Annotated in this window: 55 protein-coding genes and 2 pseudogenes (1 of these 57 only partly in view); 21 read left to right on the top strand and 36 right to left on the bottom strand. The window is 64.4% G+C overall.

The genetic code is table 11. The features are described from left to right. Both P8014_RS02440 and P8014_RS02435 read left to right on the top strand, forming a co-directional pair. On the top strand, positions 1-533 hold the 3' portion of the coding sequence (locus P8014_RS02440) for a YfaZ family outer membrane protein (RefSeq protein WP_337815710.1). 34 nt of this gene lie to the left of the window's left edge; the window shows 533 of its 567 coding nt (coding positions 35-567); the start codon falls outside the window, past its left edge; its stop codon occupies positions 531-533. Positions 534-585: 52 nt separating this feature from the next. Beyond that, entirely contained in the window at positions 586-1,266 is a 681-nt protein-coding gene (locus P8014_RS02435; protein WP_337815709.1) for an FAD-dependent oxidoreductase, read from the top strand. 8 nt (positions 1,267-1,274) lie between these two features. Here P8014_RS02435 and nadC read toward each other — a convergent pair whose 3' ends face one another. Both nadC and P8014_RS02425 read right to left on the bottom strand, forming a co-directional pair. Then, positions 1,275-2,132 carry a carboxylating nicotinate-nucleotide diphosphorylase gene (gene nadC, locus P8014_RS02430; RefSeq protein ID WP_337815708.1) on the bottom strand — a complete coding sequence of 286 codons (858 nt, stop codon included), beginning with the start codon at positions 2,130-2,132 and terminating at the stop codon, positions 1,275-1,277. A 1,509-nt stretch (positions 2,133-3,641) separates the two neighbouring features. Next, a complete protein-coding gene (locus P8014_RS02425; protein ID WP_337815707.1) occupies positions 3,642-6,353 on the bottom strand; it encodes an HAD-IC family P-type ATPase in 2,712 nt (903 codons plus the stop codon). A gap of 217 nt (positions 6,354-6,570) precedes the next feature. Here P8014_RS02425 and P8014_RS02420 point away from each other — a divergent pair, with 217 nt between their 5' ends. The 6 genes from P8014_RS02420 (at position 6,571) to P8014_RS02395 (ending at position 15,073) form a co-directional block, all read left to right on the top strand. Continuing rightward, entirely contained in the window at positions 6,571-8,370 is a 1,800-nt protein-coding gene (locus P8014_RS02420) for a SulP family inorganic anion transporter (protein ID WP_337815706.1), read from the top strand. Between the two features lie 470 nt (positions 8,371-8,840). Continuing rightward, entirely contained in the window at positions 8,841-10,739 is a 1,899-nt protein-coding gene (locus tag P8014_RS02415) for a propionyl-CoA synthetase (protein WP_337815705.1), read from the top strand. A 48-nt stretch (positions 10,740-10,787) separates the two neighbouring features. Next, the gene (locus P8014_RS02410) at positions 10,788-11,471 is read left to right on the top strand and encodes a GntR family transcriptional regulator (RefSeq protein WP_337815704.1); all 684 of its coding nucleotides are present in this window, start codon (positions 10,788-10,790) and stop codon (positions 11,469-11,471) included. A gap of 44 nt (positions 11,472-11,515) precedes the next feature. Then, positions 11,516-12,403, top strand: coding sequence for a methylisocitrate lyase (gene prpB / locus P8014_RS02405; RefSeq protein ID WP_337815703.1), 888 nt, complete (start codon positions 11,516-11,518; stop codon positions 12,401-12,403). 38 nt (positions 12,404-12,441) lie between these two features. Continuing rightward, the gene (gene prpC / locus P8014_RS02400; RefSeq protein WP_337815702.1) at positions 12,442-13,587 is read left to right on the top strand and encodes a 2-methylcitrate synthase; all 1,146 of its coding nucleotides are present in this window, start codon (positions 12,442-12,444) and stop codon (positions 13,585-13,587) included. A gap of 34 nt (positions 13,588-13,621) precedes the next feature. Further along, positions 13,622-15,073, top strand: a complete 1,452-nt coding sequence (locus P8014_RS02395) for a bifunctional 2-methylcitrate dehydratase/aconitate hydratase (protein WP_337815701.1) — start codon at positions 13,622-13,624, stop codon at positions 15,071-15,073. 190 nt (positions 15,074-15,263) lie between these two features. Here the strand turns inward: P8014_RS02395 and P8014_RS02390 are convergent, their stop codons facing one another. The 11 genes and pseudogenes from P8014_RS02390 to P8014_RS02340 form a co-directional block, all read right to left on the bottom strand. Then, positions 15,264-15,581 carry a type 1 pili tip component gene (locus P8014_RS02390; protein ID WP_337815700.1) on the bottom strand — a complete coding sequence of 106 codons (318 nt, stop codon included), beginning with the start codon at positions 15,579-15,581 and terminating at the stop codon, positions 15,264-15,266. A gap of 70 nt (positions 15,582-15,651) precedes the next feature. Next, complete coding sequence (locus P8014_RS02385) at positions 15,652-16,134, bottom strand: GNAT family N-acetyltransferase (protein ID WP_337815699.1); 483 nt, start codon at positions 16,132-16,134, stop codon at positions 15,652-15,654. 14 nt (positions 16,135-16,148) lie between these two features. Beyond that, positions 16,149-16,619: a Cys-tRNA(Pro) deacylase gene (gene ybaK, locus P8014_RS02380; RefSeq protein WP_337815698.1), complete on the bottom strand. Its 471-nt coding sequence runs from the start codon at positions 16,617-16,619 to the stop codon at positions 16,149-16,151. 179 nt (positions 16,620-16,798) lie between these two features. Beyond that, positions 16,799-17,026, bottom strand: coding sequence for a hypothetical protein (locus P8014_RS02375; protein ID WP_337815697.1), 228 nt, complete (start codon positions 17,024-17,026; stop codon positions 16,799-16,801). A 135-nt stretch (positions 17,027-17,161) separates the two neighbouring features. After that, a complete protein-coding gene (locus P8014_RS02370; RefSeq protein WP_337815696.1) occupies positions 17,162-18,475 on the bottom strand; it encodes a tetratricopeptide repeat protein in 1,314 nt (437 codons plus the stop codon). Positions 18,476-18,536: 61 nt separating this feature from the next. Beyond that, a complete protein-coding gene (locus tag P8014_RS02365) occupies positions 18,537-19,394 on the bottom strand; it encodes an ABC transporter permease subunit (protein ID WP_337815695.1) in 858 nt (285 codons plus the stop codon). Beyond that, a complete protein-coding gene (locus P8014_RS02360) occupies positions 19,394-20,176 on the bottom strand; it encodes an ATP-binding cassette domain-containing protein (protein ID WP_337815694.1) in 783 nt (260 codons plus the stop codon). Before P8014_RS02360 ends, P8014_RS02365 begins: the two co-directional genes overlap by 1 nt. 176 nt (positions 20,177-20,352) lie before the next feature. Continuing rightward, positions 20,353-21,492, bottom strand: a complete 1,140-nt coding sequence (tauA, locus tag P8014_RS02355; RefSeq protein WP_337815693.1) for a taurine ABC transporter substrate-binding protein — start codon at positions 21,490-21,492, stop codon at positions 20,353-20,355. 379 nt (positions 21,493-21,871) lie between these two features. Then, positions 21,872-22,612 carry a sulfite exporter TauE/SafE family protein gene (locus P8014_RS02350; protein WP_337815692.1) on the bottom strand — a complete coding sequence of 247 codons (741 nt, stop codon included), beginning with the start codon at positions 22,610-22,612 and terminating at the stop codon, positions 21,872-21,874. A gap of 5 nt (positions 22,613-22,617) precedes the next feature. Continuing rightward, positions 22,618-23,367: pseudogene (locus tag P8014_RS02345) on the bottom strand (SDR family NAD(P)-dependent oxidoreductase). A gap of 4 nt (positions 23,368-23,371) precedes the next feature. Then, complete coding sequence (locus P8014_RS02340) at positions 23,372-24,709, bottom strand: aminotransferase class III-fold pyridoxal phosphate-dependent enzyme (protein WP_337815691.1); 1,338 nt, start codon at positions 24,707-24,709, stop codon at positions 23,372-23,374. 90 nt (positions 24,710-24,799) lie between these two features. Between P8014_RS02340 and P8014_RS02335 the strand changes: the two genes are divergently transcribed. Then, the gene (locus P8014_RS02335; protein ID WP_337815690.1) at positions 24,800-26,317 is read left to right on the top strand and encodes a PLP-dependent aminotransferase family protein; all 1,518 of its coding nucleotides are present in this window, start codon (positions 24,800-24,802) and stop codon (positions 26,315-26,317) included. 62 nt (positions 26,318-26,379) lie between these two features. On the opposite strand, the gene P8014_RS02330 is transcribed toward P8014_RS02335, so the two are convergent. From P8014_RS02330 to P8014_RS02315, 4 genes are all read right to left on the bottom strand, one after another. Continuing rightward, positions 26,380-26,697 (bottom strand): DNA-binding response regulator, encoded by a 318-nt coding sequence (locus P8014_RS02330; protein WP_337815689.1) that lies wholly within the window; start codon positions 26,695-26,697, stop codon positions 26,380-26,382. Between the two features lie 7 nt (positions 26,698-26,704). After that, complete coding sequence (gene hemL / locus P8014_RS02325; protein WP_337815688.1) at positions 26,705-27,988, bottom strand: glutamate-1-semialdehyde 2,1-aminomutase; 1,284 nt, start codon at positions 27,986-27,988, stop codon at positions 26,705-26,707. Positions 27,989-28,655: 667 nt separating this feature from the next. Then, entirely contained in the window at positions 28,656-29,282 is a 627-nt protein-coding gene (gene thiE, locus P8014_RS02320) for a thiamine phosphate synthase (RefSeq protein ID WP_337815767.1), read from the bottom strand. 20 nt (positions 29,283-29,302) lie between these two features. After that, on the bottom strand, positions 29,303-30,109 hold the full coding sequence (locus P8014_RS02315; protein ID WP_337815687.1) for a hydroxymethylpyrimidine/phosphomethylpyrimidine kinase: 807 nt from the start codon (positions 30,107-30,109) through the stop codon (positions 29,303-29,305). An 84-nt stretch (positions 30,110-30,193) separates the two neighbouring features. Here P8014_RS02315 and P8014_RS02310 point away from each other — a divergent pair, with 84 nt between their 5' ends. Both P8014_RS02310 and P8014_RS02305 read left to right on the top strand, forming a co-directional pair. Further along, the gene (locus P8014_RS02310; protein ID WP_337815766.1) at positions 30,194-30,346 is read left to right on the top strand and encodes a rubredoxin; all 153 of its coding nucleotides are present in this window, start codon (positions 30,194-30,196) and stop codon (positions 30,344-30,346) included. A 2-nt stretch (positions 30,347-30,348) separates the two neighbouring features. Then, entirely contained in the window at positions 30,349-30,786 is a 438-nt protein-coding gene (locus tag P8014_RS02305; RefSeq protein WP_337815686.1) for a hypothetical protein, read from the top strand. 22 nt (positions 30,787-30,808) lie between these two features. On the opposite strand, the gene P8014_RS02300 is transcribed toward P8014_RS02305, so the two are convergent. Further along, positions 30,809-31,513, bottom strand: a complete 705-nt coding sequence (locus P8014_RS02300) for an HAD family hydrolase (RefSeq protein ID WP_337815685.1) — start codon at positions 31,511-31,513, stop codon at positions 30,809-30,811. A 157-nt stretch (positions 31,514-31,670) separates the two neighbouring features. On the opposite strand from P8014_RS02300, the gene P8014_RS02295 reads away from it, so the two are divergent. Both P8014_RS02295 and ptsP (P8014_RS02290) read left to right on the top strand, forming a co-directional pair. Then, on the top strand, positions 31,671-32,186 hold the full coding sequence (locus P8014_RS02295; protein WP_337815684.1) for an RNA pyrophosphohydrolase: 516 nt from the start codon (positions 31,671-31,673) through the stop codon (positions 32,184-32,186). A gap of 43 nt (positions 32,187-32,229) precedes the next feature. Beyond that, positions 32,230-34,497: a phosphoenolpyruvate--protein phosphotransferase gene (gene ptsP, locus P8014_RS02290; protein WP_337815765.1), complete on the top strand. Its 2,268-nt coding sequence runs from the start codon at positions 32,230-32,232 to the stop codon at positions 34,495-34,497. A gap of 10 nt (positions 34,498-34,507) precedes the next feature. On the opposite strand, the gene P8014_RS02285 is transcribed toward ptsP (P8014_RS02290), so the two are convergent. From P8014_RS02285 to P8014_RS02200, 18 genes and pseudogenes are all read right to left on the bottom strand, one after another. Continuing rightward, positions 34,508-35,062 carry a TlpA disulfide reductase family protein gene (locus P8014_RS02285; RefSeq protein WP_337815683.1) on the bottom strand — a complete coding sequence of 185 codons (555 nt, stop codon included), beginning with the start codon at positions 35,060-35,062 and terminating at the stop codon, positions 34,508-34,510. A 129-nt stretch (positions 35,063-35,191) separates the two neighbouring features. Further along, a complete protein-coding gene (mgtE, locus tag P8014_RS02280) occupies positions 35,192-36,556 on the bottom strand; it encodes a magnesium transporter (protein WP_337815682.1) in 1,365 nt (454 codons plus the stop codon). A 243-nt stretch (positions 36,557-36,799) separates the two neighbouring features. Continuing rightward, a complete protein-coding gene (gene ptsP / locus P8014_RS02275; protein WP_337815681.1) occupies positions 36,800-38,545 on the bottom strand; it encodes a phosphoenolpyruvate--protein phosphotransferase in 1,746 nt (581 codons plus the stop codon). A gap of 163 nt (positions 38,546-38,708) precedes the next feature. Beyond that, positions 38,709-38,981 (bottom strand): HPr family phosphocarrier protein, encoded by a 273-nt coding sequence (locus P8014_RS02270; RefSeq protein ID WP_337815680.1) that lies wholly within the window; start codon positions 38,979-38,981, stop codon positions 38,709-38,711. Between the two features lie 21 nt (positions 38,982-39,002). Further along, positions 39,003-39,404: a PTS sugar transporter subunit IIA gene (locus P8014_RS02265; RefSeq protein WP_337815679.1), complete on the bottom strand. Its 402-nt coding sequence runs from the start codon at positions 39,402-39,404 to the stop codon at positions 39,003-39,005. A gap of 82 nt (positions 39,405-39,486) precedes the next feature. Continuing rightward, entirely contained in the window at positions 39,487-40,347 is an 861-nt protein-coding gene (gene rapZ, locus P8014_RS02260) for an RNase adapter RapZ (protein WP_337815678.1), read from the bottom strand. Beyond that, positions 40,344-41,288, bottom strand: a complete 945-nt coding sequence (gene hprK, locus P8014_RS02255; RefSeq protein WP_337815677.1) for an HPr(Ser) kinase/phosphatase — start codon at positions 41,286-41,288, stop codon at positions 40,344-40,346. The genes rapZ and hprK overlap by 4 nt, the downstream gene beginning before the upstream one ends. A 63-nt stretch (positions 41,289-41,351) precedes the next feature. Then, positions 41,352-41,852, bottom strand: coding sequence for a PTS sugar transporter subunit IIA (locus P8014_RS02250; RefSeq protein WP_337815676.1), 501 nt, complete (start codon positions 41,850-41,852; stop codon positions 41,352-41,354). Next, positions 41,845-42,162 (bottom strand): ribosome-associated translation inhibitor RaiA, encoded by a 318-nt coding sequence (gene raiA, locus P8014_RS02245; RefSeq protein ID WP_337815675.1) that lies wholly within the window; start codon positions 42,160-42,162, stop codon positions 41,845-41,847. Before raiA ends, P8014_RS02250 begins: the two co-directional genes overlap by 8 nt. A 21-nt stretch (positions 42,163-42,183) precedes the next feature. Further along, positions 42,184-43,641, bottom strand: a complete 1,458-nt coding sequence (locus P8014_RS02240; protein WP_337815674.1) for an RNA polymerase factor sigma-54 — start codon at positions 43,639-43,641, stop codon at positions 42,184-42,186. Positions 43,642-43,842: 201 nt separating this feature from the next. Next, complete coding sequence (gene lptB / locus P8014_RS02235; protein WP_337815673.1) at positions 43,843-44,568, bottom strand: LPS export ABC transporter ATP-binding protein; 726 nt, start codon at positions 44,566-44,568, stop codon at positions 43,843-43,845. Further along, positions 44,565-45,092, bottom strand: a complete 528-nt coding sequence (gene lptA, locus P8014_RS02230; RefSeq protein WP_337815672.1) for a lipopolysaccharide transport periplasmic protein LptA — start codon at positions 45,090-45,092, stop codon at positions 44,565-44,567. Before lptA ends, lptB begins: the two co-directional genes overlap by 4 nt. 8 nt (positions 45,093-45,100) lie before the next feature. Further along, positions 45,101-45,652 (bottom strand): LPS export ABC transporter periplasmic protein LptC, encoded by a 552-nt coding sequence (gene lptC / locus P8014_RS02225; protein WP_337815671.1) that lies wholly within the window; start codon positions 45,650-45,652, stop codon positions 45,101-45,103. Between the two features lie 18 nt (positions 45,653-45,670). Continuing rightward, complete coding sequence (kdsC, locus tag P8014_RS02220; protein WP_337815670.1) at positions 45,671-46,210, bottom strand: 3-deoxy-manno-octulosonate-8-phosphatase KdsC; 540 nt, start codon at positions 46,208-46,210, stop codon at positions 45,671-45,673. Between the two features lie 24 nt (positions 46,211-46,234). Next, positions 46,235-47,054: pseudogene (locus P8014_RS02215) on the bottom strand (KpsF/GutQ family sugar-phosphate isomerase). A 4-nt stretch (positions 47,055-47,058) separates the two neighbouring features. Then, positions 47,059-48,018, bottom strand: coding sequence for a calcium/sodium antiporter (locus P8014_RS02210; RefSeq protein WP_337815669.1), 960 nt, complete (start codon positions 48,016-48,018; stop codon positions 47,059-47,061). A 44-nt stretch (positions 48,019-48,062) separates the two neighbouring features. Continuing rightward, positions 48,063-49,001 (bottom strand): NAD-dependent epimerase/dehydratase family protein, encoded by a 939-nt coding sequence (locus P8014_RS02205; RefSeq protein ID WP_337815668.1) that lies wholly within the window; start codon positions 48,999-49,001, stop codon positions 48,063-48,065. Beyond that, a complete protein-coding gene (locus P8014_RS02200) occupies positions 49,001-50,080 on the bottom strand; it encodes an LLM class flavin-dependent oxidoreductase (RefSeq protein WP_337815667.1) in 1,080 nt (359 codons plus the stop codon). The genes P8014_RS02205 and P8014_RS02200 overlap by 1 nt, the downstream gene beginning before the upstream one ends. A gap of 99 nt (positions 50,081-50,179) precedes the next feature. On the opposite strand from P8014_RS02200, the gene P8014_RS02195 reads away from it, so the two are divergent. The 8 genes from P8014_RS02195 to hisG all read left to right on the top strand — a co-directional run bounded on the left by P8014_RS02195 (position 50,180) and on the right by hisG (position 55,991). Then, the gene (locus P8014_RS02195) at positions 50,180-50,737 is read left to right on the top strand and encodes a hypothetical protein (RefSeq protein ID WP_337815666.1); all 558 of its coding nucleotides are present in this window, start codon (positions 50,180-50,182) and stop codon (positions 50,735-50,737) included. Positions 50,738-50,839: 102 nt separating this feature from the next. Next, positions 50,840-51,649 carry an ATP-binding cassette domain-containing protein gene (locus P8014_RS02190; RefSeq protein WP_337815665.1) on the top strand — a complete coding sequence of 270 codons (810 nt, stop codon included), beginning with the start codon at positions 50,840-50,842 and terminating at the stop codon, positions 51,647-51,649. Between the two features lie 2 nt (positions 51,650-51,651). Continuing rightward, on the top strand, positions 51,652-52,434 hold the full coding sequence (mlaE, locus tag P8014_RS02185; protein WP_337815764.1) for a lipid asymmetry maintenance ABC transporter permease subunit MlaE: 783 nt from the start codon (positions 51,652-51,654) through the stop codon (positions 52,432-52,434). 87 nt (positions 52,435-52,521) lie between these two features. Further along, positions 52,522-52,980, top strand: coding sequence for an outer membrane lipid asymmetry maintenance protein MlaD (mlaD, locus tag P8014_RS02180; protein WP_337815664.1), 459 nt, complete (start codon positions 52,522-52,524; stop codon positions 52,978-52,980). Between the two features lie 35 nt (positions 52,981-53,015). Then, positions 53,016-53,669, top strand: a complete 654-nt coding sequence (locus tag P8014_RS02175) for an ABC transporter substrate-binding protein (RefSeq protein WP_337815663.1) — start codon at positions 53,016-53,018, stop codon at positions 53,667-53,669. Next, entirely contained in the window at positions 53,666-53,971 is a 306-nt protein-coding gene (locus tag P8014_RS02170; RefSeq protein WP_337815662.1) for an STAS domain-containing protein, read from the top strand. The genes P8014_RS02175 and P8014_RS02170 overlap by 4 nt, the downstream gene beginning before the upstream one ends. A gap of 111 nt (positions 53,972-54,082) precedes the next feature. Further along, positions 54,083-55,342 (top strand): UDP-N-acetylglucosamine 1-carboxyvinyltransferase, encoded by a 1,260-nt coding sequence (gene murA, locus P8014_RS02165; RefSeq protein ID WP_337815661.1) that lies wholly within the window; start codon positions 54,083-54,085, stop codon positions 55,340-55,342. 4 nt (positions 55,343-55,346) lie between these two features. Continuing rightward, on the top strand, positions 55,347-55,991 hold the full coding sequence (hisG, locus tag P8014_RS02160; RefSeq protein ID WP_337815660.1) for an ATP phosphoribosyltransferase: 645 nt from the start codon (positions 55,347-55,349) through the stop codon (positions 55,989-55,991). Positions 55,992-56,361: the final 370 nt, after the last annotated feature.

Here is a 56,361-nt window from a genome sequence, read left to right as displayed (position 1 = left end):
TCGCCGCGAGTTCCGCTGCGATGGCCAACGGTCTTGAACTGCAGCTTGGCAACAAGACGGCCCAACTGAGTTTTCTGACTGATTCCGGTCTGATCGGTTACAGCGGTGCACAGCTCGATTTCAGCGGTTTCGCTAATAACAAGAGCGATTTCTTGGGCAGCGCGGGTCTGCTGGTGCAGGGTGTCCCTGCCGGGCAGTCGCCGCTGACATTCGGTCTCGGTGCCAAGGCATATGCTGCGACCATCGACACGCCCAACAAGGACGTGCAGGCGATCGCGATCGGCGGCTTGGCCAAGTATACCATCCCGAACCGTATGCCCATGGCGGTGGTGCTCAAGGGTTATTACGCCCCCGATATCACCACGTTCAGCGACGGCAAGTCGCTCACCGATCTGAATCTCAACTACCAGATCGAGGTGACGCCAGGCGCGACCGCGTTCGCCGGCTACCGTCTGCTGCAGACCGACCTGAAGAACCACGGCGACTACAGCCTGGACGACAGCATCCACGTTGGTATTCGCCTCAACTTCTGAGCATGGGCGCGGCCCCGATGGAGCCGACTCCACGGGGCCGCGCCCGATCCGCATGCGGATCGCCGGGATCCGGCGCGAGACATCCCGCGTCAACGTGTTCTGGCTGGAATACGGAGCGCAGCCGTACCGCTTCCATCCCGGGCAGTGGATCGACCTGTACGTGACGCTGGACGGCCGCCGCGAAGTCGGCGGCTATTCCATCACCTCCACTGCGAATACGCCCGGCCGCATCCGCATCGCGGTCAAGCATTCGGATCATCACCCCGTAACCCGCTGGTTGGGCTGCCGCGCCGAGGTCGGTGACGAGGTCCTGGCGTCGGAGGGGCAGGGGAATTTCCACTACGATCCCGTTCACGGCAAGCGCCTGGTCCTGCTTGCCGCCGGCATCGGCATCACGCCGGTGCTCGGTATCCTGCATGAAATTCACGAGTCCTGGCCGGAAGTCGCGGCGACGCTGTACTACAGCGCCAGGGGCGAAGAGGAACTGCTGTTTCGCGGTGAACTCGACGCCATGGCTTCATCGCGTGCCAACATCCGCTGTATGTACGGCGTGACCGGCGTCGGTTCCGACGGCGAGCACCGGGCGCTCGATCTGTTGGACCGGAAAGGCCCGCCCGATACGCACGCAAGCTATTACTTCTGTGGCCCGAGATCCTTTGTGGACGATCTCGCGAGCGGCTTGCCCGCTCGCGGAGTGCCTGAGGATAGGCTGGTATACGAACGCTGGTGGTAGGAGGAAGTCTACGTCGCCGCCGTGAAGCGCATGGAAAGGTCCACTGCCAGCAGATGCTTGGTCAGCGCGCCGACCGAAACGTAGTCCACGCCGATGTTCGTCAGTTCGCGTAGCCGTGCCTCGTCGACGCTGCCCGAGACCTCGAGTTTTGCGCGGCCTCGCGTGCGGCGCACCGCTTCGCACATGTCTTCCAGGCCGAATTCGTCGAGCATGATGATGTCGGCGCCGGCCGTTAGCGCTTCGTCGAGTTCGGTGAGATTCTCGGTTTCCACTTCCACGCTGACCTGCGGCGACAGGTTGCGCGCCTGGGCCACTGCGGCGGTAATCGAGCCGGCCGCGGCGATGTGGTTTTCCTTAATCAGGATGGCATCGTAGAGCCCCATGCGATGGTTGTGACCACCGCCGCAGGCCACCGCGTACTTTTGCGCACGGCGTAGGCCGGGCAGCGTCTTGCGGGTGTCCAGTAACTGCGTATTGCTGCCGACGAGCAGATTGGCGTAGCGGTGTGTCGCCGTTGCCGTGCCCGACAGCGTCTGCAGGAAGTTGAGCGCGGTGCGCTCGCCGCTGAGCAGTGCGCGGGCGGGGCCCTGCAGACGGCACAGAGGCTGATTGGGTTCGGCGGTTTCCCCTTCGGCGATCTCCCACTCGACGCGTACCTGCGGGTCGATACGGGCGAACACGGCGTCGAACCAGGGGGCGCCGCAGATCACCGCCTGTTCGCGGGTGATCACCGTAGCCTCGGCCTCTAGCGCTTCCGGAATCAGCGCCGCGGTCAGATCGCCCGGGCCGAGGTCTTCGGCCAGAGCGGCGTCGATGTTGAGTTCGATGGCGGTGCGGAGGTCGGGGGTGATCTGTGGTGCAGGCATTGTTTGGTTGGTTTCCGGTTTCGGGTGTGTGGGGAATCTACTATGCGGGTGGTTGTGGGTCTAATTGTGGTTCCTCACGAGCTGGGTGGAGCGCTTGTTTGTTTATATGTCTGGGGACAATGCTTTGTGGCGAGTCATCGCCTCGTTGGGGGCGGGCGTGAATCAGCGTTTGTGGTTTTGATGCTGCGTGAGAGAAAGCGGCGTACTTGTTGGCCGTGAGGGTCTGTTTCGGACGCGATTCGACGTTTGGGTCTCAGATCGATCAAGGTGACGCGCCCGAGCCGGTTTCTTTGAAATGCGCAAAGTAATCGGCGAAAGAAACGCATCCCCAAAGCACTCTGCACCTGTGCCATTCGCGACTGCAGTGGGCTGGTGTGGGTTCAGGGCAAGGCGCGGTGCGAAGGCAATGGCCCGAGCCCTTGGCAAGCGCCGCAACGTAGCCATGGGCGCACACCAGCCCACCCGAAGGGCGACACCAGGCTGTCCCGCCCCGGTGTTGCGCCGCTGGTGAAGGCAATGAGCCTTCCCTGCGCGACGCGCCTTGTGGCGAAACAGCCGAGGCGCTGCAGTTGTGAATGGCACAGGTGCAGAGTGCTGTGCTTGGCCCTGTCGGGCAACCTCGCGAACGCACCCCTGAACGGGGCTCGCAGCTATTGGCCATCCAGGCCAAGAGCTGCTTGGCTGACATCCCTGTCAGCCATCCCCGCCCAGGGGCACGTTCGCGAGGCAAGCGATCAGGGGGACCGAACGTCAAAACCGAGCGAGTCCGAAGCGAAGTATTCCGAACAAGCTGATTCAGATATTCAAACGTCTGGGGTGCGTTCTGTTTTGACTCTCCGGTTCCCGTGTGGTCTTGCCTCGAGCGTGCGCCCCGGCGCGGGGTCGGGCGGCAGGACGCCGCCCGCGCAGGCTTTGCCAGGAGGGCAAGTGTCTGCGGTGCCCCGTGACGGGGTGTGCTCTCGAGGTTTGCCCGTAGGGACAAGGCATAGCACTCTGCGCCTGTGTCATTGGCCACTGCAGTGGGCTGGTGTGCGTTCAGGGCCAGGCGCGGTGCGAAGGCAATGGCCTGAGCCCTTGGCAAGCGCCGCAACGCAGCCATGGGCGCACACCAGCCCACCCGAAGGGCGACACCAGGCTGTCCCGCCCCGGTGTTGCGCCGCTGGCGAAGGCAATGAGCCTTCCCTGCGCGACGCGCCTTGTGGCGAAACAGCCTGGAGGCGCTGCAGCCGCCAATGGCACAGGTGCAGAGTGCTTGGGGTGCCTTTCTTTCGCCTCTTTCTTTGGGCATGCAAAGAAAGAGGCTCGGGCGCGTCACCGCGATCAATTAAAACCCGACACGCTGATTCGCGCCCGAAACCGGCTGCCAGGGTTATAAGTACGTCGATTTCGCGTACTCAGTATCAGCAGTACCCGCCTGGTTTCGTGTTCGACACAGGCATCATGCGGCTAGTGAACGTGCTTGCGTAACCGTGATGAAGACACCACAAAACCATCCCGGCAAAAAAACACTCAACCCTTGCTCCGCCTCCGCACCACCATTTTCTCAACCTCGATCAACCCGTATAGCGCAACGGCAAACGCCAGCAGCAGCAGCCAGGTGCCGGCGTTCAGGGGGGCGGTGGAGAACAGTAGCTGCATCGGCGGTGCATAGGTCAGCAAGAGCTGGAAGAAAAGCACCAGGGCGATGGCCAGCAGTGCCCAACGGTTGCCGAACAGGCCGTTGCGGTTGGTGGTTGCGGCCGACAGGTAGCGAGCGTTGAGCAGGTAGGAGGCCTCGCCGAGCACTAGCATGTTGACCGCGGCGGTGCGTGCGGTGTCGATGTCGGCGCCCTGCTGCAGCAGCCAGAAGAACACGAAATCCACCGCGGCGAGCAGCAGCAGCGAAACCAGTGCGATGCGCCACAGCAGGAAGCGCGACAGCAGCGGCGAGTGCGGGGCGCGCGGTCTGCGCCGCATTACCGCGGTTTCGGGTGGTTCGAAGGCCAGGGCCAGGGCCAGAGTGACGGCCGTGATCATGTTGATCCAGAGAATCTGCACCGGGGTGATGGGCAGCCAGGTGCCGCTGAGGATGGCGGCGATGATGACCAGCGCCTCGGCGCCGTTGGTCGGCAAGATGAACAGAATGGCCTTGCGGATGTTGTCGTAGGCCGTGCGGCCTTCTTCCACGCCGGCGATGATGGAGGCGAAATTGTCGTCGGTGACGACAATTTCGGCGGCCTCCTTGGCGGCTTCCGTGCCCTTGCGGCCCATGGCCACGCCGACGTCGGCGCGCTTGAGTGCAGGGGCGTCGTTGACGCCGTCGCCGGTCATTGCGACGGTTTGTCCTTCGGCCTGCAGCGCTTCGATGAGGCGTAGCTTGTGCTCCGGCGCGGCGCGCGCGATGACGCCGCTGTCGTGCACGGCTTGGCGGAGTTGTGCGACGTCCAGGCCGTCGATTTCCGGCCCGGTCAGTACGCGGCTCGCGTCGCTCAAGCCGAGCGAGGCGCCGATGGCGGCTGCAGTGGCGGCGTGGTCGCCGGTGATCATCTTCACGCGGATGCCGGCGGACTGGGCTGCGGCAACCGCAGCGCTTGCTTCCTCGCGTGGCGGGTCGATGAAGCCGAGCAGGCCGAGCAGGCTGAAACCACTCTCCAGTTCGTCTAGTTCGAGCGTCTCGGGCGACGTTTCCAGCGCTTTGTAGGCCACGGCGAGGACGCGTTGGCCCTGCGCGGCGAGGGAGTCGAGCAGAGTGTGCCATTTGTCGGCTTCGAGCTCGATGGCCTGGCCGTGCGCACGTTGGGAGTTGCAGCGATCCAGAATGCGTTCCGGCGCGCCTTTGAGCACGACGAAGGCATGGCCGGCATGGTCGCGGTGCAGCGTGGCCATGAACTGGCGTTGGGATTCGAAAGGCACCACGTCGGCGCGCGGCCAGGCCTCGCGCTCGTAGGCAGGATCGAGGCCGCCCTTGCGGGCGAGGGCGACCAGCGCTGCATCCATCGGGTCGCCGATCGCCACCCACTCCTGCTCCTGTTGGGCGATGTCGCCGTCGTTGCACAGCAGGCCGCCGCGCAGCAATTCCATCAGGTCCGGCGCCTCGTCCGGTTGCACGGCGCTGCCTGCAATCGAGTCGTCCAGGCGTTCGATGCCGCCGAAGGGCGCATAGCCGACACCGCCGAAGGCATAGCGGTCGATGGCGGTGGCCGCATCGACCACGGTCATTTCGTTGCGCGTGAGGGTGCCTGTCTTGTCGGTGCAGACGACACTGACCGCGCCCAGCGTCTCGACCGCCGGCAGGCGTCGGATGATGACGTTGCGCGCGGCCATGCGGCGCACCCCGATCGCCAGCGTAATGGTGATAATTGCCGGCAGGCCTTCCGGAATGGCGGCGACGGCCAGCGCGACGGCGGCGAGAAACATGTCTTGGATGGATTCGCCGCGCAAGCCGACGCCGACCGCGACGGTGAATACCGCCAAGCCCAGGATCAACCCGGTGAGGGTGCGCGAGAAACCGGCGATCTGCTTCAGCAGTGGCGTGGTCAGCGTTTCCACGCCGGCCAGCAGGATATTGATACGACCGATTTCCGTATCGCTGCCGGTGGCGGCGACCAGGCCCAAGCCTTGTCCGTTGACCACCAGGGTGCCGGAGTAGGCCATGCTGTGGCGTTCGGCCAGCACGCTCTGTTCCGGCGTCGCCTCGGATTGCTTGTCGACCGGTACCGACTCGCCGGTCAGGGCGGACTCGTCGATGCGCAGGCGATGCGCGCTGAGCAGGCGCACGTCGGCCGGCACGCGGTCGCCGGCCTGCAACAGTACGAGGTCGCCGACGACGATGTCGGCGGCGTCGAGTTCGGCGTAGTGGCCGTCGCGCAGCACGGTGGCGTGCGGCGAAAGCATGGCGCGGATCGCCGCCATGGCGTCCTCGGCCTTGCCTTCCTGTACGTAGCCGATCAGGGCGTTGATGACGACCACGCCGAAGATCACGCCGGCATCGATCAAGTGTCCGAGCGCCAGCGTGAGCACGCCGGCGATCAGCAGGATGTAGATCAGCAGATTGTGGAACTGCAGCGCCAGTCGGCGCAGGCGGCTGGGTGGGGGAGGGGCCGGCAGGCGGTTGGGGCCGTGGGCGGCCAAGCGCTCGGCGGCTTCAGTCGCGCCCAGTCCCTGGCGTGTACTGCCCAAGGCCTGCAAGGCTTGGTCGGCGCTCACTGCATGCCAGTCCACAGGATCGTGTCCGATGTCCATATCCGTATCCGTTGTTGCAGATGATGGGGGCGGATCCATGTTCCCGCCGCGTTTCCGGTTCCGTTGCTAAAGATCTTGCGGTGTACGGCTTGCTGTTGGCGGCTTTGACGATGCCCATGCGTTATACTGGCAAGCCTTTTGGGGGGTGGCAAGCGCTTGTCTTGTCAAATAAAACAGCCTGGCCAACGAGCCGGGAACGCACCGATGGAGGTTTGTCTTGGATAACACCGCCCGTGTGAAATTACCCGGCTGGGTAAAGCTCTTGTTCCCTTTCATGCAGTGGTTGCCCAATGTCGGGCGCGACTCTGCGAAAGCGGACTTCATGGCCGGCCTCACCGGCGCCATCGTGGTATTGCCGCAGGGCGTTGCCTTCGCCGCAATCGCCGGCATGCCGCTCGAGTACGGACTTTACACCGCCATGGTGCCGGCGATCGTCGCCGCGTTCTTCGGCTCGTCCTGGCATCTGGTTTCGGGGCCGACCACGGCGGCCTCGATCGTGCTGCTGTCGGTGTTGTCCATGCATGCGGCGCCGGGTAGCCCGGAGTTCGTCCGTCTGGCGTTGACGCTGACCTTCCTGGTCGGCCTGATCCAGATTGCCATGGGGGCGGCACGTCTGGGCACGCTGGTCAATTTCATCTCGCATTCGGTGATCATCGGCTTCACCGCCGGCGCGGCCATTCTCATCGCCAGCAGCCAGCTCAAGCATTTCCTCGGCATGGACATTCCGCGCGGACTGCATCCGCACGAAATCCTGGTGCACATTGGACAGCATGCGGTGGAGATCAACTTCTGGGTGGTCGCGGTCAGCGTGCTGACATTGGTTTCGGGATTGTTCTTCAAACGCTACGTCAAACGCGTCCCCTATATGATCGCGGCGATGCTGGTCGGCTCGCTGGGTGCATTCGTGCTCAACCGGATCTACGGCCAGGACGTGACGGGGATCGTGACCATAGGCGCTCTGCCGGCTTCGCTGCCGCCGTTGTCGAGCCCTGATTTTTCGCTGCAGGCGATCAAGGATCTGCTGCCCGGCGCGATCGCGGTGACCGTGCTGGCGCTGACCGAGGCGGTCTCCATCGCGCGCTCGATCGGAGTGCGTTCGGGGCAGCATGTGGACGGCAATCAGGAGTTCATCGGCCAGGGGCTGTCTAACGTGGTCGGCAGTTTTTTCTCGGCCTACGTTGCGACCGGTTCCTTCAATCGTTCCGGCGTGAACTACGAGGCCGGCGCCCGTACGCCGCTGGCAGCCGCGTTCGCCGGCGTCATGCTCATGGGTGTGGTGTTGCTGGTTGCACCGTATGCGAGCTACCTGCCGAATGCCGCCATGGCCGGCATTCTCATGCTGGTCGCCTGGGGGCTGATCGATTTTCACCACATTGGCGTGATCCTAAAGACCAGCCGTTCCGAGGCGGCGGTGCTGGCGGTGACCTTTTTCTCCACCCTGTTGATGGATCTGGAGTTCGCCATCATGGTCGGCGTGGTGGCTTCGCTGGTGACCTATCTGCACCGCACCTCGCGTCCGCGCATGCTGGTGCGCGTGCCGGACCCGTCACTGCCGGACCGCAAGTTCAATACCGATCCGTCGCTGCCGGAGTGTCCGCAATTCAAGATTGTGCGCATCGACGGTTCGGTGTTCTTCGGTGCGATCAATCACATTCGCGAGACCCTGCGCGACTACGCGGAGCAGAATCCGCAGCAGAAGCATCTGATGGTCGTGGCATCGGGCATGAACTTCGTGGATGTGGCGGGAGCCGAGTACCTGGCGCAGGAGGCACGCGGCCATCGCAAGGCAGGTGGTGGACTGTATTTCTACAGGATCAAGCCGGGTGTCTGCGAGGCGCTGACGCGGGGCGGGTTCCGTGACGAGATTGGTGCCGAGAACATGTATTCGAGCAAGACCGATGCCCTGCACGACATCGTGGCCAACAAGCTCGATCAGGAGGTGTGTCGACATTGCACCCGCCGCATTTTCCTGGAGTGCAAGGACAAGCCGGGCCCGGACGAGCCGCTGATCCGCTGAGGCGGCTCATCCGCATTCTTCGGCCGCCGCTCGCGCGGTCGATCGACTCTCTCTAGCGATTCTTCGGCGGACACTCTCAGGGTGTCCGCCGCCTTCCCGTATCCGCGCGTTTCGCAAGTTCCCCCTACGATTGTCTTCATCTCTTCGCCCGCAGTCACCCACAGATCGTCGGCGGGTCCCTTGTTGTATGGACATATGGCGCCTATTCTCTCAATATTGTTGACAATCATGATGTGCTATATAAAGCGTTCATGGCATCTGATACGGGCTTTCGATAGCACGGATTGGCGTCGACCTCGGATTGAACACATGTTTTTGTAGATTGATAGTTAAAAGAAAATATCTGATATTGGTTGGCTTTTCGGACTTTTTTACAGTCTGTAAAAGTGACTTTCCATAGTCAGGAGGAGACGATTCATGATGGCGCGACAGGGATGTTCAAGTCGATTTTTTGATCAGAGTGTCGACATATGAACGATTACGAGGAGATTTACAGGCGTTCGCTGGAGGATCCGGAGGGTTTCTGGGGTGAAGCGGCGCAGGCGGTCGACTGGGACCGGTCGTGGGACAAGGTGCTGGATCGCGATGCCGAGCCGGTGCCTCGCTGGTTTGCCGGCGCCAGCATGAATACCTGCTTCAATACGCTCGACCGTCACGTACGCGATGGTCACGGCGAGCGCGACGCGCTGATCTACGATAGTCCGGTAAGCAGGTCCAAGCGCCGCTACAGCTACGCCGAACTGCGTGACGAGGTAGCGCGCCTGGCCGGTGCGCTGCAGGCGCATGGCGTCGGGAAGGGCGATCGGGTGATTCTGTACATGCCGATGATTCCGGAAGCCGTGATGGGTATGCTGGCCTGCGCCCGCATAGGCGCGATCCACTCGGTGGTGTTCGGCGGCTTCGCCGCGCACGAACTCGCGCGGCGTATCGACGACGCCAAGCCCAGGCTGATCCTGTCGGCGTCCTGCGGCATCGAACCGACGCGGCTGGTGCCTTACAAGCACCTGCTCGACGACGCCATCGAGCAGTCCTCGCACAAGCCGGATGCCTGCCTGATCCTGCAGCGCGAACAACTGTCGGCGGAACTGGTCAAAGGCCGCGATTTCGATTGGAAACAGGCTTGCGCCGAGGCCGAGCCCGTCGACTGCGTGCCGGTCGCCGCGACCGATCCGCTGTACGTGCTCTATACCTCGGGCACGACGGGTCAGCCCAAGGGCGTGGTGCGCGACAACGGTGGGCACGCCGTCGCCCTGCTGTGGAGCATGCGCAACCTTTACGGCGTGCAGCCCGGTGACGTGTACTGGGCGGCATCGGACGTCGGCTGGGTGGTCGGGCACAGCTACATCGTCTATGCGCCGCTGCTGATGGGCTGCACCACGGTGGTGTATGAGGGCAAGCCGGTCGGCACGCCCGATCCGGGTGCGTTCTGGCGCGTGGTGGAGGAATACGGCGTGCGCGTGCTGTTCACGGCGCCGACCGCGATTCGCGCGATCAAGAAGGAGGATCCCGAGGCGGAACACATGCGCCGCTACGATCTGTCCTCATTGCAGGCGCTGTTCCTGGCCGGCGAACGCTGCGATGCCGACACCCTGCACTGGGCGGGCAAGTACCTCGAACGCCCGGTGATCGATCACTGGTGGCAGACCGAGACCGGCTGGGCCATCGTCGGCAATCCGCTGGGTGTGGGTATGCTGCCGGTCAAGGCGGGATCGCCGACGGTGGCGATGCCGGGCTACGACGTCAGAGTCGTGGCCCCGGAGGGGCATGAGGTCGAGACCGGGGGCATGGGCGCGATCGTCATCAAGCTGCCGCTGCCTCCGGGTACGCTGCCGGGTTTGTGGAACGGCGAACAGCGTTTCGTGGACGGTTATCTGTCGCGCTTTCCGGGTTACTACCTGACCGGCGATTCGGGCTTCAAGGATCTCGATGGCTACGTCTGGATCATGAGCCGCACGGACGACGTCATCAACGTGGCCGGCCACCGCATCTCCACCGGCGAGATCGAAGAGGTGCTGGCGAGCCATCCCGACGTGGCCGAATGCGCGGTGTTCGGCATTCGGGACGACATGAAGGGGCAGGTTCCGCTGGGCCTGTTCGTCCTCAAGAACGGCGTGCGCCGGGAGCCGGAGGAAGCGGCTGCGGAGCTGGTGCAGCTGGTGCGCGACGAGATAGGCCCGGTGGCGTTCTTCAAACTGGTGGTGGCCGTACCGCGGTTGCCGAAGACGCGCTCAGGCAAGATCCTGCGCCGGGTGATGGCGCAGATGGTCGATGGCGAGGAGTGGAAGACGCCGCCGACGATTGACGATCCGGCTATCCTCGACGAGTTGCTGGAAGTACTGGGGGCCTCCGGAGTCGGACGCTGGGCGTGAGCCCGGCGCTTGCGGCGGCCGATACGCATTGTTGACGGAAAGATGCAGATGACGGTCGAAATCGTTTCCATGGGCCCGGCGGTGACCTTGTCCGAACGCTTGTTCGAACAGATCCGCGGGGCGATCGAGCGCGGCGACATCGCCGCCGGTTCGAAGATCAGTGAGCCGGAGTTGGCGCGGCGCTTTGGCGTGAGCCGAGGCCCGCTGCGTGAGGCGATTGGCCGCCTCGAAGCCTGTGGCCTTGTGGAGCGTCGGGCGAACGTGGGGGCGCGCGTGGTGACTCTGTCCAGCGAAGGATTGCTGGAGATATTCCAGGTGCGCGAGGCGCTGGAGAGCATGGCTGCGAGGTTGGCCGCGGAGCACATGACCGATGAGGAGATCGCCGCGCTGCGGGGGCTGCTCGACCAGCACGGCAGGCAGATCGATGAGGACAGCGGCCAGGCCTATTTCCAGAAGGTCGGCGATCTCGACTTCCACTACCGGATCGTGCAGGGCAGCCGCAACAGCCAGCTCATCAAGCTGCTCTGCAACGACCTCTATCACCTGATGCGCCTGTACCGCTATCAGTTCGGCATGCAGAGCCGGCGCGCGCCGCGTGCCTTCGTCGAACATCGAATGATCGTGGACGCGATCGAGCAGCGCGACGGTGAAATGGCCGAACTGCTCATGCGCCACCACATCCGGACTTCGCGGGAGAACGTGAAGTCCATGCTGACCGCCCGTGCCTCCTGAAGGTGGCCGGCGGAGCATCCAAACAGTGACAAGGAGTCAAGTCAGTGAGTAAGAACACCACCCCGGGAGCGAAATTTCGCAGCGCCGTCGAGCGCGCCAATCCCCTGCAATGCATCGGCGCGATCAACGCCTACCATGCACGCCTGGCCGCCAGTTGCGGCTACGAGGCACTGTACATTTCCGGCGGCGGCGTCGCGGCCGGTTCCTGCGGCATTCCCGACCTGGGCATCACCACGGCCGAGGACGTGCTGACCGACGTGCGCCGCATCACCGACGTGGTCGATCTGCCGGTGTTGGTGGACATCGACACGGGCTGGGGCGGGGCGTTCAACATCGCGCGCGCCATCCGTTCCATGGAGAAGTTCGGCGCTGCCGCGGTGCACCTCGAGGATCAGGTGCAGCAGAAACGCTGCGGGCACCGCCCGAACAAGGCGATCGTGCCGCAGGCCGAAATGGTCGATCGCATCAAGGCGGCGGTCGATGCCCGCCGCAGCGACGATTTCGTGGTCATGGCCCGCACCGACGCGCTCGCAGTCGAGGGCATGGATGCGGCGCTCGAGCGCGCGGTGGCCTGTGTCGAAGCCGGCGCGGACATGCTGTTCCCTGAGGCGGTGACTTCGCTGGAGCAGTACCGTGCCTTCGTCGAGGCGGTAAAGGTGCCGGTGCTGGCCAACATCACCGAGTTCGGTTCCACGCCGATGTTCACGCTCGACGAGCTGCGCTCGGTGGGCGTCAGCATCGCGCTGTACCCGCTGTCGGCCTTCCGTGCCGCCAATGCGGCGGCGCTCAAGGTCTACCAGACCATCATCGCCGAGGGCACCCAGCGCAACGTGCTCGACACGATGCAGACGCGCGAGGACCTGTATCGCTACCTCGGCTACCACGATTTCGAACAGACACTGGACCGGCTTTTTTCCGAAGGCCGCGGTTGAACCGCGGCATGGCAACGGCTTAGCGCAGGAGGCGACCAATGACTGAAGCAAACGCACCCAAGGCGAAGAAATCGGTGGCCCTGTCGGGCACGGTCGCGGGCAACACCGCGATCTGCACCGTCGGCCACAGCGGCAACGATCTACATTACCGCGGCTACGACATTCTCGATTTTGCCGAGCAGGCCGAGTTCGAGGAAATCGCGTATCTGCTGATCTACGGCGAATTGCCGAACGCGGCGCAACTGGCCGCCTACAAACGCCGGCTGCGCTCCTACCGGGGGCTGCCGCACGCATTGCGCACGGCGCTTGAGGCGCTGCCGGCCTCGTCGCATCCGATGGACGTGATGCGCACCGCCAGCTCCGTGCTCGGCTGCTGTCTGCCGGAGAAGGACGATCATCCGGTGGCCGAGGCGCGCCTGATTCTGGACCGTCTCATGGTCGGGCTGGGCTCGGCGCTGCTGTACTGGTACCACTTCGCCTTCAACGGCCGGCGCATCGATGTCGAGACCGATGACGACTCGCTCGGCGGACACTTCCTGCACCTGCTGCACGGCGAGACTCCGCCGCAGAGCTGGGTGCGCGCCATGCACACCTCGCTGATCCTGTACGCCGAGCACGAGTTCAACGCATCGACCTTCACCTCGCGCGTCATCGCCGGCACCGCGTCCGACTTGTACTCGGCGATCACCGGCGCGATCGGCGCGTTGCGCGGACCCAAGCACGGCGGCGCCAACGAGGTCGCCCTGCGCATCCAGACTCGCTATTCCAGTCCGGACGAGGCCGAAGCGGATATCCGCGAACGCCTGGCGCGCAAGGAGATCGTGATCGGTTTCGGCCATCCGGTGTACACCGTGTCCGACCCGCGCAACGAGGTCATCAAGAAGGTGGCGCTGCAGCTCTCCGAGGAGAACGGCGATCGCCTGCTGTTCGACGTCGCCGAGCGTTTGGAGCAGGTCATGTGGGAGAGCAAGAAGATGTTCCCCAACCTCGACTGGTTCTCCGCCGTGTCCTACAGCCAGATGGGCGTGCCGACCGACATGTTCACGCCGCTGTTCGTGATCGCCCGCACCGCCGGTTGGGGTGCGCACATCATTGAACAGCGCCAGGACGGCAAGATCATCCGGCCGTCGGCGAACTACGTCGGCTCCGAAGACCGGCCCTATCCGCCGCTGTCGGCCCGCTGAAATCCGAACTTCTTTCTCAATTCAGAGGTATGCAATGAGCAATGCCGCCGTACTGGACGCCAGCCGTCCGGAATTCGATCAGGTCATCCAGGCCATCGCCGACTATGCGCTCGATTACGACGTCACGCGTTCCGACGAGGCCATGCAGACCGCCCGCTACTGCTGGATGGATACCATCGGCTGCGGGCTTTACGCCCTCAACTATCCCGCCTGCACCAAGATGCTCGGTCCGGTCGTGCCCGGTGCCGGCATGTCCGGCGGCGCCCGTGTGCCCGGTACGTCCTACGAACTCGATCCGGTGCGCGCGGCCTGGAACATCGGCGCCATCATCCGTTGGCTGGACTTCAACGACACCTGGCTGGCCGCCGAGTGGGGACATCCCTCGGACAACCTCGGGGCGATCTTCGCCCTGGCCGACTACCAGTCGCGCCAGGCGCGCGGCCGCGGCGAAGCGCCGCTGACCATGCGCGACGTGCTCACAGGCATGATCAAGGCGCATGAGATCCAGGGCGTGATCGCGCTGGAGAACAGCTTCAACCGCGTCGGGCTCGACCACGTCATGCTGGTACGCATCGCCTCCACCGCGGTCACTGCCGCGATGCTCGGCGGTACGCGCGAAGAGGTGCTGAACGCCGTGTCGCACGCCTGGATCGACGGTTCCTCGTTGCGCACTTACCGGCATGCGCCGAACACCGGCTCGCGCAAGTCCTGGGCGGCGGGCGACGCGTCCTCGCGCGGCCTGTTCCTGGCGCTGATGGCGCTGCGCGGCGAGATGGGGTATCCCTCCGCGGTCACCGCCAAGACCTGGGGCTTCCAGGACGTGCTGTTCAAGGGCCGCGAGCTGAGCTTCGGCCAGGGCTACGGCACCTACGTGATGGAGAACGTGCTGTTCAAGATCTCCTTCCCGGCCGAATTCCACGCGCAGACCGCGGTGGAAGCGGCGCTCAAGCTGCACGGAGCCGTACGCGACCGTCTCGACGACGTCGAGCGCGTGGTGATCAAGACCCAGGAGTCGGGCGACCGCATCATCAACAAGACCGGTCCGCTGGACAATCCCGCCGACCGCGACCACTGCATCCAGTACATGGTCGCCGTGCCGCTGATCTTCGGACGTCTGACCGCCGAGGACTACGAGGACGCCGTCGCCCTTGATCCGCGCATCGACGCGCTGCGGGCCAAGATGGAGTGCGTCGAGGAACCACGCTTCACGCGCGAGTACCTCGAGGCCGACAAGCGCGCCATCGGCAACTCCGTGCAGGTGTTTTTCCGTGACGGCAGCAGCACCGAGGAGGTGTCGATCGACTACCCGGTCGGTCACCGCCGCCGCCGCGAGGAAGGCATCCCGCTGCTCAAGGCCAAGTTCGAGACCAACCTGCGCGGCAAGGTCTCGAAGAAGAAGGCGGATGCGGTGCTGGATGTCTGCGCCGACCACGAACGCTTCCTGCAGACGCCTGTCGACGACCTCATGAGTCTGCTGACGGCCTGAGGCGGAAGCGACCGGATGGAAGACCCCCGTCGCTTGGCGGCGGGGATCGGTCCACGGATGGACCACCTCAACTGCTGCGAGTGTCCGAGTGTTGCGGGCATTCGGCGGTGGTTTTCTCAATGGGGTGAAGCGGAAGCGTTCTCGATCGTCTTGCGGGCGGCAAGCTTCAGCCAAGCAGCCGGTTCACCCCTTATCGCTGTTCGAGGTAGCGGCGCGTCAGTTCCAGAAAACGAGGCGTCGGGCCGATGTTCTCGTAAACCGGGTCCCCGGATTCGTCCTCACCGATGGCTTTAGGGCCGGGAACATAAGGCATCGCCTCTTCGACTTCGAGTAAGGCGGCCTGCAGCAGTTCGCGGGCCAGGGTTTCGACGTCTCGGCCAGGATAAATTTCTGCAAGGGCGTGCAATTTGGCGTGGTCCGCTCCCGTTAGCGGCAACTGCAGTACACAGTCGGGCCGATGTTCTCCGGCATGCGATTGCCACGATTCGATCAGTTGTCTTACCTTCACCGTGCCTCCTCAGCCGTGTGCTGGTTTGCGCCTACATCAGAGGAGTCTAGAACCTGGCCGGAACGGATGCTCAGACGCTTTTCCACCAACGGTTGGCATAATCCACGGCAGAATCGCCGACGGGCATCGGCTCGAACCCGTATGCCTCGAAGAATCCCGTGGCGTCGTTCTGCGCCTTGACTAGCAGGCCGTCCAAACCATGTGCGAGGACCGCGTCGACTGCGGCGGACACCAGCCGGCTACCGATGCCACGGCCCTGCAGTTGCGGTTTGACATAAAGTCCGTGTAGCAGCAGGCCCTTGCGCCCGGTGGACAACTCACCGTCTGCGGCCGTTTCTAGGGCGGCCAGTCCGTTTATCTCTCCGTCCGCACCGACCGCCAGCAGAATTTCCATGAACTCCAGGTCGTGCCGGCCATAGAGATAGCTGCCCAATGCGAGGCGTTTGACGCGCTGCGGCAGATTCCAGCGCATTACGCATGCCTCGATGATGGCATCGATCGCTTCGAGGTCGGTAGCATTCGCTGCACGGATCGTGACGTCTTCGTTTCGCATGGGACCCTGGTTTGCTACTCGTTTTGGCAGAGTTTCGCGAAGCTGCCGCCGGTCAAGCGGCGCAGGTCTTCGGCAGCCAGTTCGATTTCCAGCCCCCGGCGGCCTGCGCTGACGAATATCGTCGGGTAGTCGCGGGCGGACGAGTCTATGTAGGTCGGCAGACGCTTTTTCTGTCCTAGCGGGCTGACGCCTCCGAGTACGTAGCCGGTTGAGCGTTCGACCGTGCCCTTTTCCGCCATGACGGCTTTCTTCGCACCGCCGGCCTTGGCCACGAGCTTCATACTCAGCATATGGGGCACGGGCAGTACCGCGACGGCGAGTTTCCCCCCGAAGTCTACGACCAGCGTCTTGAACACGCGTTTCTCATCCAGGCCCAGCGCTTCCACGGCCTCGGTGCCATAGGCGGAGCAGTCGGGATCGTGGTCGTAGCTATGTACGGTGTGTGCTACGCCCTGTCGTCGGGCGAGTTCGATGGCCGGTGTCATGCTGATGAGGATGGTTGGGAGCGAGTGGGCAGTATAGGCGCCCCGCTTGGCGGGGCGCTGTTATGGTCCGGGGCGGATGCTCAGTGTGTCAGCGGTGGTGCGTATTCGTACCGCACATGATCATTTTCCGGGAGAGGCTGAACCCCTGCAGCCTGCAGTTTTTCCACAAGCTCGCCAGTTCAATCCTCCGGTTTGGGGTGGGGCGGAGCCTCGTCGTCGAAGGCGTGCGGCGGTTGACGGAAGTCGTCGTGCGCCTCATAGCAGGCTTCCTGCAGCAGGCTGGCAAGATCGATCGCGCCGTTGGTCATGTCGATGGTGCGTTCGTTGATCGCGTGATAAAGCTTGTCCGCTGTCTTGATGTCCATCTCGATGACGATGTGTTCGTCGTCGCGGCGGTGAACTTTCATAAAGTTCTCCTTAGCGTGTGCGGGTGTCCAGGCAGGATTGCCGATGCCCGGTAATGAGTATGGACCATGCTCACGCTTCGGTGTTCCGCCCGCGGCCCTCGCGCTGCGATTTCTCGTGGGCGCGGGGATTGGCGTTCAGAGCGGCAGGCACCTGGCGAGAAAGTCGCGGTTCATCGCGCTGTGCGGTTTCAGGGCCAGACGCTCGTTGGCCATTGCGCGCGCGACGCCGGATTGACCGCCGCGCAGCGCGGCTTCGGTCAGGGTCCAGTCGATGACGTCGCGCTGCGCATTGCTGCCGCCGAACGCGTTGGCGACGAAGCGCGCCGAATGCAGGTGGCGCACCGCGCTTGCGTAGTCGCCGTGCCAGAAGGCGCTGAAGCCGGCGACCAGCGGTAGGCCGATTTTTTTGGCCCAGACAGCGGTTTCGCTGGTATTGGCGGCCTGTTCGAATGCCGCTGTGGTGGCCGCGACGCGCTCGTCTTGCCCGGCACCGAGATAGGCCATGACGGCGTGCCAGTCGTTGTACGGATAGAGTTTGCGGTCGGCCACGCGGTTCCAGCCGTCGGCGACCTCGGTCCAGCGTGCGCCGACGTCCTGATCCGCGAGATGCATACGCCATAGCAGCGCGGAGGCGTCGACGAGGTTCAGGGCGACGTCGCCCAGGTTCGGCTGTACGCGTTGGTCGTAGATCTCTAGGGCCTTGTCGAATTGGCCGAGATCCATGTGGTAGAGCGCCTTGTGCCACCAGTTGTGCACCTTGAAGAAATTGTCCGCTCCGGACCAGTGGGGTTCGCGTTCGCTCATCCAGCCGATGCCGTCCTGTACGCGGCCCTGCATTTCCATGAGATGGGCGACGGCGTGGTGTGCCCAGCAATCGAGCGGCTGCAGGTCGAGTGCTTCGCGGCCCTTGTCTTCGGCTCGGCCGTAGTCGCCGGTTTCCTCCAGGCCGAAGGAATACATGCCGAGCATGATCGGGTAGCCCGGAATGTCGCTGGACCACTGCGGGAGCGCGCGGGCGATGCGGTCGCGCAGGTTGCGCGAGTTGCCGCGATAGAAGTCCATGAGATGCCCGGATTGGAGGGCCAGCAGGTCGTGCGGGTAGCGCATGTTGTGATGGTCGAGCGCTTCCGCGGCCGCGTTCCAGTTGCCTTGCTGCAACAGGTCCAGCGCGTGGATGTGGGAGGCTTCGCGTGCGTCGCAGGGCATGCCGCGCACCTGCTCCAAAATGCGGTCCGCTTCCGCGGTGGCCGCCGGTTCCGTCGCCAGGGCGTAGATATGGGCCTTGAGCAGATGTGCCATGACGAATCCAGGCGCGGTGGCAATGGCCTGCTCGGTCAGACCGAGCGGGTCGCCGCGATAGATGTTGAAAGCCTCGAAGGCCTGGTCGTACAGCTCTGCGGCCTGCGGATCGGCTCCGGAGACGGCATTACCCTGGCGATCGGTTGTCATCTTGTTCCCTCTTGAAGGATTGAGTCGATGGCGGTGGCCTCGCGGCGCGGCCGATTCCTCTCTACATCTTCCCTTTCCACGGCACGAGCAGCGTCTCCAGTTTTCGCATCATCAGATCGAATGCGAATGCCATGACGCCGATGACGACGATGCCCATGATGACCACGTCTGTGCGCAGGAAGTTGGAAGCTTTGAGCACCATCTGCCCGAGACCGGTGTTGGCGGCGACCATTTCCGCGGCGACCAGAGTCGTCCAGCCGAAGCCGATCGCGATGCGCATGCCCGTGATGATCTCCGGCATGGAGCCACGCAGGATGACGTGGCGCAGCACCTGCCAGCGGCTCGCGCCGAGCGAGAACGCCGCGTTGATTTGTTCGACCGGTACCGAACGCACGCCGGCTTTGGTTGCGATGACCAACGGGGCGAAGCAGGCCAGATAGATGAGGGTGATTTTGGCCGTCTCGCCGATGCCCAGCCAGATGATGACCAGAGGCAGGTACGCCAGTGGTGGCAGAGGGCGGTAGAACTCGATGAGCGGGTCGAAGATGCCGTTGGCGATGCGCGAGGTGCCCATGGCGAGGCCAACCGGCACCGCCGTCAGGATGGCGAGCAGGAAGGCGCCGAAAACACGTGCCAGACTGACGGTGGTGTTTTCGATCAGCGTGGGCTGTCCGGGAACGCCGCCCATCAGGCTATGTTTGAAGGCTGCGAATACCGCTGCCGGCGAGGGCAGGAACAGTGGCTTGATCCACCCAAGGGACGTCGATATCCACCATAGCAGCAGCATGGCGGCGACCGTCGCCGTGCTGATGAAGAACGTCTCCCGGCCCTGCGGGGCAAACGGGCGATACTGCTGGCGTCTGCGGGCTTGCCGGGTGCGGGTGGTGTTGTCGCTGGCGGTTTGCATTGTGGTTCCCATCAGTGCTCTCCTGCGGATATGCTGCGCACGACGTCCAGTACCTCTTCCCGCATGCGGATGAATTCGGCTGACGATTTCACCTTGCGGGCGTCGCGGCGGTCCATGAACTGGCTGGAGAACGTGGGCGCGTATTCGTGCGCGATGCGCCCTGGCGAAGGCGCCATGACGATGAGACGGGTGGCCAGGAACAACGCTTCTTCGACGTCGTGGGTGATGAAGAAGAACAGTCGGTCGCTTGCGTGCCAGAGATCGAGCAGCAGCTCCTGTATCGATTCGCGGGTGAAGGCGTCCAATGCGCCCAGCGGCTCGTCGAGCAGCATCACCTCCGGGGAAGCGGTGATCGCGCGAGCTACGCCGACGCGTTGCTGCATGCCGCCCGATAGTTCGTAGACGGGGCGGTTGGCCGCCTTCGCCAGGCCCACACGGCGCAGCGTTTCCTTGGCGATGGGGCGTCTTTCATGCAGTGGGATGCCTTGCAGCATCAGACCGAATTCGACATTTTCGAGGACCGACAACCAGGGCATCAGAGCGTGTTTCTGGAACACTACGCCGCGCTCGCGTCCGGGGCCGATCACCGGCTCTCCGCCCAATGCGATCGTGCCCCGGGTCGGAGGGATGAAGCCGGCGATGGCGTTGAGCAGGGTCGTCTTGCCGCAGCCAGATGCGCCGAGCGCCACGACGAATTCTCCAACCCCGATATGAAGGTCGACGTCCTGTAACGCAACCGTGGGCGGGGCCTTTGGGGAGGTGTATTCGATCGTCAGATGATCGATGTCCAGCATGCGCGGCTCCTGAGCGTATGGACTGGTAACGGGTAAGGTCGAGCGAACGTTGATCTCACGCGTGACGGACTCCCGTGTGCGGCTCGCGTTTCAAACTTTGTCGGCTGCGTCGCCGGCGCCGTGCGACTCCGCGCCCGCGCGGCTGCATCCTCGCGCCCCCGCACGGTTTCGCGCGTTCACTGGGCCAAGGCTTTGTCCACCCACTCCGTGGTGACCGCGGCGGAATACTTGGCGTCCGACCCAGGCTGGCCCAGTTGGCCGATTTCCGAGAGGAACTTGGCGCTGATGGCCATGCTCTTGCCGGCGTTGGCTCCCAGCCAGGTCGTGGAAACCTGCTGCTTGAGGTCGGGGAAGATGTAGCCCTTCAAAATCCCCGGCACGTCCTTCGGATTGGCGCCGTTGAGTTTGACGATTTTGGACACCATTGCCGAACCGGGCGTCCAGGCGCCGGGGTTGTCATTGTACTTCGCATAGTACTCGCCGAGCACCTTGACGAAGGCGGTCATGAACTGCGGATGCTTGGCGGCCCAGTTCTTGTCCACCGCGAGCCCGTCATAGGTGCAGATGCCGGATTTCTCGCAGATCTGTCCCGAGGTGATCATGACCTTGCCGGTACGTTTGATGCGGCTCAGGGCCGGGTCCCATACGAAGGCGGCGTCGATGTCGCCTCGCGTCCAGCCGGCGACGATGGCGTCGGGCTGCATGTCCAGAACCCTGGCCTGCACGCCCCATTGCTTCAGCGCGTAATAGAGGTCGAGATCGGACGTCGAGCCGACCGGTACGCCGATGGGTTTGCCGGCAAGATCCTTGGGTGACGCGATCCCGGCGCCGTTGCGCACGACGAGTTCCTCGTTGGAGCCGATGCCTTCGAGTATCCAGAACAGCTGGACCGGCAGGCCGTTGGATACGGCGGCGGCAATCGGCACCGAACCGGCACTGGTTATCTGGATGGCTCCCGAAGCCAGGGCCTTGATCGCTTGTCCGCCGGAGCTGAATTGATGCCAGTGGATCGTGTAGCCGGTCGCCTTCTCGAAAGCGTGGTCGGCGATGGCGACTTTCCACGGATTCACCATCAGCTGATAGCCGATATCGACCACCTTGTCGCCGGCCAGGGCGGGCTGGCCGGCGAGGCCGGCCATGCAGATCGCGGCCAGGCCCGCATGCGTAGCAAGACGTAGCACACCGTATTGCTTCGGTGCAGAGTGGGAATCGGTGTTCAATTTCGCGTTTCGTCTGCCGAACATGGCGAGCATTTTGCCGAGTCCTCTCTTGCTGCGGTCGGGTGGTGCGTTGCTGGTGCGGTCTTCAGTTTTCATGCCCATACCTCTTTGGCTCGGTTCGTTGAACATCAGAGCGCGATGCGATCATTTGCACGGGTGGTCAGCTGCAGATGCTAAGCCAGGTCTTGGGTCCAGTTCGATGAAAATGATGAACCAGTTGGCGGCGTGGGAATGTGTTCGAGGAAGATGGATAAAGTGTAGCTGTATTTTAATTTTTATATTTAAATCAATGCATTGATTTCTATCTTCGCGATGTTGTAGAGGTCTGTTTAACGCTGGGGCGAATTCGACTGCAGAGCGTCTGCCGGGGGAGTCGGCAGCCATCGTAGAATCGATCGGGCGGCGTTTGGTGCCAGAGTCAGGAGTGGAGGGTTTTGGGGCGAAGGCCTGAGGTACGCACCATAGGGGTGCGCCCTTACAGCCACCAGGCACTCAGTCCGGAACCGATCAGGATTACGCCGATGAAGTGCTTGAAGTGCCTGGAGGGCAGTCGCTGAAAACCATGTTCGCCGAGACGGTTACCGAGATAGAACGGTGGCACCAGTAGCAGGGCGAGTGCGCAGAGTTCCGGAGTCAGGACGCCTTGAACGGCCAGTAAGCCGGCTGTGGCGACGAACAGAATCATGAAAAAGGCGAGCAGATGCGCGCGCAAGCGCGCTGGATCCTTTACCAGACCGTCGAAGTAATACAGGGCCGGCGGTCCGCCCAGGCCGGCGAAGGACATGAACGTTCCGCATGCAGCGCCGGCAAGCAGGGTCGGCGCCGCGCCGCCGCGATGCGTCCAGCGGATGCCCCAGGTGTGCAGGGCGGCGAGAGCCATAACAAGCAGACCGGTGATGCGGCGCAGTGTGTCGGGGTCGAACTGGGCGACGACATGGGTACAGAGGATGTCGAAACCGACGGCCAGAACGGCCAGACCGAGGATCGGCGGCCAGTGAATCTGTCCGCGCCAGGCGGCGGAGCCCTGCCGGGAGGTGAAGGCGTGGATGAGTACGATGAGCGCGACCGAGGCGTGCGGACCAAGCAGCAGACCAAAGAACGGCGCCATGACCAGCGCTGCGCCGAAACCGGACAGACCCTTGATCAGCCCGGCGGCGAGACTGACCAGTGCGAGCGCGAGTAGCGTCGTGGCGTTGGGAAGCAGGGCGTGCGCCATCGCCTTCAGGCGGAGCGGGCGGCGGAGAAGGGCGCGAAGGCCTGGCAGGTCGGCATCAGTTCCAGGTAATTTACGTTGACGTGCGCGGGCAGGGCGATCAGGCAGCCGACGATCTGCGCGATGTCTTCCGCGGTGAGCGGTTCGGTGCTGCGATAGACGTCGTCGGTCTTGCCGATGTCGCCCTTGCAGCGCGTGACCGAGAATCCGGTGCCGCCGCATAGGCCGGGCTCGATGCAGTTCACGCGGATGCGGCTGCCGACCAGGTCGGCGCGCAGGTTCAGACTGACCTGGTGCGCGAAGGCTTTGCTGGCGCCGTACATCTGGCTGCCGGGATAGGGATAGCTGCTGGCGATTGAGCCGAGGTTGATGATGTAGCCGCAGTCTCGTTCGACCATGCCGGGCAGCACGGCGTGAGTGCAGTAGAGCAGGCCCTTGACGTTGGTGTTGACCATGGCTTCCCAGTCGTCGGGCGCGACGTGTTGGGCGGGTTCCAGACCGGGCGCCAGGCCGGCGTTGTTGATCAGTAAGTCGGTCGGGCCGACGCTGTGCTCGATTCCGGCGATGACGTCTGCGACGGCGTCGCGCCGCCTGACATCCATCTGGCGCATGACGATTTTGCCGTCCACTTAGGCTGCCAATTGTTCGAGCCGCTCGCGGCGGCGGCCGAGCGCTACCACGATGTGCCCGGCGGCAGCGAGTTGCAGGGCGATGGCACGCCCGAATCCGGCGGTTGCGTCGGTCACCAGAACATTCATCGCCTCAGTCCAACGTGCCGAGCACGTCACGCAGCGTTGTGATCATGCGGTCGACGTCTTCGCGCTCGAAGATCATCGACGGCGCGAGAATAGCGGTGTCGCCGGTGGCCTTGAGGTGCAGTCCTTGTTCGAACAGGCGTTTCTGCAGCAGGTGGCCGCGCCTCCCGGGCTTGCCGTCGGAGCGGACCTCGACGCCGGCGAGCAGGCCGTAGCCGCGCACGTCGAACACCATCGGCAGGTCGCCCAGCGTGCTCAGCTGCTCCAGGAAATAGGGCGAGAGTCTGCGGCCGCGAGTGAACAGGTCTTCGTCGGCGTAGATATCCTGCGTGGCCAGGGCGGCGGCGCACGCCACCGGATGACCGGACCAGGTGTAGCCGTGAAAGAACTCGATGGCGCCTTCCGGGGCGGACTCGACGATGCTGCGGTAGACCTCGTCGGAGACGGCGACGGCGGCCATCGGGATCGCGCCGTTGGTGAGCGCCTTGGCCATGGTGACGATGTCGGGGACGACGCTGAAGCTTTGCGCGGCGAAGGCTTCACCGGTGCGTCCGAAGCCGGTGATGACCTCGTCGAACACCAGCAGGATGCCGTGTGCGCTGCACAGTTCACGCAGGCGCTCGAGGTAGCCGGCCGGCGGCACCAGGGTGCCGGTCGAGCCGGCGATCGGCTCGACCACGCAAGCGGCGATGTTCTCGGCACCGTGGAGTTGGATAAGGCGCAGCAGGTCGTCGGCCAGTTCGGCGCCGACCGTAGGCTGGCCCAGCTGCATGCGCTGCTCGGGCAGCCAGGTGTGGCGCATGTGCGCGACGCCGGACACCAGGCTGCCGAAGCTGCGGCGGTTGTTGACGATGCCGGACAGTGCGGTGCCGCCGAGATTCACGCCGTGATAGGCGCGTTCGCGCGACACGAACATCGTGCGCGAGTGCTCCTTGCGCGCGCGCTGGTAGGCGATGCTCACCTTCATCGCGGTGTCGACCGCTTCCGAGCCTGAGCTGACGAAGAAGACATGGTTCAGCGGCTCGGGCAGCATGGCGGTTAGGCGTTCGGCGAGCGCGAAGGAGCCGGTGTGCGCGCGGGTGAAGCTGGGGCAGAAATCCAGCTGCAGCAGCTGCGCGTAGACGGCCTCGGCGATTTCCTTGCGGCCGTGGCCGGCCGGGGTGGTGAACAGGCCGGAGCTGGCGTCCAGGATCGGCTTGCCGTTCGCGTCGTAGTAGTACTGGCGCGCGGCGGAGGCGAACAGCTTCGGATCGGCGAGGAAGTCGCGGTTCGGCGTGAAGGGCAGCCACTGCTGCGTGCCGAGCGGGGCTGAAACGTTGCTGTCGATCGGGTGTACGGCGCTCATGACGACCTCCTTGACGTGATTGCCGAGCATGCTCGCAGACGATCTGGACTCATGCATAATGCCAGTTCGAACAATCCGTGAGGCCAGAGCGTGGAGAAGACCGGACGTTCCGAACGCGCGGCGCCGCATGCGCTTTTCTGGCAGCAGCTACTGCCGGAACTGCGCCACGACGGCGCCACGCTGCAGAGCCAGCTGCGCGCCGCGATCGTCGGCGCCATCCTCAACGGCGCGTTGCGCTCCGGCGTGCGCCTGCCTTCCAGCCGCGAGCTGGCCGCCATGCTCAAGGTCGCGCGCAACACCGTGGTGCTGACGCTGGAGCAGCTGGTCTTCGACGGCTACCTGGTCGCCAAGCCGCGCAGCGGCTATTTCGTCGCCGCGCGCGAAGACGCTGCGCCGCGTTTCGAAGCGCCGGCGGCGGAACGCGCCGGGCAGGATGCGCCGGACTGGCCCTCGCGTCTGCTGGATACCGCGCTCGCAGGCAAGTGGTTGCACAAGACGCCGGACTGGCAGCGCTATCGCTATACCTTCGTATACGGGCAGTTCGATCCGAAATTCTTTCCGGTCGCCGAATGGCGCGAGTGCAGCCGGCTCGCGTTGAGCGTGGGGCAGATTCACGGCTGGGCGTCGGATGCCGTGGAGCAGGACGACGAAGTACTGGTCGAACAGCTGATCCGCCGCGTGCTGCCGCGGCGCGGCATCGCCGCCAAGCCGGCGCAGATTCTGCTTACCGTGGGCGCACAGCAGGCCTTGTTCCTGCTCGCCGAGGCGTTGATCGCGCGCGGCATGGCCGTGGGTTTCGAGGAGCCCGGCTATATGGACGCTCGCAACATCTTCCTGCGCCGGCAGGCGCGGATCGTGCCCGCCGAGCTGGACGAGCAGGGTATGCGGCCGGATGCGCGCCTAGCCGAGTGCCAGTATCTCTATTGCACGCCCAGCCACCAGTGTCCGAGCGGCGTGACCATGGCTACCGCGCGGCGTCTGGAGCTGCTGCAGATGGCCGAACGGCACGACCGGGTGATCATCGAGGACGACTACGACGCGGAAACCCAGTATCAGGGGCAGCCGCTGCCGGCGCTCAAGGCCATCGACCGGAACGACCGCGTGATCTACGTCGGTAGCATGTCGAAGATCATCTCGCCCGGGTTGCGCATCGGTTACATCGTGGCCGACGAGCAGTTGATCGCCGCGTTGCGGAGCTTGCGGCGCCTCATGATCCGCCATCCTTCGTCCAACAATCAGCGCACCCTGGCGCTGTTCGTCGCGCAAGGGCACTACGACAAGCTGATCGTGCGTACCCGGCAGACCCTGGCCGAACGCGCACAGCGGCTGTCCGACGCGCTGGTCGAGCATTGGCCGGCGATCGAGTTCCGTCGCCCCGGGGGCGGTTCCGTGGTGTGGGCGAGGTTGCCCGAGGGGATCGACGGGCGGGGGCTGGCGGCCGCGGCGCTGGCCGAGGACGTACTGATCGAGAACGGCGATCCGTTCTTCTACCGCGACGATCAGGACGGTCGTTTCATCCGTTTCGGCTTTTCGTCCATCGAAATCGAACGCATCGAGCCGGGGATACGCATCCTGGCGCGTTTGGCGAAGGGGCTAGGTGGGCACTGAATCGGGTTCGGTGCCGTCAATCTGTCCCTGTTCTGCGCTGAGCGCCGAGCGGGTTCGCTCCTTCAGTCCGCTTCGTGCAGGCGTCCGAGCACGCGCTCGGCAACCTTGCCGCGCACCACCGCCTCGTCAGCGCCGGCGGCTTTGGCAGCGCGCAGGGCCTCACCCTCGACGTGGGGGCCGAAAACGAGAATACGAGCCGCGGGATAACGGATGCGTTCGGCGGCAAGCGTCTCCGCGGCATCAGGTTCGCCAAGATCGATGACGATCAGGTCGGGCGCTTCGTTCGCGTGTGGTCGCAACAGGTCGGCGCCGGCAGCTTGCCAGCGCGATCCCAGGCGCGTGCGTGTCATCAGATCCTTGCAATGCAGCCGGATGCGCATGGGCGGATCAGCGCATTGCCGCGAAGGCGCGGTGTGCCGAGGCAATGGTGGCCTCGATTTCGGCCTCGCCGTGTGCAGACGAGGCGAAACCGGCTTCGAAAGCCGAGGGCGCGAGGTTGACGCCTTCGTCGAGCATGCCGTGGAAGAACAGACGGAAGCGGTCAGCGTCGCAGGTCATGACGTCGGCGAAGCCGCGCACCGCCGGCGCCTCGGTGAAGAATAGCCCGAACATGGCGCCGACTTGGTTGGTGCGCAGGGCGATACCGGCCTCGGTCGCCGCCGCTTCCAAACCGCGCAGCAGGCGCGCGGTGGTTTCGGTCAGGCGTTCGTGGAAGCCGGGCGTAGAGATCAGTTCAAGGGTCTTGAGGCCGGCGGCCATTGCGAGTGGGTTGCCGGACAGCGTTCCCGCCTGATAGACGGGTCCGAGCGGCGCGAGCTGTTCCATGACCTCGCGCCGTCCGCCGAAGGCACCGACCGGCATGCCACCGCCGATGATTTTACCCAAGGTGGTCAGATCCGGGGTGACGCCGTAGAGAGCCTGTGCGCCGCCCAGGGCGACGCGAAATCCGGTCATGACCTCGTCGAGGATGAGCAGCGCACCGTATTCGTCGCACACCCGGCGCAAGCCCTCCAGAAAGCCGGGTTCGGGCGGCACGCAGTTCATGTTGCCGGCGACCGGCTCGACGATGATGCAGGCGATCTGTCCGCCGAGATGGGCGAAGGTGTCCTCTACCGCGGTCAGATCGTTGTAGGGCAGGGTGAGGGTGTGCTCGGCCAGTGCGGCGGGCACGCCGGGCGAGTTCGGCACGCCGAAGGTCAGTGCGCCGGAGCCGGCCTTGACCAGCAGCGAGTCGGCGTGGCCGTGGTAACAGCCCTCGAATTTGAGAATCTTGTCACGCCCTGTGTAGCCGCGGGCCAGGCGAATGGCGCTCATGGTCGCCTCGGTGCCGGAGTTGACCATGCGCACCATGTCCATGGAGGGCACGAGTTCGCATACGCGATCGGCCATCTGCGTTTCCAACTCGGTCGGCGCGCCGAAGGACAAGCCGCGTGCGGCTGCTTCCTGTACGGCGGCGATCACCTCTGGATGGGCGTGGCCGAGGATCATGGGGCCCCAGGAGCCGACGTAGTCGATGTAGGCGCGGCCGTCGCTGGCGTACAGGTAAGCGCCCTCGGCATGTTCGATGAAAAGCGGTTCGCCGCCGACGCTTTTGAACGCCCGGACGGGCGAGTTCACGCCGCCTGGTATATGTTGTTGGGCGCGTTCGAAGCGGGTGTGCGTGTTGCTCATGGGGGGGCTCCTGGTTGTGCAGGTGGGCAGTTTAGCAGTTCGGGTGGGGGTGTCGGGGCGTGATGGTTTGCTGTGTGCTTGAGCTGGAAGCGTGAATCAGTACGTGACCCCGCAGGTCATCCTTGGACTAGTGGGGTCGGTTTGGGGCGCGATTCGGGGTTTGGCGTTTCGCTTGAGGCCGCTTGGAAATCGCGCATTGTTCTGCGCTTTGGGGGTCGTTTCGTGCGCGATTCGGAGTGTGGAGTTTCGATCCGAATCGGTGACGCGCCCGAGCCGGTTTCTTTGAGTGCGCAAAGAAACCGGCGAAAGAAACGCACCCCACGGATCGCTTGTCCCTGACGGGCAACCTCGCGAACGCACGCCTGAACGGGGCCCGCAGCCATTCGCGTCCTGCGAAGGGCTGCTTGGCCGGCGTCCTGCCGGCCATCCCCGCCCAGGCGCACGCCCGCGAGGCAAGCGATCAGGGGGACCGAACGTCAAAACATGGCGAGTCCGACAGCGGAGTTTTTCTGAGTTGGCTGATTCGTAACTCGGTGGTTTGGGCGCGTTCTATTCCCCAAACGTCAAGTCGCGCCCGAACTATTCTCGATGCGGCCATGGAAGAGTCGGATTTTTATATTAAAAATAAACCAGTTATATTCTTTCAAAATCAAAGAATAATCCTGAGTTACAAGCCTGGCACGCCAATGTCGGCTGCCATCGCCCGCACAATCTCCCCGGCAGCAATTTCCGGATCCTCCTCACCAAACACTCCGCTGATCACCGCAAGCATATCGACGCCGGTAGCCGCAACGATCGCGGCGTTGTCGGCATCGATGCCGCCGATCGCGCAAATCGGCAAGGCGAGCCGCGCGCGGGCTTCGCGCAACAGGTCGAGATCCGCACGTGCGGCCTCGGGTTTGGTCGGAGAGGGGAACACGCTGCCGAATGCGACATAGTCCGCGCCTCTTGCAGCTGCATCTTTGGCCAACTCCAGCCGGTTGTAGCAGGACACCCCGATCACCGCCTGTGCGCCAAGACGCGCGCGGGCGCTTTCCAGGTCGGTATCCTCGCGTCCGACATGCGCGCCGTCGGCGCCGCTGGCGGCGGCGAGTTCGACGTCGTCGTTAACGATCAGGCCGGCGCCGTGTTCATGACAGAGCTTCGCCAGGGCTCGCGCTTCGGCAAGACGCCTGGGGGCATCTGTGCTCTTGTCGCGGTACTGGATCCAGCGTGCGCCGCCGCGTAGGGCTGCCCTGACGCGTTCGAGCAGCCTATCGCCGGATGTCAGACGGCTATCGGTTACGGCATACAGGCCGTGCAAGGGTGGATGTGTCACGTGGAAGTGTCCCTGTCGCGGGCCCAGAACAGACGGTCGGGAATCAGCTGCCCAAGGCCGAGACGATGCGCTGCATTCAGAGCGTTCCAGGCGTAGCGTTGCGCTGCCCTGGCGGCTGCGGGAGGGGTTTCGCCCTGGGCGATGAACGTCGCCGCGGCCGCGGCAAGAGTGCAGCCGGAGCCGTGGAACTCGCCGGGCAGGCGCGGCCAGCTCGCCGTATCGCAGCCGCCGTGAGGACTATAGAGGCGGTTGACCACTTCGCCGCCCTCGGCGTGGCCGCCGGTGATGAGCACGTACTCGGCACCCAGTTCGCGCAGCGCGGCTCCGGAGGCGTCGCAGCCGTCGGCGCCGGGAGCCAGCGCCAGGGCTTCGGGCAGGTTGGGAGTGAGCAGGGTTGCCTGCGGCAGCAGCAGGCAGCGCAGGGCCTCGAGGGTATCGGGATCGCTCAGTTCGCCGCCGCCGCCGCCACGCAGCACCGGGTCGAGTACCACGGGCAGGCGCGGATAGTCGCGCAGAACGCCGTGCACCGCTTCTACGACGGAAGCAGTGCCGAGCATGCCGATTTTGACGGCGGCGACGGGCATGTCTTCCAGCACGGCGCGGGCCTGCTCCACGACCAGGCTCGGTGCGACCGATTCGAAGCGCTGCACCTTGGCGGTGTCCTGCACGGTGAGGGCGGTGACGACCGGGGCCGGGTGTCCGCCAAGGCTGAGTACGGCGGCGGTGTCAGCGGCCAGACCGGCACCGCCGCTGGGGTCGTTGCCGGCGAGGATGAGTACGATGGGAAGGTGTTGCGGGGGCATCTTAGGGGTTACGCGCATTGGACCAAGTGTGGAGAATAACGCCTCGACTGGGTTTGGTGTCAGGAGGTACGGGTGAAGAAGTACATGTGTGTGATTTGCGGGTATATCTACGACGAAGCCAAAGGGGTGCCCGAAGAAGGGATCGAGCCCGGTACGCGTTGGGAAGATGTGCCCCTGACCTGGACGTGCCCTGAATGCGGCGCGAGCAAGGAAGATTTCGAGATGGTCGAGATCTGAGCATGGAACAGGCAACGATCGATTTTCTCGCCGTGCAGGCCCATGCTGACCGCGTGCGTCTCAGCGGTGAGCTGGACGAGGCGCTGCGGGCGCTGGACGCCGAGATGACCGAGCTGGCCGAGGTGCTACAGGTCGAGTATGTCGGTCCCGGTGTAGGCATGCGGGATATGGGGGCGCAAGACGTATTCCGGCTGGCGGTGCGCCATCATGTCTGGGACGTGAGTGAAACCGGCTGGGGGCTGAAGGTCTGCGACGGTCTGCCGACTGGAGGCATGCGAGCGATGTGGCCGATTTACGGCGTTGCGCGACTGCGCAAGCAGCAGTTGGTGCAGGCGCTGCCGCAATTCTTCTCCGGCATGGCGGATGCCGTGTGCGAGGCTGGAAAGAACGAGACGCCGGCCGGACGGCGTGTGCTCGGTCTGGCGGCTGCCTTCGCCTAAGAGATCGTCGCCCCAGCGCGCGTCAGGCGCGCTGGGCTTCCCGGGATTCTTCTTCCGGGGTCTTGGCTGGTCCGCCGTGCAGGCTGATAATGGGCCAGCCGCGTTCGGTGGCGATCCTCGCCAGCGTTTCATCGGGGTCTACCGCGACCGGGTGGTCGACGCGCTCGAGCAAGGGTACGTCGTTGCGCGAATCGCTGTAGAACCAGCGTTCCCCGTCCAATCTCGGGTGTTCTTCCAGCCAGGCCTGCAGGCGTTGCACCTTGCCTTCCTGAAAGGCCGGAATGCCTTCGATTTGGGCTACGAAACGCTCGCCTTCACGCTTCGGTTCGGTGGCGATGAGGTTTTCGATGCCGAAAATGTCGGCGATCGGCCGGGTCACGAAGCTGTTGGTGGCGGTGATGATCATCAGGGTGTCCCCCGCCTCGCGGTGCTGTTGCACCAATGCCTGTGCTGCCTCGCCGATCAACGGACGGATCCGCTCTTCGAGATACTGCTCGCGCCAGGCCAACAGGGTTTCCAGCGTATTTTCGGCCAATGGGGTGAAGGAAAAACGCGAAAAGGCGTGGATGTCGAGGCGGCCAGCGAGATAATCGGCATGGAAGCGTGCATTGGTCTGGGCGTAGCTCACGGGTTCGACCGCGCCGATGTCCGCCAGAAAACCTCCCCATTCATAGTCGCTGTCGCCGCTCAGCAGCGTATGGTCGAGGTCGAAGAGGGCGAGTCCCATGGTGTTGTCTTCCCAGCCTGTGATGAATTGAGGGCTGATTTTAGCAGGATTGGGAATGCTATCCGATCGCCGTCCGCCGCTGCATGCGGCATTTGCCGAACCACGATGCTTGTGGAAGAATGAGACTTGTATGAACAGGCGTGCCAGGGGATTGCAAGTGATTGATTCAGACGGCTTTCGACCAAACGTAGGGATCATCCTTAGTAACTCCTATGGACGGGTGTTCTGGGGCAAGCGCATCGGTCAGCGAGCCTGGCAGTTTCCGCAGGGTGGCATTCGTCAGGAAGAGTCGGCGAAGGACGCGCTGTTTCGCGAACTGTGGGAGGAGACCGGACTGGAGTCGCGGCATGTCGCGGTGGTCGGGCGTACCCGTGGCTGGCTGCGCTATCGTTTGCCCAAGCGTTTGATCCGACGTCATTCCCGGCCTGTCTGCGTGGGGCAGAAGCAGGTCTGGTTCCTGTTGCGTCTGCAGGGCGACGATGAGTGCTTCAATCTGGAATGTACTCCTAAGCCCGAGTTCGACGGTTGGCGCTGGGTCGATTACTGGTTGCCGGCCGATGAGGTGGTCTCCTTCAAGCGACGGGTCTATCAGCGAGCCTTGAACGAATTGGCACCCCTGCACTTCGGAGCCGAAGAGGTCCGGAATCTGGAATCCGCGCGTCGTGTCTCCTGAGGGGCCTGCAGTCAAACCGGCGCCGGCCCCGCAGGCCTCGCCGCTGCTCAAGACGCTGCAGCGCATCGTCGAGGAGGTCGGCGCCGCGGACTCCATGAGCGATGCGCTCAGCGTACTGGTGGCCAGAGTGCGGGCTGCGCTCGAGGTCAACGTTTGCTCGGTGTATCTGGTTATGCCGGGCAGCGAGCGTCTGATGCTGATGGCGACCGAGGGCCTCAACCGCGCGGCGGTGGGCAAGGTGCGCCTGAGCTTCGAAGAGGGGCTGGTTGGTCTGGTCGCGCAGCGTGCCGAGCCGGTGAACCTGGACGATGCGCCGCTGCATCCGCGCTACAAGTATTTCTCCGAGACCGGCGAACAACGCTATCACGCCTTTCTCGGCGTTCCCATCATTCTTCAGCGGCGAGTGCTCGGCGTCCTGGTGGTGCAGCAGCGCGCGCGGCGCAGCTTTGGCGAGTCCGCCGTCGCTATGCTTTCGACGCTGTCGGTGCAGGTGGCCGCGGCCATCCGGCAGGCTGAACTCTCGGGCGAAACCCAGCGCCTGCTTCGCGGCGAGCTGCCTACCGACCTGATCATCCGTGGCCTGGGCGGTTCGCCGGGCGTGGCCATCGGTACGGCGCGCGTTGTCTACGCGCAGGCTGACCTGGAGAAGGTTCCGGACCGCAGTGCCGAGGATACCGCCGAGGAGATGATGGCCTTCGAGCGGGCGGTCGAGGCGGTGCGTGAGGAACTGGTTCAGATCCGCGAGCGCATGGTCGGTGTGTTGCCGGCCGAGGAACATACGCTGTTCGATGCCTACGCGATGATGTTGGCCAGCGACCATCTGATCGGCGGCACGCGGCAGCGTATCGAGGCGGGGGCCTGGGCCCCGGCGGCGCTGCGTGACACCGTGCGCCAGTACGCGCGCAGTTTCGAGGAGATGGATGACGCTTATCTGCGCGAGCGCGCTGCCGATATTCGTGATCTGGGCCGCCGCATCCTTTCACAGTTGTTGGCGCAGGAGCGCGGGGAGACAGCTTACGCGGAGAACACCGTGCTGATCGGCGACGACGTGTCGGCGACACAACTCGGAGAAGTGCCGCCCGAATGTCTGATCGGAGTGGTGTCGGCGAAGGGCTCCAGTTCATCGCATGTGGCGATACTGGCGCGCGCCCTGGGCATTCCGGCGGTGATGGGCGCGGAGAATCTGCCCGTGGGTCGTCTGGACGGGCGTGAAGTGGTCGTCGATGGCTATCTCGGCCGGCTGTTCGTGCAGCCGAGTCGTCAGGTACGGCGGGAGTTCGCGCGCCTGTCGCGTGAAGAGCACGAACTGGCCAAGGACCTCAGCGGTCTGGCTTCGAAGCCGGCTGTGACACTGGACGGTGTGAACATGCCGATCTACGTCAACAGTGGCCTGCTGGTCGATGTGGAGCCGGCGCTTAAGTCGGGCGCAGAAGGCGTGGGACTGTACCGCACCGAATTTCCCTACATGGTGCGCGACCGCTTTCCTTCGGAGGAGGAGCAGATCCCGACCTACCGGCAGATGCTGCAGGCCTTCCATCCGCGACCGGTGACGCTGCGCACCCTCGACATCGGTGGCGACAAGCCGCTGCCTTATTTTCCGGTGCACGAGGACAACCCGTTTCTGGGCTGGCGCGGTATCCGCATTACGCTCGATCATCCGGAGCTGTTCCTGACCCAGGTTCGCGCAATGCTGCGCGCCAGCGACGGGCTGGACAATCTGCGCATCCTGTTCCCCATGATCAGCAGCGTGGGCGAACTCGACGAGGCGATGGCCCTGCTGACCCGGGCGCGCGACGAACTGCTGGAAGAAGGCGTGATCGTGGGCATGCCGCAGCGCGGCGTCATGATCGAGGTGCCTTCCGCGGTCTACATGGCCGAGATCCTGGCGCGGCGGGTCGACTATCTGAGCGTCGGCACCAACGATCTGGTGCAGTACCTGCTGGCGGTGGATCGCAACAACACACGTGTCGCCTCACTGTATAACCCGCTGCATCCGGCGGTTCTGCTGGCCTTGCTGCAGGCCCGCGATGGCGCACGCCGCGCCGGCAAGCCGATCTACGTTTGCGGGGAAATGGCGGGCGATCCGGCGGCGGCGATCCTGTTGCTGGGCATGGGCTACGAGGCCTTGAGCGTGAGCGTTGCCGGGCTGACGAGAGTGAAGTGGGTGGTGCGCAGTTTCAGCCAGAAGCATGCCCGCGAGCTGCTGGAGCAGTCCCTCGAACTGGAGGATCCGCTGCGCGTGCGTGAACTGCTGGACAATGCGTTGGTGGAAGCAGGGCTGGGTGGGCTGGTCAGGCCCGGCAAGCACTGACGCCGGAATCTCAGGACAGCGGCATTTGCGCCTTGCCGGCAGCCGCGGCAGAGGCCGTGGGTGTGTCGAGCAGTTTCTCGATGCGTGCACGCAGCTGGGGTATGTCCAGATTGCCCAGCTTCTGGTAGACAATGTGTCCCTCGGCGTCGATGAGGAACGAGGTCGGGGTCAGGCGTACGTCGCCGAAGGCCTTGGAGATGTCCGCATTGTGGTCCAGCGCGATCGGATATGAAATGTCGCGTGCCTTGCGCATGGCTCGCACCTGCGCCGGCGGATCGTAATACATGGCGACACCGATCAGTTTGAAGCCCTGTGGCGCCAATTTCCTGTACAGCTTGCTGAGCTGGGGCATTTCCGCTACGCAGCCTGGACAGGTGGTGGCCCAGAAGTTGATCAGCACGGGGTGTCCGTGCAGCGACGCCAGATCCAGATGTTGACCGTCGAGCAGTGTCATGCGTACCGCGGGAGCATCGTTCGCGTTGCCCTGGCCACCGAACCACAGATAGGCGGCGGTGCCGAGCACGATGGCGGCGAATCCGGCAATCAACATGTCGCGTGCTTTCATAGGCGTATTTCGTGACAGGGAAAGGTGACTATCGGTGAGCTTAGCGCGTCGCGGGCGGATAAAAAACCGCTCGGGCAGTGGTTCTGAATGCCTTGTTCCCTACGCAATATCCGATTGGCCGATGTGGAATTACAGCGTGAACAGCAGCAGCGTGGCCAGACCAAGGAAGCTCGCATAGCCAATGACGTCGGTGAAGGTGGTGAGAATCACGCTGCCGGCGATGGCCGGGTCGATGCCGAAGCGGCGCAGCACCAGCGGGATACCGACGCCGACCATTGCGGCAACGGCCAGGTTGAGGAGCATGGCCAGGGCAATGATGCCACCGATTTCGTAGTTGCCGAACCAGATGATGGCAATGAGCGCTACGACGACCGCCCACAGCAGGCCGTTGAGTGCTCCGACGGCGATTTCCTTGTTGAATATCCAACGCAGATTGCCGCGGGCGACCTGTTCGAGGGCTAGGCCGCGCACGATGAGGGTAAGCGTCTGGCTGCCGGCGATGCCCCCCATGCTGGCGACGATGGGCATGAGCACGGCGAGTTCCACCGATTTCTCGATGGTGGCTTCGAACAGGCCGATGACCCCGGCAGCTAGGAAGGCGGTGGCGAGATTGATGCCGAGCCAGACCGCGCGGCGCTTCGAACTGAGGAATACCGGAGCGAAAATATCCTCGTCCTCGCTTAGGCCGGCGCGGCCCATGACCGAATGGTCCGCCTCTTCACGGATGACGTCGACCACGTCATCGATGGTGATGCGGCCGAGCAGCAGGCCGTTATCGTCGATCACGGCGGCGGATACCAGGTCGCGATCCTCGAACAGCTTGGCGACCTCACGGGCGGACGCGGTGGCGAGGATGGACTCCGCACCCTGGGTCATGACTTCGGCGACGGTGTGGTCCGGATCGTTGACCAGCAACTGCGACAGCGGTAGCAGGCCGAGATATTTGTCGTAGCGGTTGACGACGATGAGCGTGTCGGTGAAATTCGGCAGGGTGCCGCGCAGGCGCAGATAGCGCAGGACCACGTCGAGGGTGACGTCGGCGCGTACGGTCACGGTGTCCGTGTCCATCAGGCCGCCGGCGGTGTCCTCCGGGTAGGACAGCACCGCCTGCAGCCGCTGCAGGCGTTGTTTGTCCATGCCTTCCAGGGTTTCCTGGAGCACGGTTTCGGGTAGGTCCTGGATCAGGTCGGCGAGGTCGTCGACGTCGAGGCTTTCGGCAGCCTGGATCAACTCGTCGGCGTCCATGCCCCGAATCAGGCTCTGCCGTACTTCATCGCCGAGGTGGAGCAGGACTTCGCCGTCGTATTCGGGGTCGACCAGCTCCCAGACCAGTTCGCGCCGGGCGAGCGGCATGGATTCGAGCAGATGGGCGATCTCGGCCGGATGCAGCGCGTTCAGCAGCCGGCGGGCTTCCTGCATGGTGCCGGTCTGCAGGGTCTCGCCGATGAGTTCGAGATTGTTTGAGGTGCGTTGTTCCGGCGCCGCTTCAGCCATGGCTCTACTCGCTCGTCAGAAATCCGCTCGGTTCTGCTCCACACGCGGCCAGGAGGTCGTTCGATGCGCTGTTGCGAAGGCGCACACCAAGCTGTTCGGCAAGCCGGGTGTGATGGTCCGGGCTGTCTGTCTGCCGAATATCCTAGCCTGACGGGGAGAAGAGGGAGTGTATCAGGAAGCAGATCTGCTTGTGGCGGAGAATGCCGCCGGCGAGTTGGGCTGGACGGGCGCTTCGCGGCCGGTTCAGAGCAGCAGCTCGTCCAGCCCTCGATTGAGTTCTGCGAGCGCCTGCAGGCGTTCTTGGCGGTTGGGCAGGGTGCACAACTGCGCCGCGCGGGCGGAGATGATTCGGACGTCGCTGCGTGTGATGACGTATTTGATTTCGGCATGCCGGTTCGGCGGCACGCTGAATTCGCGCAGGCCAAGTCCCAGGAGCAGGCGAGTATAGGCGGGGTCGCCTGCCATTTCGCCGCACATGGCGACCGGAATGCCGGCTTTGTCGGCGCCATCGAGGGTGAGACGCACCAATTTGAGCACTGCGGGATGAAGCGGGTCGTAGAGGTCGTTGACCGCGTCGTCGGTACGGTCGATGGCGAGCGTGTATTGAATGAGGTCGTTGGTGCCTATTGAAAGAAAATCGAGCCGCCGGGCGAAATCCTCGGCGATGAGCGCGGCTGCAGGCACCTCAATCATGGCGCCGATCGGCATCGAAGGATCGTAATGGCGTCCTTCGCTGCTAAGTGCCTCGCGCTGTTCCGCGATCAGTTCGAGTGCGCGGTGCAGTTCCGACAGATCCGTGAGCATGGGCAGCATGAGCCGCACAGGGCCGTGCGAAGAGGCGCGCAGGATGGCGCGCAGTTGCGGCACGAACAGCGCCGGCTCGCGCAGGCTGAGGCGTATCGCGCGCAGGCCCATGGCCGGATTGGGCGTCTGTTCGCCGATGTCGACGGCGTCGCTGAGCTTGTCTCCGCCGAGATCCAGGGTGCGGATGGTCAGCACCTGGCCCTTGAGGCCGCGTACCGCGCGCCGGTAGATTTTGTACTGTTCCTCCTCGTCCGGCGGGTCGCGGCGGCCAATGAAAAGGAACTCCGTGCGATACAGGCCGACGCCGATTTCGCCCGCCTGGCGCACGGCGTTCAGGTCGGTGTCGAGTTCGATGTTGGCCTGCAGCGTTACATCGGCGCCGTCGGCAGTGACGGTTGGCAGCGTGCGCATGCTGCGTAGGCGCTCGTTGCGCGCGCGCTGCGCGCGCAGTTTCTGCCGGAAACGCCGGGTCAGGGCTTCGTCGGCATCGGCCAGCACCAACCCGGCTTCTCCGTCGATGATGACGCGTTCGGTGTCGTGCAGCAGGCGCCCGGCTGCATGTGTGCCCATCACGGCGGGAATGCCCAGACTGCGGGCGAGGATGGCGGTGTGTGAAAGCGGTCCGCCGTATTCGGTGACCAGGCCGCCGATACGGGCGTGCTGTAGTGCGACGACGTCGGAGGGAGACAGATCCTCGGCCACCACGATGCTGGTTCTCGGCGGCGCCGCGGGCGGGCGTTCGGCATCGTGCTGCAGAAGCCGCAGAATGCGGTCGACGACATGGGACACGTCGTCGCGGCGCGTGCGCAGATAGGGGTCGGCCATGGCGTCGAAAGTGGCGATCAGCTCGTCATGCTGAAGTTTGAGCGCCCATTCGGCGTTGCAGTGCTGTGCGCGAATGTGTTCCACGGGAACGCGGGACAGCAGATGGTCCTCGAGCATCAGCAGGTGCGTATCGATGAAGGCTCCGACTTCGGACGAGGAGTCTTCGGGAATCCGGGTCTTGAGTGCACGCAGTTCGGCGGCAGCGGTTTCGAGCGCAGCGCAGAAACGTTTGATTTCGGGTTCGATCGCTTCGACGGCGAGGGTGTGGCGGCGTATATCGGGGGCGGTGTAGTCGTAGCGGTGCACGCGGCCGATGGCGACGCCGCGTGATATGCCAATGCCGTTGAGCAGCAAGCTCATGGCCGCTTTCCCCTTCGCTGGACTGGAGGGATGCGGTTGCGTCCTCTTCCAGTGTCAGGCTCTAGTTTTCCGTCCCATAAATACCACGCCAACCCGTACTCCCGCAAAGACTCTCTCGGGCAGCGGCGCCTCAATCCGCGCTGGCGTAGCGGCCGTCTAGCTCTTAGGAATCCTCGCCGAAGCGCTGTGCGATGAGTTCGACCAGGGCGCTGAGAGCGTCCTCGGCGTCGGATCCATCGGCGTGGAGCTTGATGCTGCTGCCCTGGGCGGCAGCCAGCATCATGACGCCCATGATGCTCTTGCCGTTGACCTTCTGGCCGTTGCGTTCGACTTCGACGGCGGCCTCGTACTGTGAGGCGAGGTTGACGAAACGGGCCGCAGCGCGGGCGTGCAGGCCCAGGCGGTTGATGATGGTGACGTCGCGGCTGATGCTCATGGTCATCGATTCCTCGGCAGTCTAGTTGTGGCGCGACTGCTGGCAGTCGAGCACGCCGTCGTGCCCACCGCTCAGTGCTTTCGCACTGAGTGTTTCCAGGTCCAGGTTGGGGTAGTTGAGCACCCGCACCAGCATGGGCAGGTTCAGGCCCGCCAGGATGCGCACGTGCGGTAGCTGGTTCAGCCGGCAGGCGATGTTGCTCGGTGTGGAGCCGAACATGTCCGTGAGCACCAGTACGCCTTCGCCCCGGTCGAGTTGCTCGCACATGGCGAGGGCGTCCTCGTACAGCTTGTCGGGATTGGCCGACAGCGGCACGGAAAGCTGCGCGATGGGCAGCGGGTCGGTGCCCAGCATGCTGCGCGCGGTGTCCGCGAGGTCGCGGCCGATGTTGCCGTGGGTGATTAGCAGGAGGCTGACGGACATGGGGTGGGCAGACTACGCGTAAACAATTGCGGCGACAAGACTGCACGCCAGGCGCGGGTTCTCGGGGTAAATGAGGGGGCGTTCATTCCAGTTCCCGGTGGCGAATGGTGACGGAGGCGCCACGGTTGGCCCGCAGGTGCTCGCCGAGGCGCTGTACGAGATAGACGGAGCGGTGTTGCCCGCCCGTGCAGCCGATTGAAACGCTCAGATAGTTGCGGTTCTCCGCCTCGAAGCGGGGAATCCAGTTCTCCAGAAAACGGCGCAGATCGTCGTACATGTTTTCAACCATGGGGTGCGCTTCCAGGTATTCGCGCACGGCCGGATCGAGGCCGGTCTGGCTGCGTAGCCGCGGCTCCCAGTGTGGATTGGGCAGACAGCGGACATCGAATACGAAATCCGAATCGGTCGGTACGCCGTGTTTAAAACCGAAGGACTGGAATTGCAGCGACAGTGCGCCGGTATGATCGCGTCCGACACGCTCGCGAATCTGCGCGGTCAGCTGGTGGACGTTGCTGTGCGTGGTGTCGATGGTGAGGTCGGCATGCGCGGCGATTTCGCTGAGCAGCGACCGTTCGAGGTGGATGGCCTCGATCAGCGGCAGCCCCTTGCGCGACAGCGGGTGTTTGCGCCGGGTTTCGCTGAAGCGCTTGAGCAAGGTGTCGACTTCGGCTTGAAGATAGATGATCTCCAGTTCGACGCCCTGGTCGCGGATCTCGCGCACGATGCTGTCGAAGCGGCGCAGTTCCTCGACGCCGCTGCGTGCGTCGATGCCGACCGCTGCGGCGTCGTACAGTTTCAGGCGTGGCGTGAGCAACTGGGTCACGAAGGGCGATAGCAAGCCGAGGTGGAGGTTGTCGATGCAGTAGAACCCTTCGTCCTCGAGTGCATGCAGGGCGACGGTCTTGCCCGAGCCGGAGAGCCCGCTGACGATGATGAGTCTCATGTGCGCTGGGCCTCGATCAGGTGCAGCTGACGCTGGGCCAGGTCCTCGGCTGCATCGTAGCCGGAATCGCGCAGTTGATGCTTGCGCACTGCCGCTTCGACTAGCACGGCCAGATCGCGGCTGGGTGCGACGTTGATGACGGTGACCGGCACGGTGACGCCGAGCAGTTCGCGCTCGGCCAGCACGCCTTGCAGACGCGTGGTTTCCGTCGCGGCGGGTTCGGCGTGGCGCAGGTCGATGATCAGCTGCAGATTCTTCCGGTCCTTGATGGCGTTGTCGCCGTACATGGCGCGAATGTTGAGCACGCCGAGCCCGCGAACCTCCAGCATGTCCTGCAGTACCGCAGGACTGTGGGCCTGCAGCGTGTTGGGCGTGATGCGCGCCAGTTCCGGGGCATCGTCGGCGACCAGCCGGTGTCCGCGCGTGACCAGTTCCAGCGCCAGTTCGCTTTTGCCGACGTTGCTGTCGCCGGCCAGTAACACGCCGATGCCAAGCACTTCCATGAACACGCCGTGCATGGTGATGCGCTCGGCAAGCGCTTCGCTGAGGTAGTAGCGCAGCTGGCTGAGCAATTCCTGTTCGGCCAGTGGCGTGGTGAACAACGGCACGTTGCGCGAGTCGGCCGCGGCGCGCAGGGTCTGGCCGGCGGTCAGACCGTCGGCCAGCAGCACCACGACGGTGGCTTGAAACAGATGTCGGATGGCTTCGGCGCGTTCGGCCGGCGGCAGCTCGGTGAGATATTCCATCTCGGCCGGGCCGATTACCTGAACCGCACTGGTGGTGATGAGGTCGAGATGGCTGACCAGCGTGGCGCCGCCCCAGGGGCAGCGGGCGCTGCTGAGTGCGCGCTGTGCGCCCTTGCGCCCAGCCGTCCATTCGAGCTGCAGCTTGTCGCAAAGAGTCTCGAACAGCATCTGAACAGTCAGCGGAGTGGATTCCATGCTGGCTAGTCTACTGAATTCCGGGGCGCTTTCGGCACTTCTGCGCCCCGGATTCTTGTCCGGTCAGGCGGCGTGCCGCGCACTCCATTCGGTTAGTGCGCGGTAAAGCGTCTCGCTGTCCGTACACTGGCGTAGTTGTGCAACGGTGTCGGCGTCACGAAACAGTCTGGCGAGCTGAGCGAGGATGTCGAGATGCGCGTCAGTGCATTCCTCCGGCACGATCAATGCGAAGAGCAGATCGACGGGGTGTTTGTCGGGCGCGTCGAAATCGATCCCTTCGTGCAGTTTGACGAATGCGCCGACTGCCCGTCCGATGCCTTTCATGCGCCCGTGGGGAATGGCTACGCCCGCACCGAGCCCGGTGCTGCCCAGTCGTTCGCGCGCCAGCAGAGTGTCGAAAACCTCATCGGCCGAAAGGCCGGTTTCCTCACTGCCTAGCAGCTGACCGAGCAATTCCAGAGTACGTTTTTTGCTGGTAACGTCGGCGTTGTCTACGACGCGATCCAGGCTCAGTAGTTCGCCGATCTGCATGGTGTGACCTACAGCGTTGGTGGATTCAGGCAAGACGTTTGTCGGCGTCGGCCTTGTGGTGGTCCTTGATCTTTTCCTTGTGCTTGACGACCTGCCGGTCGAGCTTGTCCACCAGACCGTCGATGGCGGCGTACATGTCCTCGGTTTCCGCTTCCGCATGCAGCTGGTTGCCGCCGAGCAGCAGACTGGCTTCGGCCTTCTGGCGGAGTTTCTCGACGCTGAGCACGACATGTACGTCGATCACATTGTCGAAATGGCGCTCCAGGCGCTGGAATTTCTCTTCGACGTAGGCACGCAGCGGGTCGGTGAGTTCGAGGTGGTGGCCAGTGAGGTTGATCTGCATGGGTGACTCCATTGTTGTCTGTCAGGCCTTCGTCAGGCGTTTGCGTTCGCTGGAAGAGAGAATATTCATGCCCTCGCGGTACTTGGCGACCGTGCGGCGGGCCACCTGAATGCCCTTCTCTCCCAAAAGGGCGGCGATTTTACTGTCTGAAAGGGGTTTGTCGCCAGGTTCCCCTTCGATGAGCTTGCGAATCATCGCGCGGATGGCCACCGCCGAGCACTCGCCGCCGTCGGCGGTGCCGACATGGCTGGAGAAGAAATACTTGAACTCGAAGATGCCGCGCGGGGTGTGCATGTATTTCTGCGTGGTGACGCGGGAGATGGTCGATTCGTGCATTTCGACCTGCTCGGCGATGTCGCGCAGTACCAGCGGTTTCATGGCTTCCTCGCCATATTCGAGAAAGCCGCGCTGTTGTTCGACGATGGCGGAGGCCACGCGCAGCAGCGTTTCGTTACGGCTCTGCAGACTCTTGATGAACCAGCGTGCCTCCTGCAGCTGGTTTTTGATGTAGGTGTTGTCCGTGCTGGTGTCGGCGCGCTTGACCATGGCTGCGTAGGTGGCGTTCACGCGCAGGCGCGGGATGGCTTCGGTGTTGAGTTCGACGCGCCAGCGCTGATCCTGCTTGCGCACGATGACGTCAGGTACGATGTACTCGGGCCGGCGATCGCTGATCTGCGCACCGGGGCGTGGGTTGAGCGTCTGTATCAGTGCAACTGCGCTCTGCAGGCCGGCCTCGTCGAGTTCGAGGCGGCGCATGAGCGTTTTGAAATCGTGGTTGGCGAGCAGATCGAGATGTTCGCCGATGAGCTTGCGGACGGCTTCCAGCCAGGGCGTGTCGGCGGGCAGTTCATAGAGCTGTGCCAGCAGACATTCGGACAGGTTGCGGGCGCCGCAGCCGGGCGGATCGAGGCGCTGGATGAGGTGCCGTACCGCCTCGATATCCTCGATCTCGAGCGGCTCTTCCAGTCCCAGTTCCTGGGTCAGGCTGTTCTGCAGGGTGGGCAGATCTTCCTGCAGGTAGCCGTCTTCGTCGATGGCGTCGATCAGGTTGATGGCGATCTGCCGGTCCTGATCGTTCATCGTGGTGAGGTGGATCTGCCACAGCAGATGGTCGATCAGCGATTCGTCACCCCCGCTTTGGGATTCGTAGGGATCGCGCTCCTCGCCTTCAAGGCGGCCATTGCCGGAGCCTGGTACGTTGGCCGGCTCATAGATGTCCTCCCAGGCGCTGTCGACGGGCAGGTCGTCCGGGATCGTGTCTTCGGCGCTGGTGGTAGAGTCGTCGTTTTCTTGATCTTCGGCCGGGTAGTTCTCGTCGTTTTCCTCGTCGCTGTCCAGCAGCGGATTGGTTTCTAGAATCTCCTGGATGTGGGTCTGCAGCTCTAGGGTGGAATACTGCAGCAGGCGAATCGCCTGCTGCAACTGGGGCGTCATGGCCAGTTGCTGCCCCAGCTTGAGTTGAATCGAAGGCTTGATCATCGGGTTTCCGTCATTGCGGCGTTTCGCCGCTCGCTCCAGCAGGCCGGTGCCTCCTGTCTGGTTTTTGCTGTGTCATGTCCAGGATTATATCGAATCCATCTCGGATGCAAGATGTGCTCTCGATCCGCATGGTGCGCTCTGCTGGCGTACGAGGCCGGAGGCGCCGTCCGCCGAGGTGCGCGAGGCAGCGCTGGTGCGGCATCACAGTTTGAAGTCTTCACCGAGGTAGACCTCGCGGGCCTTGCGATTGTGCAGGATGTCCTCGGGGCCGCCTTCGGCGAGCACGCGCCCTTCGCTCAGAATGTAGGCCCGTTGGCAGATACCCAGGGTTTCGCGCACGTTGTGATCGGTGATCAGCACGCCGATGTTGCGCTCGCTCAGATGGCGCACGATGCGCTGGATGTCGAGTACGGAAATCGGATCGACGCCGGCGAAAGGTTCGTCGAGCAGGATGAAGGCGGGGTCGGCGGCCAGGGCACGGGCGATTTCGACGCGCCGGCGTTCACCGCCCGAGAGGCTGTAGCCGCGGCTGTCGTGGATATGCCCGATCTGGAGTTCCTCGAGCAGGGCGTCGAGCGCTTCCTCGCGGCCCTTGGCATCGAGTTCCTTGCGCAGTTCCAGTACGGCGCGGATGTTGTCCTCGACGCTCAGACGGCGGAACACGGAGGCTTCCTGCGGCAGGTAGCCGATGCCCATGCGCGCGCGCGCGTGCATGGGGAAACGCGTGATCTCCTGTTCGTTGAGCTGGATGTTGCCTCCATCGGCCTGGATCAGGCCGACCATGATGTAGAAGCAGGTGGTCTTGCCGGCGCCGTTAGGGCCGAGTAGGCCGACCACTTCGCCGCTAGCGACTTCCAGCGAGACGCTGGCCAGTACGTCGCGGCCGCGGTAGCGCTTGGCGAGTTCGGTGCCGCGCAGCACGCTCATTGTTTTGGCGTCTCCGCGGTCTTGCCCGTGGCGGGTGTGTAGGTGGCCTCGATGCGTTGTCCCGGCGCGCCGGCGTCGACCAGGTCGCGCCGGATGTCGTAGACGATGCGACTGGCGCGGAAGGCGTTGCCGCGCTGCTGTAGCTGGGCGTCGCCGGTGAGCACGATGCTCTGTTCGGCGGGGTTGTAGACCATGTTCTTTGCCTGGCCGGTGATGCGCTTGCCTTCGGCGGTGGTGTCTTCGAAGGTCGCCGGCGTGCCGATCATGGTCAGTTTCTGGATCGGTCCGCTGTTGGGGGCGAGGATGTCCAGCTTGTCGCCCTTGATCATGAGTTTGTCCTGGGTGACCACCACGTTGCCGCTGTAGTTTCCGGTGCCTTTCTGCTGGTTGAAGCGGAAATGGTCGGCGCTGATGTGTACCGGAGCCTCGGGCGCTGCCGGAGTTTGCGCAGCGGCGGGCAGGGGCGCCAGGCAGAACAGGGCGGTGGTCAGGAGCAGGCGTGGGCTAATGAGATCGTTTCGCATAGTGGTCGTCAGCGCTGGTAGGTGCTGCGCACCTCGCGCAGCAGTTCGAAGACATGGTCGGCGAAGTCGGCGTGAAGGCCAAGCCCCTGTACATGGTAACCGGGAGCGTCGATGGTCGTATGCGCCTGGCTGGTAGCGGTCTGGGTGCGGATGTTGACGTATAGGTCGGAGGTGACCAGCTTGAGTTCTCCGTCGGTGGCCGAACGCGTTATGACCACCCTCTCGGGCATGTGTACGTGTTCGCCGTCGGCCTGCAGGTCCGCGCGGGGCGTGGTCAGGATGACGGGGGCCCCGGTCTGAGGGTAGACGGTCAGTACGACATCCTGTAGGTGGGTGATGTCGTCGGGTAGCGTGTGGGTCAGGGTCGTGGCCTGCAGACGGTAGCGCGGTTTGCCGTTGGTGCGCATCTGGGTCAGCGTGATACCGCTGGCGCGGTAGTCGACGCCGCTGGTGGGCGGGTGCGGTTTGCTCAGCGGCGGAACGAGCTGGCCCAGCAGCCAGGCGGCCATGGCCACGGTGGCTAGTGCCACGGCTCCGTACCACAGGCGTTGGGCGTTCATGCGCCGCTGCTGCCCGGGTCAGCGGAGGTAGGTGGCGAGCAGACGTTCCAGGTTGCCCTGGACCTGCATGATGCGCTCGCAGACTTCGCGCGCCGCGCCGTGTCCGCCGGGGCTGGCGGTGATCCAGTGGGCATGCTCGCGGATCAGGGGGGAGGCGTCGGCCACGGCTACGGCCACACCGACGCGCCGCATGACGGGCAAGTCGACCACGTCGTCGCCGACGTAGGCGATGGCCTCGGGGCTGTGGCGCGTGGCTTCGAGCAGTTCCTCGAAGGCGGGCAGCTTGTCGCGCCGGCCCTGGATGACGTGGGCGATGCCGAGATCGGCGGCGCGCCGTTCGACGACCTGCGAGCGGCGCCCGGTGAGGATGGCCAGCGCCACGCCGCTGTCCTGCAGCATGCGCATGCCGTGACCGTCCTTGGCGTTGAAGGCCTTGTATTCCTGGCCGTCGTCGCCGAGCAGCAGTCGTCCGTCGGTGAGTACGCCATCGACGTCGAAGATGACCAGACGAATGGCGTTCAGGCGCTGTTGCAGGGCATCGTTGGAGAGTTCGAGCATGGTGTCTTCGCTGTCGCTTCGTTTTCAGACCACGCCGGCGCGCAGCAGGTCCTGCATGTTGAGCGCGCCGATCAGGCGGTTGTCGGCGTCGGTAACGGGCAGGGCGGTGATGCGGTGGTCTTCCATCAGTTTGACCGCTTCAGCCGCCAGCGTTTCCGGGTGGATGGTACGGCAGTCGCGGGTCATTACCTGCTCCATGCGTACGCGCTGGATGTCGTGTCCTTGGTTCAGGGTGCGGCGCAGGTCGCCGTCGGTGAATACGCCGATGACCTTGCGTTCGGCGTCGATGATGGCCGTCATGCCGAGATTCTTGCGCGTAATCTCCAGCAGCGCCTCGCCCAGAGGCGTGTCCGGCGCGACGGCGGGAACGGCGTCGCCCTTGTGCATGATGTCGGCGACGTGCAGCAGGAGGCGTCGGCCCAGGCGTCCGCCCGGGTGCGAGCGGGCGAAGTCTTCGGCGGTGAAGCCGCGGGCCTCGAGCAGTGCGATGGCCAGCGCGTCACCCATGACCAGCGCGGCGGTGGTGCTGGAGGTCGGCGCCAGACCTAGCGGGCAGGCTTCGCGCTCCACGCTGACGTCGATATGCACCGTGGCTTCGCGCGCGAGTGCGGAGTGCGGATTGCCGGTCATGGCGATCAGTGGTACCCCAAGTCGCCGGATGATGGGCAATGTGGCCGGACTTGCCCATGCCGAGTACGACGATGCGTCCGCGGCAGGCGTGCAGATGGCGGCAGGCGGCGACGAAGGCGTCGTCCATCCGCTCGGCGAGCGCTTCGATCGCGGCGGACTCGGTGCGGATGACGGCAAGACCGAGTTCGGTCAGTTGGGAGGCGTCCAGATGCATGGCGTCAAGGAGAGAGATAGATCCAGATTTCATAGCCGATGAATGCGGCGAGCAGCAGCCCGCCTTCGATGCGGTTGATGCGGCGTTCGTCGCTGCGCAGGCTGAAGGCGAAGACGAACAGTAGCACGGTCAAGCCGAGCATGACCGGATAGTCCCGGCTCAGAACCTCGCTAGGCACAGGGCCGGGGTCGATCAGGCCGGGCAGGCCGAGCACGCCGAGTACGTTGAACAGATTGGAGCCGACGACGTTGCCCAGTGCGATGTCGGGTTCGCCGCGGCGGGCGCTAATGATGGATGCGGCCAGTTCCGGCAGGCTGGTGCCGATGGCGACGATGGTCAGGCCGATGACCAGATCGCTGACGCCAAGACGCTCGGCGATATCCACTGCGCCCCAGACCAGAAACTTGGAGCCCGCCAGCAGGATGACCAGCCCCAGAACGAACAGCAGCGTTGCGTGCGCGGTACTCATCGCCTGCGGCAGTTCGAGTTCCTCGGCGATGGCTTCCTGGCGACCGGCACGGCGGGCGCTGTAGACCATCCAGGCCAGAATCAGCGCGAGGCCGCACAGCAGCGCCAGGCCTTCGACGCGTTGCAGGCGGCCGTCGGCGAGCACGAAGTAGCCGAACAGCATGGCGATCAGCAGCAGCGGCAGCTCGCGCTGCAGCAGGCGCGAGTGCACGCTGAGCGGTGCGATCAGCGCGGTGGTGCCGAGCACGAGGCCGATGTTGGCGACGTTCGAGCCGATCGCGTTGCCGATGCCCAGGCCCGGGTTGCCCTGGACGGCGGCCAGGCCCGAGACCAGCAGTTCGGGAGCCGAGGTGCCCATCCCGACGATGGTCAGGCCGATCACCAGCGGCGGCACGCCGAGATTGCGGGCCAGCGCCGCGGCCCCGTTGACGAAGCGGTCGGCGCCCCAGATGAGCAGGGCGAAGCCGGCGGCGATGGCGATCAGGGAGAGCAACATGTCAGGGGCTTGGCTTGTCGGCGTGGCGGTGGGCGAGGGCGCGATTATACATTCCGGCTGCCGGCGAGGCGGTCCAGGCAGGCGTAGACGTTGTGGCGCGGGTGCCAGCCCAGTTCGCGTTCCGCGCGGCGCGTGTCCAGCGCCAGCGAATGGCGCGTGCCCTGCACCCAGCCGGGCTCGCCGACCGCGGGCGTGAGCCACCACAGCAGGCGATGTACCACGGTGGCCGGACCCAGCGGCAGCGGCAGGCGCACCCGGCGCGTGTGGCCAAGCATGTCACGCAGGCTCAGGGCCGGCTGCGCCGCCAGGTTGTAGGCTCCGGCAGCATGGTGGGAGAGGGTCAGCGCGATCGCTTCGGCCACGTCGTCTTCCCAGACGCACTGGGTCAGCGCGCGGGAGGCCGGATAGAAAGGCTGGCGGAGCACGCGGTTGAGGAACGGGTGCGCGTGCGGGCCGATGATGGCGTGCGGACGCAGGCGGGTGACGGCGACGTTGGGATGTGCCGCCTCGAAGCCGTCGAGTAGTCGTTCGACGGCCACCTTGTCCTCCGCGTAGGCGAAGCCGGGCATGGCGCGCAGCGGCGTGTTTTCGTCGAGCAGCGGAGAATTGTCGGGCCAGGCGCCATAGACTGCGGCACTGGAGATGAAGACGATCCGGCCGAGGCCGTGTTGCGCCGCGGCTTCGAACAGCTGCCGGCTGCCCTCGATGTTGACGGCGCGAATGGTTTCGCGGTTGTGGCGGCGCCGGCCGAGGCCCCCGCCCATGAGCACGAAAGCCAGGTGCACCAGCGCGTCGGCGTCGGCGCAGACCTCGGCCGCGGCGGGGTCGCGCACGTCCAGGCGATGGTGCACGTAGCGGGGATCGGCGTAGTCCGCGGCGCGGTGGTCGATGCCGTGAATGCGTTCGATGCCGGGTTCGGCGAGCAGGCGAGGGACGAGCACGCGGGCGAGCCGGCCCGCGCTGCCGCTGACCACCAGGCGCATCAGTCGGCGAAATCGGGCATGACCTGTTCGGCGAACAGGCGCATGCCGGATTCGGTCTGGTCCTGCGCCATGACGCCGGCGCCGAAGGCGCACAGCACGTGATCGACGCCGGCCTCGCGCAGTTCCTGCAGGCGACGGCGGCAATGGGCCGGGTCGCCGACGATGGTCATGCCCAGGGTCTCCAGTACGCTCAGGCTGATGGCTTTGCCCATCAGCGTGCCCAGCTTGCCGAAGCGGCGGTAGTATTCGTAGCTCTCGTAGAGACGCTCGAGGATCTCGCGTGTCTGGCCCAGCAGGTGCCGGTATAGCCAGACGAAACCTTCGCGCGCCTCGCGGCGGGCGGTGCGGTGGTCGGCGTGGCAGTGCACGCCCACGGTCATGGCGATGCGCGCGTTCTTTTCCGGCGGCGGCGTATCCTGCCCGTGATGGTGCTGCCAGGCGTCGCGATAGAGACGGATGTCCTCGCGCACCATGAACCACGGTTTGAACGGGCCGACCAGCACACCGACCCCTTCGCGGGCGGCCAGCTCGAAGCTTTCCGGGCTGACGGCGGCGGCCCATATGGGAGGGTGCGGTGCCTGCAGCACGCGCGGCAGGACGTCCAACTCCCGGAGCTGAAAGTGTTCGCCCTGGAAGTCGACGCGACCGCGGGTGAATGCCTGACGGATAATGGCCAGCGCCTCGGCGGTGTAACTGCGGCTGTCGCGCATGTGGCGGCCGAAGGCTTCGTATTCGGTGGGCGAGAAGCCCCGGCCGTAGCCGAACTCGATACGCCCGCCCGATAGTACGTCGAGGGTGGCGACCTGTTCGGCGACCTGTACCGGATGATGGTAGGGCAGCGGGATGATGGCGTGGCCGAGGCGCAGGCGCTGCGTTCGCTGGCTGGCGGCGGCAAGGAACAGGCCGGGTGAGGTGCTGTGCGAATATTCAGGCATGAAATGGTGTTCGACCAGCCAGCCGGTGTCGAAGCCGAGGGTTTCGGCAAACGCCCATTGGTCCAGCGTGGCCGAGAAGACCTCGGCTTCGCTGCGGCCGGTAAAGGTCGGTACGGAAAGTTCGTTGAACAGATCGAAGCGCATGGCGGGACGCAGTGTACTACGTCGCCGAGGCCGGGACATGCGGTCTGTACGGGATGGTCTGCAATGCGATATGCGCGCTGAGCGAAGAGGACCGTGGTGATGAGAACCGAAGGGGTTCGGGTTGATGTCGGTGCCTGGGATTGGCAGAGCCCGGCCTGGGGCGAAGAGTATTATCCGGAGGACTTGCCGCAAGAGTGGCGGGCGGCCTATTACACGAATGAATTTCGCTGTGCGGGTCTGCCGGCGGCGGCGTGGTCGGCGGTGCAACTGAGGGCATGGCGCGAGGACCTGCCGGAGCATTTCGCGCTGTGGCTGGAATGTGGTCCGGCGCAGTTGGCGGATCCGGAGGTCGTGCCGGCGCTGGCCGCGCTCGGTTCACGGCTGTCCGGTATCTGGTTGGGAGGGAGGGGTGATCCCGCTGCGTTGCGGGCCTCGGGCATTCGGGTGATCGAGGCGCCGTGGGATGCCGGCCGGCGGTTGGGGGAAGCTGCCGTTGGCCTGTACCGCGCGGACACGGAGCTTGATTTGCGTGCTGCGCGCGAAGTGCTGGAAGCCTTCGCCGCCGCCCCCGGACCACAGTGCAGGCAGCTGTTGGTTACGGGGGCTCCCGCCCAGCTCTCGCGCTTGCGAGAGCTGGGCGAATTGCTGGGTTTCTAGGCTTCGGTAATGCAGTGCCACGGGCCGTTGGCGGAGAGCAATGGTTGACAGCGAACAGGTCTTGCCGAAGACTTCCCCATTCCACGCCATTCTCAGCATGACATGTCCGTTGAATCCACTCCCCTGGTCCGGATCGAGGATCTGAGCTTCAGCCGTGGCGACCGCGTAGTTTTCGATGGCTTGAATGTGGTCGTGCCGCGCAGCAAGGTGACTGCGATCATGGGGCCTAGCGGTACCGGCAAGACCACGTTGCTCAAACTGATCGGCGGGCAGTTGCGTCCGTCCTCGGGCCGTATCCTGGTGGACGGCGAGGATGTGCATCGCCTGTCGGGCGGCGCGCTGTACCGCCTGCGCCGCCGAATGGGGATGCTGTTCCAGAGCGGTGCGCTGCTGACCGATCTCGATGTGTTCGATAACGTTGCGTTCCCGTTGCGCGAGAACACGCGTCTGCCGGAAGGGGTGCTGCGCAGCCTGGTGCTGATGAAGCTGCAGGCGGTGGGCTTGCGCGGGGCGCGCCGACTGATGCCCAGCGAGTTGTCCGGCGGTATGGCGCGTCGCGTCGCGCTGGCGCGCGCGATCGCCATGGATCCGATGATGATCATGTACGACGAGCCGTTCACCGGCCTCGATCCGATCACCATGGGGACGATCGTGTCGTTGATCAAACGCCTGAACGACGGCCTTGGGCTAAGCAGTATCGTGGTCTCGCATGACGTGCCGGAAACCTTGAACATTGCCGATCTGGTCTACGTGATTTCCGGCGGCAAGGTGGTGGCCGAGGGCACGCCGGATGCGTTGCGTGACAACACCTCGCCTTGGGTGCGACAGTTTCTGGACGGGGAGGCCGACGGGCCGGTGCCCTTCCACTATCCGGCGGCCGACTACGCCGAAGACCTGCTGGGACGCGCATGAATATCTTGGACGGGCTGCAGGCGCTGGGGCGCTGGGCGCTGGGCAGTTTCGGGCGTCTCGGCCGCGGCGGCATATTCTTCGTCCGCGTTCTGGCCGCCCTGGGCATGTCGCTGCGACGCCCAGGATTGGTGGTGCGCGAGCTGTATTCGGTGGGCGTGCTGTCGCTGCTGATCGTCGCGGTGTCGGGCCTGTTCGTGGGCATGGTGCTCGGCCTGCAGGGCTACACCACGCTGGTCAAGTTCAATGCCGTCAGTTCGCTCGGCGTGGTGGTGGCACTGTCGCTGGTGCGTGAACTCGGGCCGGTACTCACCGCGTTGTTGTTCGCCGGCCGTGCCGGCTCGGCACTGACCGCCGAGATCGGTCTGATGAAGGCTACCGAACAGCTCTCGGCGATGGAGATGATGGCGGTTGATCCGTTCCGCCGCGTGATCGGCCCCCGCTTTCTGGCGGCGTTCATCGCGGTGCCGCTGCTGGCGGCGATCTTCAACGCGGTGGGCGTGTTCGGGGGCTATCTGGTCGGCGTCAAGATGCTCGGCGTCGACGACGGTACCTTCTGGTCTGCCATGCAGAGTAGCGTCAGTCTGCAGGACGATGTGCTCAACGGCGTGATCAAGAGCGTCGTGTTCGGTTTGGTGGCGGCCTGGATCGCCGTGTTCGAGGGCTATGACGCGGTGCCCACTGCGGCAGGCGTGAGTCGCGCCACCACGCGAACCGTGGTGAACACGTCGCTCGCGGTGCTGGGGCTGGATTTCGTCATGACCGCACTGATGTTCAGTGGCAGTTAAGGTCGGCGATAGCAAACTGTCCATGTCCGCGGGAGACCTGCGGAATGGACGCGCACTTTTTCAATTACCCGCAGTGGGGAGCCAATGATGAGCTCGCGTTCAGTGGAGATTCTGGTCGGCTTGTTCGTGGCTGCCGGCGTTGTCGCCCTTCTGGTGTTGGCGCTCAAGGTCAGCAACCTCAGCAGCCTGGAAGGCAATAACGGCTATACCGTCTACGCCTATTTCAACGACATCGGCGGGCTCAAGGTTCGCGCGCCGGTGACGGCGGCGGGCGTCACGGTCGGGCGGGTGACCGCGATCGACTACGACAAGAAGAATTTCGAGGCCAAGGTGACGATGGACATCAAGCCTCAGTACAACGATTTTCCCACGGACTCCTCGGTGAGCATCTATACCGCGGGTCTGCTCGGCGAGCAGTACATCGCGCTGTCGCCGGGATCGTCTATGCAGAATCTGAAGAACGGCGACCGTATCCGCTACACCCAGTCGGCCGTGGTGCTGGAGAAGATCATCAGCCAGCTCATGGTCAAGTTCACGTCGAAGTAACCGGGTGGCGCGGATCTCGCGGAAGGAGTAGCACGATGATGAAGTGGTTCAGGGTTTGGATGACAGTCTTGCTGTTGCTGCCGGCGGCTCCCGCGGCCTGGGCCGCACAGGATGCCGCATCCGTGCAGGCGGCCGAGGCGGTCGTCAAGCAGGCGGCCAGCGATGCGCTGCAGGCGCTGCACAGCCAGTCCAAGTCAGAGCTGGCCAAGCCGGCGGTGGTGCACAAGCTGGTTTCCCGCTACATCCTGCCGGCGGTGGATATCCAGGCCTCCTCGCGGTTGGTGCTGGGGCACTACTGGCGCACCGCCACGCCGGCGCAACGCAGTGCTTTCGTCGAACAGTTTCAGGAACTGCTGATCAGGACCTATAGCAAGGCTCTTAGCCAGTATCCCGATTCCAGCATCCAGTACTTGAGCAATCGCGACACCTCCGACGGCCGTTTCGCGACGGTGTATAGCCGGGTGGTGCCGCAGGGACACGAGCCGGTCACGGTGAACTACAGTCTGTTCAAGACCAATCAGGGATGGAAGATTTACGATCTGACCATCTCCGGGCTGAGTCTGGTGCAGAGCTATCGCAGCACCTATTCGGAGGAAATCCAGCAGACCGGCCTGGATGCCCTGATCAAGCGCCTGACCCAGCAGAATCAGCAGGCGCAGAGCGGAACCCAGAGCCAGGCGGGGTCGTGAACGCCGCGCTGCGCGCCGTCGAAGCCGGGCGCTACGGTCTCGAGGGCGAAGTCACCGTGGATACCGTGCCGGGCCTGTGGCCGCAGATCGCGGCCGTTGCCGGCAAGGGCGGCGACGTGGAGGTTTCGTGCGCCGGCATCACCCGCGCCGACAGCGCCGCCGTGGCCTGCCTGCTGGAGTGGGCACGTGTGGCCGGCGGCGCCGGCGGCAGCGTGCGGGTATGCGATTTGCCCGAGGTGATGAGAGTCATCATGGACGTCAGCGATCTCGACGGCATCCTGAGCGGCACCTCCACCGCATGAAAGCGTCGCAGTTTGCCCGGGTGCTGCGCCGGCGAGGCGACGTCGCGACGGCGATCGTTTATCATGCGCGCTTTTTGAGCCCGCCGGACCGCGGCGGGTGGTTGGCGGAACATGGATAAACTACTGATCTACGGCGGCGCCCGCCTCGACGGTGAGGTGCGTATCTCCGGTGCCAAGAATGCGGTGCTGCCGATTCTCGCGGCCACGTTGCTGGCGGACAGGCCGATGCGGGTGGCCAACGTGCCGCATCTGCACGACGTGACCACGATGATGGAGCTGCTCGGGCGCATGGGCGTGTCGCTCACCGTCGACGAGCGCATGGGCATCGAGACCGATACCAAGGGTATCCACACGCTGCGCGCGGCTTACGAGCTGGTCAAGACCATGCGCGCCTCCATCCTGGTACTGGGGCCGCTGCTGGCCCGTTTCGGCGAGGCCGAGGTGTCGCTACCGGGCGGCTGCGCAATCGGTTCGCGGCCGGTCAACCTGCATGTCGACGGCTTGCGCGCGATGGGCGCGGACATCGCGGTCGAAGGCGGCTATATCCGTGCCAAGGCCGGTCGGCTGCACGGCGCGCGCCTGGTGCTGGACGTCATCACCGTGACCGGTACCGAGAATCTGATGATGGCAGCGGCGCTGGCCGAGGGCCGCACGATCATCGAGAATGCGGCGCGCGAACCCGAAGTGGTCGATCTCGCCAACTGTCTTATCGCCATGGGTGCCAACATCGAAGGTGCCGGTACCGACACGATCACCATCCATGGCGTCGAGCGTCTGAACGGCTGCAACTACGACGTTCTTCCCGACCGCATCGAAACGGGCACCTTTCTGGTGGCCGGCGCGATCAGCGGCGGGCGAGTGCGCGTCAAGCGCACCTGTGCCTCGATCGTTGATTCGGTGCTGCAGAAGCTGCGTGCCACCGGTGCCGAAGTACGTGTCGGCGAGGACTGGATCGAGCTGGACATGCATGGCGAGCGTCCGCGTGCGGTCGATCTGCAGACGGCGCCGTATCCGGCATTCCCCACCGACATGCAGGCGCAGTTCTCGGCGCTGAATGCGGTGGCCGACGGCGTGGCCAGCATCACCGAAACGGTGTTCGAGAACCGCTTCATGCACGTGCAGGAGCTGCAGCGCATGGGCGCGAACATCCAGGTCAACGGCAATACGGCCATCGTGCGCGGCGTGCCCGAGCTGACCGGCGCGCCGGTCATGGCCACCGACCTGCGCGCCTCGGCAAGCCTGATCCTGGCCGGCCTGGTCGCCAAGGGCGAGACGCTGGTCGATCGCATCTACCATATCGACCGCGGCTACGAGTGCATCGAGGAAAAGCTCGCCCAGCTCGGAGCGCGCATTCGTCGGGTCGCAGGGTGACTTCGTGAACGAACAGACGCTGACCATCGCGCTGTCCAAGGGGCGCATCTTCAAGGACACCGTGCCACTGTTGGCCGACGCCGGCATTGTGCCGGCCGAGGATCCGGAAACCAGCCGCAAACTGATTCTGGAGACCAACGATCCAGGCGTGCGTCTGCTGATCATTCGCGCGACCGACGTGCCGACCTATGTGCAGCACGGCGCCGCCGATCTCGGCGTTGCGGGCAAGGACGTGCTCATGGAGCATGGCGGCGAGGGTATCTACGAGCCGCTGGACCTGCGCATCGCGCGGTGCCGTTTGATGGTGGCAGGTCCGCAGGGCGGCAAGGCCGAATCGCGCCGCCGTCTGCGCGTGGCGACCAAGTTTGTCGACAGCGCCCGTGCGTATTTCGCTTCGCAGGGGCGGCAGGTCGAGATCATCAAACTGTACGGTTCGATGGAGTTGGCGCCGCTGGTCGGGTTGGCCGACTGCATCGTCGATCTGGTCGACACCGGCAACACCTTGCGTGCCAACGGCCTGGAGCCGTGGGAACCGATCGCCGACATCAGCTCTCGGCTGATCGTCAACAAGGCGTCCATGAAGATGAAGCATCAGCGCGTGCAGAAGTTACTTGGGCAGTTGCGGGATGCGGTGGATGCGCGACGCTGAAGTTCCGTTTTTTGGAGCTTGAGTGATCAGTTGGTGGCCTTTGCGGTGCTGGAGTCGGCGTTTTTCCTCCATTTGCTAATCCTTAGGGCTCGTTTCGGGCGTGAACTAGCGTTTGTGGTCAGTGAAGGCGACGTGTTTGCAGACTCTTGCGGCTGATTTCGTGCGCGATTTGAGGTGTGGGACGATTCGCGAAGCGCTCGCGTTGCTTTGCGTTTGGGGTGCTTTTCGTGCGCGAATCAGCGTTAGGTAGTGCTGGTCTTACGTGAGTGACGCGCCCGAGTACCTTTCTTTGCACGCCCAAAGAAAGGTACGAAAGAAAGGCGCCCGAAAGGCCTTGTCCCTACGGGCAGACCTCGAGCGTACACCCCGT

This window comes from Acidihalobacter sp. (genome assembly GCF_037381185.1).
Lineage (GTDB): Bacteria > Pseudomonadota > Gammaproteobacteria > DSM-5130 > Acidihalobacteraceae > Acidihalobacter_A.
The sequence above is the reverse complement of the archived record's forward strand: the minus strand, read 5'-3'. Positions and strand labels throughout refer to the sequence as shown.

Coding starts and splice junctions, on each gene's coding strand:
- P8014_RS02315 (WP_337815687.1), bottom strand. CDS start 30,109: ATGCCCCCGCAACACCTTCCCATCGTACTCATCCTCGCCGGCAACGAC.
- P8014_RS02365 (WP_337815695.1), bottom strand. CDS start 19,394: ATGGGAACCACAATGCAAACCGCCAGCGACAACACCACCCGCACCCGG.
- P8014_RS02305 (WP_337815686.1), top strand. CDS start 30,349: ATGGAACAGGCAACGATCGATTTTCTCGCCGTGCAGGCCCATGCTGAC.
- raiA (WP_337815675.1), bottom strand. CDS start 42,162: ATGCAGATCAACCTCACTGGCCACCACCTCGAACTCACCGACCCGCTG.
- P8014_RS02175 (WP_337815663.1), top strand. CDS start 53,016: ATGATGAAGTGGTTCAGGGTTTGGATGACAGTCTTGCTGTTGCTGCCG.
- P8014_RS02190 (WP_337815665.1), top strand. CDS start 50,840: ATGTCCGTTGAATCCACTCCCCTGGTCCGGATCGAGGATCTGAGCTTC.
- P8014_RS02300 (WP_337815685.1), bottom strand. CDS start 31,513: ATGGGACTCGCCCTCTTCGACCTCGACCATACGCTGCTGAGCGGCGAC.
- hemL (WP_337815688.1), bottom strand. CDS start 27,988: ATGAGCAACACGCACACCCGCTTCGAACGCGCCCAACAACATATACCA.
- mgtE (WP_337815682.1), bottom strand. CDS start 36,556: ATGGCTGAAGCGGCGCCGGAACAACGCACCTCAAACAATCTCGAACTC.
- prpC (WP_337815702.1), top strand. CDS start 12,442: ATGACTGAAGCAAACGCACCCAAGGCGAAGAAATCGGTGGCCCTGTCG.
- P8014_RS02410 (WP_337815704.1), top strand. CDS start 10,788: ATGACGGTCGAAATCGTTTCCATGGGCCCGGCGGTGACCTTGTCCGAA.
- P8014_RS02330 (WP_337815689.1), bottom strand. CDS start 26,697: ATGCGCATCCGGCTGCATTGCAAGGATCTGATGACACGCACGCGCCTG.
- P8014_RS02265 (WP_337815679.1), bottom strand. CDS start 39,404: ATGTCCGTCAGCCTCCTGCTAATCACCCACGGCAACATCGGCCGCGAC.
- nadC (WP_337815708.1), bottom strand. CDS start 2,132: ATGCCTGCACCACAGATCACCCCCGACCTCCGCACCGCCATCGAACTC.
- P8014_RS02205 (WP_337815668.1), bottom strand. CDS start 49,001: ATGCGCCTGGTGGTCAGCGGCAGCGCGGGCCGGCTCGCCCGCGTGCTC.
- lptA (WP_337815672.1), bottom strand. CDS start 45,092: ATGCGAAACGATCTCATTAGCCCACGCCTGCTCCTGACCACCGCCCTG.
- P8014_RS02415 (WP_337815705.1), top strand. CDS start 8,841: ATGAACGATTACGAGGAGATTTACAGGCGTTCGCTGGAGGATCCGGAG.
- mlaD (WP_337815664.1), top strand. CDS start 52,522: ATGAGCTCGCGTTCAGTGGAGATTCTGGTCGGCTTGTTCGTGGCTGCC.
- P8014_RS02395 (WP_337815701.1), top strand. CDS start 13,622: ATGAGCAATGCCGCCGTACTGGACGCCAGCCGTCCGGAATTCGATCAG.
- hprK (WP_337815677.1), bottom strand. CDS start 41,288: ATGGAATCCACTCCGCTGACTGTTCAGATGCTGTTCGAGACTCTTTGC.
- tauA (WP_337815693.1), bottom strand. CDS start 21,492: ATGAAAACTGAAGACCGCACCAGCAACGCACCACCCGACCGCAGCAAG.
- lptC (WP_337815671.1), bottom strand. CDS start 45,652: ATGAACGCCCAACGCCTGTGGTACGGAGCCGTGGCACTAGCCACCGTG.
- P8014_RS02200 (WP_337815667.1), bottom strand. CDS start 50,080: ATGCGCTTCGATCTGTTCAACGAACTTTCCGTACCGACCTTTACCGGC.
- kdsC (WP_337815670.1), bottom strand. CDS start 46,210: ATGCTCGAACTCTCCAACGATGCCCTGCAACAGCGCCTGAACGCCATT.
- rapZ (WP_337815678.1), bottom strand. CDS start 40,347: ATGAGACTCATCATCGTCAGCGGGCTCTCCGGCTCGGGCAAGACCGTC.
- lptB (WP_337815673.1), bottom strand. CDS start 44,568: ATGAGCGTGCTGCGCGGCACCGAACTCGCCAAGCGCTACCGCGGCCGC.
- P8014_RS02340 (WP_337815691.1), bottom strand. CDS start 24,709: ATGAGCGCCGTACACCCGATCGACAGCAACGTTTCAGCCCCGCTCGGC.
- P8014_RS02195 (WP_337815666.1), top strand. CDS start 50,180: ATGAGAACCGAAGGGGTTCGGGTTGATGTCGGTGCCTGGGATTGGCAG.
- ybaK (WP_337815698.1), bottom strand. CDS start 16,619: ATGACACCGGCCATCGAACTCGCCCGACGACAGGGCGTAGCACACACC.
- P8014_RS02360 (WP_337815694.1), bottom strand. CDS start 20,176: ATGCTGGACATCGATCATCTGACGATCGAATACACCTCCCCAAAGGCC.
- P8014_RS02435 (WP_337815709.1), top strand. CDS start 586: ATGCGGATCGCCGGGATCCGGCGCGAGACATCCCGCGTCAACGTGTTC.
- P8014_RS02425 (WP_337815707.1), bottom strand. CDS start 6,353: ATGGACATCGGACACGATCCTGTGGACTGGCATGCAGTGAGCGCCGAC.
- P8014_RS02270 (WP_337815680.1), bottom strand. CDS start 38,981: ATGAGCATCAGCCGCGACGTCACCATCATCAACCGCCTGGGCCTGCAC.
- murA (WP_337815661.1), top strand. CDS start 54,083: ATGGATAAACTACTGATCTACGGCGGCGCCCGCCTCGACGGTGAGGTG.
- P8014_RS02385 (WP_337815699.1), bottom strand. CDS start 16,134: ATGCGAAACGAAGACGTCACGATCCGTGCAGCGAATGCTACCGACCTC.
- P8014_RS02210 (WP_337815669.1), bottom strand. CDS start 48,018: ATGTTGCTCTCCCTGATCGCCATCGCCGCCGGCTTCGCCCTGCTCATC.
- P8014_RS02370 (WP_337815696.1), bottom strand. CDS start 18,475: ATGACAACCGATCGCCAGGGTAATGCCGTCTCCGGAGCCGATCCGCAG.
- ptsP (WP_337815681.1), bottom strand. CDS start 38,545: ATGAGCTTGCTGCTCAACGGCATTGGCATATCACGCGGCGTCGCCATC.
- P8014_RS02285 (WP_337815683.1), bottom strand. CDS start 35,062: ATGAAAGCACGCGACATGTTGATTGCCGGATTCGCCGCCATCGTGCTC.
- P8014_RS02350 (WP_337815692.1), bottom strand. CDS start 22,612: ATGGCGCACGCCCTGCTTCCCAACGCCACGACGCTACTCGCGCTCGCA.
- P8014_RS02375 (WP_337815697.1), bottom strand. CDS start 17,026: ATGAAAGTTCACCGCCGCGACGACGAACACATCGTCATCGAGATGGAC.
- P8014_RS02310 (WP_337815766.1), top strand. CDS start 30,194: ATGTGTGTGATTTGCGGGTATATCTACGACGAAGCCAAAGGGGTGCCC.
- P8014_RS02240 (WP_337815674.1), bottom strand. CDS start 43,641: ATGATCAAGCCTTCGATTCAACTCAAGCTGGGGCAGCAACTGGCCATG.